Raw genomic sequence first — 56,811 nt, 5'->3', positions numbered from 1 at the left:
GAGATCACCCGGGAGTCCTAGCGGCCCGGTGCGCCGGGGCGCCCCGGCTGCGTACACTGGTAGTTGCAAGCGCGTTGTACTTGCGTCTTCTAGTCGGAGCAAGGTCGAGGGAGCAACACGGATGAGCATCGAAGACGACGCCGTCGAGGTTCGGGCCCAGGGCTGGCGCACCCTGGCCGCCCTGCACGGACGCATCGAGGCCGTTCTGGAGCGCACCCTGCAGTCCGGGTTTGACCTGTCGGTCGTGGAGTTCACCGTGCTCGACGCCCTCAGCCGCCAGCACGGCTGGCACATGCGGATGCAGCAACTCGCCCGCGCCGCAGCGCTCTCGAGCAGCGCGACGACCCGCCTGGTGAACCGGTTGGAAGACCGGGCGCTGCTCACCCGCATCCTCTGCGCCGACGACCGGCGCGGCATCTACACCGAGCTCACCGAGGCCGGCAAGGCCCTGCTCGCCCGCGCCCGCCCGGCCTACGACGAGGCCCTGGCCGGCGCCCTGGCCGCCGCCGAAGAGGAGCCAGAACTCGGCCCCCTCGTCGACGCCCTGCACCGCCTGCCCGACCTGGCCCGAGCCGCCGTCTAGACTCGCCCGTTTTCGCTAGTGCGGGAGGGGTCCGCACTAGCAAAACTGGGCCACCCATCCGAGCCCAGTTCTTGACTGGCCCGTTTTTGCTAGTGCGGGAGGGGTCCGCACTAGCAAAACTGGGCCACCCATCCGGGCCGACCCCCACCCATCTCACTCCGGTCATCCGCCCCCGCCATCCGCCCCCAGCGATGACTGGCCCGTTCTTGCTAGTGCGGGCGGGGTCCGCACTAGCGAAAGTGGGCCAGTCATGGGGGGCGGGGTCAGGCGGATGCGGGGGCGTGGGTTTCGAGGAACTCGTAGACCTCGGTGGGGTCGACGCCGGGGAAGGTGCCCGTGGGGAGCGCCGCGAGCAGGCTCGTGGGAGTGCGGGCGACGGGCCAGGACTGGCCTTCCCAGCGGCCGGACAGCTCGTCGGGTGCGCGCCGGCAGCAGGATTCGTCTGGGCAGCGCGACACCGCCCGGTTCGTGGTCTCGCGGCCGCGGAACCAGTTGACGTGCGTGAACGGCACGCCGACGCTCACCGAATAGTCGCCCTCCTTGGCCTTCTCGATGCGGGAGGTGCACCAGAAGGTACCGGCCGGGGTGTCGGTGTACTGGTACCAGGGGCTGAACCGGTCCGGCACGTCGAAAACCGTGCGGGCGGTCCAGCTGCGGCAGACCGTCGACCCCTCGACGGCGCCGAGCGCGTCGCTGGGGAACTGCACGTCGTCGTTCTCGTACGCCTTGATGATGGTGCCGGACTCGTGCACCTTCATGAAATGCACCGGGATGCCCAGGCGGGCGGTGGCGAGATTGGTGAACCGGTGCGCGGCGGTCTCGTAGGACACCGAGAAGGCGTCGCGCAGGTCTTCGAGCGAGATGCGGCGGGCGGCCTTGGCGTCGTTCAACAACCGCAGGGTGTCGGTCTCGGGCAGCAGGATGGCCGCGGTGAGGTAATTGGTCTCCACCCGCTGGCGCAGAAAATCAGCGTAACTTTCCGGCTCAGCGTGCCCGCAGAGGTGACTGGCGAAGGCCTGGAGGATCGGCGAGCGGCTGTCCCGCGACGCGGCCTGCTCGGTGGGTAAATAAATTCGGCCGTTCCGCTTGTCGGTGACCGAGCGGGTGGAGTGCGGCAGGTCGCCCACGTAGTGCAGGGTGAAGCCGAGGTGAGCGGCCATGTCGGCGACCACCTGGTGTGACACCGGGCCGCCGGAATGCCCGACCGCGGTGAGCAGCTCGAGGGCCTGCGCCTCGAGGTCGGGGAAGTAGTTGTCGCGCTCGCGCATCTCGGCGCGCAGCTGCGCGTTGGCCCGACGCGCCTCCTCCGGCGTGGCCGCCCGTTCCTTGTGCAGCCGCTCGATCTCGTTGTGCAGGGTGAGGATGGTCTGCAGGGTCTCGTCCGGCTGGCCGGGCCCGACCCTGAAGCGCGGCAGCCCCAGCGCCGTGAACACCGGCCCGCGCTGGGCCCGCTCGACGGCGATCTCCAGCGCCGCCCGCGGCGTGGGCGCGTCGGTGCGCAGCAACTCGTCGACGCTGGTGCCCAGTGCCGCGGCGATCAGCCGCAGCATCGACAGCCTTGGTTCGCGTTTGCCGTTCTCGATCATCGAGATCTGTGACGGCGCCCGGTCCACGGCCGCGGCGAGGGTGTCGAGGGTCAGGCCGAGCCGGCGCCGCCGGTCCCGGATGCGGCGGCCCAGGGTGAGCGCGTCAAGGCCGGTTTCGCCCGGCTCTGCGGTGCCGGGCGGGGACGGCGGGGACGCTGCCGGCCGGACCGGCGGGACGGCGGACGAGAAGGCGGGATCGACAGTGACCATGTGCCCATGCTCACATGTGGCGATTGTTCACACAACCGAAAGAAGTCGTTTTCTTCTTCGCCGCGGCCCCGGGGCGCGGCGGCCGCCCGGTCGCAGAGTGGGTGCAGGCACCGGGAGGACGACTCCCTCCAGCCCCAGTTCCGCCGCACCAGTTCGCAATGACGCTGACCCAAGGAGAACTCCATGACGAACCCCACCGCATCCGGCTCCACCGCATCCGGCCCCACCGGAGCCCGCCCCGGCGACCAGACCCAGACGGCCGCCGAGCTGGCCCTGGAATGGGCTGCCGACCCCCGCTGGGAGGGAGTGCGCCGCGATTACACCGCCGAAGACGTGATCGCCCTGCGCGGCGCGGTGCGGGAGGAACGCACTCTCGCCCGCCGCGGCGCTGAGAAGCTCTGGGAGCTCATCCACCAGAACGGCACCCCGGACAACCCCGAATGGGTCGCCGCGCTCGGCGCCCTCACCGGCAACCAGGCCGTGCAGCAGGTGCGCGCCGGTCTCAAGGCCATCTACCTCTCGGGCTGGCAGGTCGCCGCCGACGCGAACCTCTCCGGCCAGACCTACCCCGACCAGTCGCTCTACCCCGCCAACTCGGTGCCTGCCGTGGTCCGCCGCATCAACAACGCGCTGTTGCGGGCCGGCCAGATCGAGGGCGCCGAGGCCGTCGCATCCGGCGCGGACGCGACCAACAACGGCGCCGGCATCGACTGGATGGCGCCCATCGTCGCCGACGCCGAGGCCGGCTTCGGCGGACCGCTGAACGCCTACGAGCTGATGGCCTCCATGATCGAGGCCGGCGCGGCCGGCGTGCACTGGGAGGACCAGCTCGCCAGCGAGAAGAAGTGCGGCCACATGGGCGGCAAGGTGCTCGTGCCCACCGGCCAGCACATCCGCACCCTCAACGCGGCCCGGCTGGCGGCGGATGTCGCGGGCGTGCCGACGATCATCATCGCCCGCACCGACTCGCTCGCGGCGACCCTCATCACCAGCGACATCGACGAGCGTGACAGTGAGTTCCTCACCGGCGGCCGCACCGCCGAGGGATTCTACGACACCGCGAACGGACCCGACGTCGTGATCGCCCGGGGGTTGGCCTACGCGCCGTACGCCGACCTGCTCTGGGTGGAGAGCAGCGAGCCCGACCTCGAGCTCGCCCAGCGCTTCGCCACGGAGATCCATGCGAAGTTCCCCGGCAAGAAGCTCGCCTACAACTGCTCCCCGTCGTTCAACTGGAAATCGCACCTCAACGACGAGCAGATCGCAGCGTTCCAGCGCGAGCTCGCTGCCTGCGGCTACGCCTTCCAGTTCATCACGCTGGCCGGTTTCCACGCTCTCAACCACTCCATGTTCACCCTGGCCAAGGACTACTCCGAGCGTCAGATGAGCGCATACGTCGACCTGCAGGAGGCCGAATTCGCCTCGGAGGCCGACGGATACACCGCCACTCGCCACCAGCGGGAGGTGGGCACCGGCTACTTCGACCGGATCGCCACCGCGCTCAACCCGACCAGCGCCACCCTCGCCCTGGCCGGATCCACCGAGGCCGAGCAGTTCTAGCCGGCCGCCTCCAGACATCCGCATCGCTCAGAAGGAGAACAGGATCATGACCACACCACCGCTGTCCACGGCACCGAGCACGGCTCGCGGGGTCTCGACAAGCTCGACCAGCGTGCCGCGCCAAACCCGGGCGTTCGGCGAAACCAGCACGGGCAGCTTCGCCACCATCCGCCCGCACCTCGAGATCACCGGCGAACTCGGCGACCGCTACGACGAGATCCTCACCCCCGCCGCGCTCGACTACCTCGCCGAACTGCACGACCGCTTCGCCGGCACCCGGCACGACCTGCTGGCGGCCCGGCTGCAGACCCGGGTGGATGCCGCCAACGGGCGGGACCCGAGGTTCCTGCCGGAGACCGCGCACATCCGCGATGACTCCACCTGGCGGGTCGCCGGCCCCGGCCCCGGGCTCACCAATCGGCGGGTGGAGATCACCGGGCCCACCGACCGCAAGATGGCCATCAACGCGCTCAACTCCGGCGCGGCGGTGTGGCTGGCCGACCAGGAAGACGCGACCAGCCCCACCTGGGCCAATGTGATCGAGGGCCAGCTCACCCTGTTCGACGCCGTGCGCGGCACGTTGTCGTACGACGGTCCGGACGGCAAGGCATACCGGGTGACCGGAGCCCCCTCCAACCGGCAGGACGGCGCTACCCCCGGGTCCACCCCGACCATCGTCATGCGGCCGCGCGGCTGGCACCTGGTGGAGAAGAACCTCACCTTCGTCGACCGCGCCAACCGACGGATGCCGGCCTCCGGCAGTCTGGTGGACTTCGGGCTCTACGCCTTCCACAACGCGCACAGGCTGGTGGAGAACGGCTCCGGACCGTACTTCTACCTGCCCAAGCTCGAGAGCCACCTCGAGGCGCGGCTGTGGAACGACATCTTCAGCCACACCGAGGACCACTTGAACCTCGGCCACGGCACGATCCGTGCCACGGTGCTGATCGAGACCATCCAGGCCGCGTTCGAAATGGACGAGATCCTCTACGAACTGCGCGACCACTGCGCGGGCCTGAACGCCGGGCGGTGGGACTACATCTTCAGCATCATCAAGACCTTCCGCGCGAGGGGCCGCCGGTTCGTGCTGCCCGACCGCAAGGAGATCACCATGACGGTGCCGTTCATGCGCTCGTACACCGAACTGCTCGTGGCCACCTGCCACCGCCGCGGTGCCTATGCCATCGGCGGCATGAGCGCGTTCATCCCCAACCGGCGCGACCCCGCCGTCACCGAGCGGGCGCTGGAGCAGGTGGCCGCCGACAAGCGCCGCGAGGCCGGCGACGGCTTCGACGGCACCTGGGTGGCGCATCCCGACCTCATCCCCACGGCCAGGGCGGAGTTCGATGCCGTGCTCGGCGACCGGCCCAACCAGCTGCACCGCACCAGGGACGAGGTGCAGGTCACCGCGGCCGACCTGCTCGACGTCGCCTCCGCCGGTGGGCAGATCACCGAGGCCGGGGTGCGCGACAACGTGCGCATCGCGCTTCGCTACATCGAATCGTGGCTGCGCGGCGTGGGCGCCGCCGCCATCGACAACCTGATGGAGGACGCCGCCACCGCGGAGATCTCCCGGTCGCAGATCTGGCAGTGGATCCACGACAACTCGGCTCTGGACGACGGTCGCCGGATCGACGCGGACTGGGTGACCGGTCTGGTCGCCGAGGAGATGGCGGCCCTGCCCCGCACGAGTGGAGACCGGTTCGACGACGCCCTCGAGGTGTTCCGGGCGTCGGCACTCGAACCCGAGTTCCCGACCTTCCTCACCGTCGCCGCCTACGCCCGCTACCTGTAGGCGATTGGCGCCCGCACGCGGCCCCGTCGGCACACCGACGGGGCCGTTTGCGCGCCTGCTGCAAGGATGTGAGGCTGGTCGGGTGACCGAGACCACACCGACAGACCCCACGCCCACCCGGCCCGCTCCGGGGGTGCGCATTCGCACGGCCCGGCCAGACGAGGCCGCGGCGCTCGCCGAACTTGCCGCCGCCACCTTCGCGCTGGCCTGCCCGCCGCACACCAGTGCCGACGCGATCGCGGCCTTCGTGCGCGACGTGCTCGCGCCGGCGAACTTCGAGGCCTTCCTCGCCGATGCCGACCGGCTGCTGCTGGTGGCCGAGGACAACGCGGGCACCCTCACCGGATACACCATGCTCGTCTTCGGTGAGCCGCACGACGCGGATGCCGCCGGCGCGATCCGCATCCGCCCCACCGCCGAGCTGAGCAAGTGTTACCTGCGCGCCGAGGCCCACGGCTCCGGCACTGCCGCGCTGTTGATGGCCGCGACGCTCGACGCGGCGCGGGAGCGCGGCGCGGCCGGCTCGTGGCTCGGCGTGAACCAGGAGAATGTGCGCGCCCTGCGCTTCTACGGCAAGCACGGCTTCGAGCGCGTGGGCATCAAACGGTTTCTCGTCGGCGAGCGTTACGAAGACGACTACGTGCTCGAGCGCGCCCTCTAGCCCAGCGGGGACCCGGCAACTGTTACCACAGCGGACAATTGTGGCCGGCGCACCGGGTGCAATTGTCCGCAACGGTAACAGTTGCGGACCGGGCCGAGCGAGCGGGCGGGCGGGCGAGCTAGGCGGGCGGTGAGGCCGGGCGGGCGGCCTTGACCTGCTCGTAGGCGGCCAGGGCGGCCCGGCGGGTCTCGCCGAGGTCGACGATCGGCTCCGGGTAGGCGTCGGTGCCCCACTCGGGCACGTTCTGCCGCACGTACTCGTTGTGCGGGTCGAATTTGTTCGCCTGCAGCTCGGGGTTGAAGACCCGGAAGTAGGGCGCGGCATCCGCCCCCGAACCGGCCACCCACTGCCAGCCGAACGGGTTGCTGGCCGGGTCGGCGTCGACGAGGGTGTCCCAGAACCACTGCTCGCCCTGCCGCCAGTCGATGAGCAGGTTCTTGATCAGGAACGACGCCGTGACCATGCGCACCCGGTTGTGCATGCTGCCGGTGCGCCAGAGTTCCCGCATGCCGGCGTCCACCAGGCGGAAACCCGTGCGCCCTTGCTGCCACGCGGTCAGCGCGCGTTCGTCGAGCGGCGGCCAGGGGAAGGCGTCGAAGCCTGGGCGCAGGTTGGCGGTGGCCAGATCGGGGGCGTGGAAGAGCACGTGATAGGCGAACTCGCGCCAGCCCACCTCGGTGAGGAACCGGGTGGCGCTGGTGGCGGCCGCGCCGGTGAGGCCGCGGCGGGCCACGTCGGTGGCGTGCCAGATCTGGTGCGGGCTGATCTCGCCCCAGCGCAGGTGCGGTGACATCCGGGAGGTGACCTGCTGGGCGGGCAGGTCGCGTTCGGTGCCGTACAGCGGCAGCGATTCGTCGAGAAACGCCGCGAGGCTCTGCTGCGCGGCCGCTTCGCCCACGGTCCACGCCGCGCGCAGGCCGTCGGCCCAGTCCGGATGCCGCGGCTCCAGCGCCCAGGAGCCGAGGTCGTCGCTGGGCAGCCGGCCGCCCGCGTCGTCGATGGACTCCGGTGCTGCATAGGGCGCCCGCGGCGGCGGACCGCTGGTGCAGGCACGCCAGAACGGGGTGAACACCGTGTACGGGGTGCCGCCGCCGGTACGGATGGTCCACGGTTCGAACAGGAGCGAGCCCGAGAAGCTGTGCGCCACGATGCCGGCGTCGGTGAGCCTGGCCTTCACCATGGTGTCGATCTCGCGTTCCGCGGCACCATAACGCCGGTTCCAGAACACCGCGCCGGCGCCGAGCTCCTCGACCAACTCGCCGATCACGGTGTCGGCGGGGCCACGGCGCAAGAGCAGCCGGCCGCCGAGCGCCCCGGTGTCGGCCGCGAGCGAGGTCAGGCTCTGGTGCAGCCACCAGCGGGCGGCGCCACCGAGCGGGCGGATGCCGGGGGAGACCTCGTCGAGCACGTAGACGAGCACAACTGGGCGGCCGCGCTCGACCGCGGCGGTCAGCGCCGGGTTGTCACCCAGCCGCAGGTCGTCGCGCAGCCAGACCACCGATGGTCCGTCGGGGCGGGCCGCCGCGGCGGGCACCGGGGTGGGCGGCTCGGTGGCGGGGGCCCCACTCATGCGGCGCTCTCGGTCTGACCCGCGGCGGCGGCTTCGGCGTCGCTCGTGCCCGCGGCATCCTGTTCGGCGTCGGTGACCCGCAGCACGATCTTGCCCCTGGTGTGGCCGCCCTCGAGGGCGCGGTGCGCGGCGGCACCGTCGGCGAGGTCGAAGACCTGGTCGATGTTCACCCGCACGGAGCCGTTGTTGATCAGGGCGGCGATGGCGTCGAGCACCCGGGCGTCGGCGGGAACCTTGTAGCCGGTGGCGCGCACCCCGGCGGCCGCGGCCTCCTCCTGCATGGTGGGCCAGCTGCCGGTGGGCGCGTTCACGAGCAGGCCGTTCGGCCGCAGCACCGCCAGCGACCTGGTGCCGGTCTGATCGTGCACATTGCCGATCAGGTCGATGACGCTGTCGATGCCGGAGAGTTCATCCTCGAACCTGGTGGTGCTGTAGTCGATCACTGTGTGCGCTCCGAGGCGGTGCAGAAACTCGACCGACGCCGTGGAGCCCGTGGCGGTGACGTGGGCGCCCAGGTGCCGGGCGAACTGCACCGCGAAGTGACCGACGCCGCCGCTGCCGGCGTGCACGAGCATCCGCTGGCCCGGCGCCGCACCGGCGAGCGTGACCATGCCCCAGGCCGTCATGGCGGCCAGCGGGATGCCCGCGGCCTCGGTGTGGCTCACCGCGTGCGGCTTGTGGGCGACCGACATGCTCGACACCGCCACATACTCTGCGTAGCTGCCCGCGATGCGCGGCGGCCTGGCCATGCCGTAGACGGCGTCGCCGGGCTGCAGCGGGAAGGTGTCGTAGGGGGAGCGCACCACGATGCCGCTGAAGTCGTTGCCGAGCACGACGGGGTAGCCGCCGATCGCGGCGGCGGCACCAGAGCCGGCCCGGGTCTTGGCGTCGATCGGGTTGATGCCGGCGGCCACAACACGGATGAGCAACTCGTCGCCGACCGCGACGGGCAGCGGCAGCTCGGTGAGGTGCAGCTCCTCGGGGCCGCCGGTGCGGTCGATCACGAGTGCGCGCATGGACGTGGGCAGAACCGGGGAAAGAGGCATGTGCTTATTCTGCGCCACGATGCCGACGGCCACCTGAAGCGGCCGCGCCTGTCGACCCACCCGGAGGCCGATCGGTAACAGGGCCGGTCAGGTGCCGCTCGAGCCGCGGGTGGCGAAGCGCTGTTGCAACAGCACCGCGACCACGATGATCAGACCCTTGGTGATCGCCTGCACCGAGGTGTCCAGGTTGTTCTGGGTGAACACATTGGTGAGGGTGCTGAAGATCAACACCCCCAGCACCGTGCCCACGATGGTGCCGCGCCCGCCGATGAGCAGGGTGCCGCCGACCACGACAGCGGCGATGGCGTCGAGTTCGTAGAGGGTGCCGTGCGTGGAGGTGCCGGCGGTGGTGCGGCCCAGCATCATGATGCCCGCGATGCCGGCGGTCAGCCCGCTGAGCACGTAGACGTAGACCAGGTGTCGCTTCACCCGGATGCCGGCCAGCCTGGAGGCCTCCCGGTTGCCGCCGATCGCCACGGTGCGGCGGCCGAAGGTGGTGCGGTTCAGCAGGAACCAGGCCACGATCGCCACGACGAGGAAGATCCAGATCAGCAGGGGGACCCCGATGATGCTCGACCGGGTGAACTGCAGGAACCCGGTCTCGATCACGATCTGGGTGCGCCGGCCGGAGATGAGTTCGGCCAGCCCCCGGGCGGCCACGAGCATCGCCAACGTGGCCATGAACGCGACCACGTTGCCGTAGGCGATCACGACACCGTTGATCAACCCGGCCGCTATGCCGACGCCGAGCGGGATGAGCACCATCAGGATCCAGGAACTCTGGGTCGCTGCCGCCTGCACAGCGGTGAGGCTCGCGACCACGGTGGCCAGCCCCATCACCGACCCCACGGAGAGGTCGATGCCGCCGGCGGTGATCACGAAGGTCAGGCCGATGCTGATCACCCCGATGATCGAGGCGAGGCGGAGGATGGTGAGGAAGTTGTCGTAGCTGGCGAACCTGTCGCCGGCGGTGATGGTGCCCACGATCACCAGCAGCACGAGCGCGATCACCAGCCCGAGATTGCGGCCGACCGATCCGCTCATGATGCGCCGGAACATCCCGGGGCGGTTGTCGGGCGTGGCCGGGGGGTTGGCCTTTGTTGGGACGGCGCTGACGCCGTTCTGTTCGCTCACGCTGCGGCTCCTTTCATGACCAGATCGAGCACACCGTGCTCGTCGATGTTCTGTGCGTCGGTGGTGCTGAGCACCTCACCGTCGCCGATGACGAGCACCCGGTCGGCGAGGCCGAGGACTTCCTCGATTTCGCTGGAGACCAGGATGATGGCGGTGCCCGCGGCCGCCAGCCGGCGGATGAGCGTGTAGATCTCGGCGCGGGCGCCCACGTCGACGCCGCGGGTGGGTTCGTCCAACAGCAACACCTTGGTGCCGTGCACCAGCCAGCGGGCCAGGAGCACCTTCTGCTGGTTGCCGCCGGACAGGGTGCGGGTGGCCCGCTCCGGCTCGGCCGGCCGCAGTTCGAGGGCCTGCATCTGCTCCACTGAGACCTGCCGTTCCCGGCGCTCGTCGAGGAAACCGCCGCGGGCGAACCTGGCGAAAGTGGACAGGGTGACGTTGCGGTAGACGTGCTCGTCGAGAATGAGGCCCTGGCTCTTGCGTTCCTCCGGCGCCAACCCGATGCCGGCGTGCACCGCGGCCCGCACGGAGCCCGGCTTCAGCCGGGTACCGACAACGCTCACGAACCCGCCGGTGGGCTTGCGGGCGCCGTAGATGGTCTCCAGGATCTCCGAGCGACCGGACCCGACCAACCCGGCCAGGCCGACGATCTCACCCGCGCGCACGCTCAGGCTCACGTGGTCGAATTGCCCCCGCAGACTGAGGTCGTCGACCTCGATCAGCACCGGCGCATCCGCGGGCACGGGTGCTCTGTCGGGGAAGACGTTCGCGACGGCCCGGCCGGTCATCAGGGTGATCAGTTCCGGCGTCGGCGTGTCCTTGGCGCTGAGGCCGACGGCCATGCTGCTGCCGTCCTTGATCACGGTGATGCGGTCGCCGATCTGCCGGATCTCTTCGAGCCGGTGCGAGATGTAGACCACGGCGACGCCCTGCGAGGTGAGTTCGCGGATGACCCGGAACAGGTTGCGTACCTCCTCGGAGTCGAGCACCGCACTGGGCTCGTCCATGATGATCAGCTTGGTGTCGTGCGAGAGGGCCCGCGCCATGCTCACGATCTGCTTGTTGGCGGCCGAGAGGCGACCCACCTCGGTGCTGGGTGACAGGTTGCCGTGCCCGAGCCGCTGGAGCAGGTCTCGGGTGGCCCGGTTGGCCTCGTTCACCCTGAGCATGCCCCCTGACGCCATCTCGTGGCCGAGGAAGATGTTCTCGGCGATGGTGAGGCCGTCGACCACGTCGAGTTCCTGGTACATCGTGGCGATGCCGAGACCGAGCGCGGCGACCGGATGCGCGATGCTGATCTCGTTGCCCTGCCAGATGATCTGCCCGCCGTCGGGCTGGTGCACGCCGGAGAGCACCTTGATCAGGGTTGACTTGCCCGCGCCGTTCTGGCCGAGCACGCAGTGGACCTCGGCCGCGCGCACCTCCAGGTCGACTCCCTTGAGGGCCTGCACCCCGGCGAAACTCTTGGTGATTCCGTGCACCCTGAGCAGGGGAGCCGAATGGTCGTCATCGATCATGCAGGCAACATAACACATACATACGTCGAGACACGAGAATAAGTCGGCGATATTGATGATACTTCTGCTATGGTGTGTCGCGTCAGCGTTGACAGGCACTCGGGATGCACCCCCGCCCGATTGTGGGCACCTCTTCGTTGGCGAATACTGCGAATCACCAATTAGGAGGACCACATGCACGCATCACGCCCCCGGCGACACAGGATGCTCCTGGCCGCCGGCACCTCGCTCGCCGTGGTCGGTCTGCTGGCAGCCTGCACCCCCGGCAGCACGACCGACACCAGTGACGAGCCCAGCAACGCGTCGGTGGAAGGAAACGCCGAATCCGGCGACACCGTCGTGATCGGCTTCTCGGGCCCCGCCGCCGACCACGGCTGGCTCGGAGCGATCAACTCCGCGGCGCTCGCCGAAGCGGAGAAGTTCCCGGACATCGACCTGCGGGTGGCCGAAGGCACCAACGACGCCAACCTGCAGATCAGCCAGGTCGAAGGCTTCATCAACGACAAGGTGGACGCCATCGTGCTGCTGCCCACCGACGGCGCGGCCCTGACCGAGGTGGCCATCCAGGCCATGGAGGCGGGGATCCCGGTCATCAACGTCGACCGCGAATTCTCCAGCACCTTTGCCGCCCGCACCACGATCCTCGGCGACAACTACGGCATGGGGGTGAGCGCCGGCACCTACATCTGCGAGGAGGTGGGCGACAACCCGGATGCCGTGGTGGCGGAGATCGCCGGCATCGACTCGCTGCCGTTGACCCAGGACCGCAGCAAGGGTTTCGCTGACGCCCTGGACGACTGCGGCCTGTCGGTCTCGAACCGGGTGGCGGCCGACTTCACAGTGCAGGGCGGCGAGGCCGCGGCCTCCCAGCTGCTGGCTGCGGCTCCCCAGATCGACGCCCTGTGGAACCACGACGACGACCAGGGCATCGGAGTGCTCGCGGCTATCGACGCCGCCGGACGTGACGAGTTCATCATGGTCGGCGGCGCCGGCTCGGCGAACGCCATGCGGGAGATCGAGGCCGGCGACGGCGTGCTGCAGGCCACCGTCATCTACCCGTCCACCCAGGCCGCAGACGGCATCCGCCTCGCGCGGCTGCTGGTGCAGGAGAAGGCGATGAGCGACCTCGTGGAGGTGGAGGTGCCCGGCCGGATCGTGCTGGACGCCCCCGTGGTCACGAGCGAGAACGTCGACAAGTACCTGCCGAGCGCGTTCGAGTCCTAACGAGCGGATGCCCGCGGTTCCGGCCGCGGGCATCCGGCACCACCCAATTCGCACTACCCGTGTGCATTCTTGACCCGTCCGCCCCAAGAAAAGAGGACCCGTGGACACGCCCAGCCTTCGTATCGCCATGATCGGCCACGGTTTCATGGGAGCGGCCCACTCCCAGGGCTGGCGGGTCGCGCCGCGGTTCTTCGACCTGCCGGCCCGGCCGGAGATGGCCCTGCTGGTGGGCCGGAACGCGCAGACCACCAGCGCGGCCGCCGACAAGTGGGGCTGGACCGAGACGAGCACCGACTGGCGCGAAGCCGTGGCCAGGGACGACATCGACATCGTCGACATCGTCACCCCCGGCCACAGCCACGTGGAGATCGCCGTCGCCGCGCTCGCGGCCGGCAAGCACGTGCTCTGCGAGAAACCGTTGGCCAACACCGCCACCGAGGCCCAGGCCATGGCGGATGCCGCGGCGCGGGCCGCCGAGCACGGCGTGTTCGCCATGGTCGGCTTCACCTACCGCCGGGTCCCTGCCGCCACGTTGGCCCGCGACCTCGTGGCGTCCGGCGCGGTCGGCGAGATCCGCCAGGTGCGGGCCGCCTACCTGCAGGACTGGCTGGTCGACGCCGAGGTGCCGCTGGCCTGGCGCCTGCAGAAAGACCTGGCCGGCTCTGGCGCACTCGGCGACATCGGCGCCCACGCCATCGACCTGGCCCAGTTCATCACCGGGCAGCGGCTCACCAGCGTGAGCGGGGTGATGCAGACCTTCGTGGCCGAGCGTCCGCTGCTGGCGAGTTCCGCCGGGCTGGGCGGCACCGCCGCCGCCGAGCGCGGCGCGGTGACCGTGGATGACGTGGCCCTGTTCACCGGACGCTTCGACGGCGGGGCGCTCGGGTCGTTCGAGGCCACCCGCATGTCGACCGGGCGCAAGAACGCCCTGCGGATCGAGGTCGCCGGGTCTCGCGGGGCGGTGTCGTTCGACCTGGAAGACCTCAACGCCCTCGGCTTCTACGACGCCACCGCGCCGGAAGGAACGCGGGGCTTCACCCGCATCCTGGTGACCGAACCGCAGCATCCCTACCTCGCCGCGTGGTGGCCGGCCGGCCACATGCTCGGTTACGAGCACGGCTTCACCCACCAGGCGAAGGACTTCGTGGAGGCCATCGTGGCCGGCACCCAGCCGGAGCCGTCCTTCGCGGCCGGCCTGCAGGTGCAGAGGGTGCTCGCCGCCGTTGAGCAGAGCGCCGACGCCGGCAGCGCCTGGACCACGACCGGTGATGCCGAACCGGCCCTTGCCGGCCGGCCCTGACCCCAGCACACTGACCTCGACCAGACCAGTTCAGCTCCACCGAGCCCCAGGAGAACCCCGATGCCCCGTCCCGTCACCCTGTTCACCGGCCAGTGGGCCGACCTTCCGTTCGAAGAAGTCGCGAGGCTGGCCTCCGGCTGGGGCTACGACGGGCTGGAGATCGCCTGTTGGGGCGACCACCTGGATCCCTGGCGCTGGGACGACGAGGCGTACGTCGCCGATCGGCTGGCCATCCTGGCCAAGAACAACCTCAAGGTCTACGCCATCTCCAATCACCTCAAGGGTCAGGCGGTCTGCGACGACCCGATCGACCAGCGGCACCGGGATATCCTGCCCGACGTGGTCTGGGGAGACGGCGATCCTGAGGGGGTGCGGCAGCGGGCCGCCGAGGAGATGAAGCACACCGCCCGGCTGGCCGCGAAGCTCGGGGTGAAGACCGTGATCGGCTTCACAGGCTCGTCGATCTGGAAGTACGTGGCCATGTTCCCGCCGGTGTCGCAGGCCGCCATCGACGCCGGTTACCAGGACTTCGCCGACAGGTGGAACCCGATCCTGGACGTCTTCGACGAGGTGGGCGTGCGGTTCGCGCACGAAGTGCACCCCAGCGAGATCGCCTACGACTACTGGACCACCGTGCGCACCCTCGAGGCCATCGGCCAGCGGAAGGCGTTCGGGCTGAACTGGGACCCGAGTCACTTCGTCTGGCAAGACCTCGACCCGGTCGGCTTCCTTTGGGACTTCCAGGACCGGATCTACCACGTGGACTGCAAGGACACCAAGAAGCGCATGGTGAACGGACGCAACGGCCGGCTGGGCTCGCACCTGGCCTGGGCCGATCCGCGCCGCGGCTGGGACTTCATCTCCACCGGCCACGGCGACGTGCCCTGGGAAGACAGCTTCCGCATGCTCAACACCATCGGCTACGACGGGCCGATCTCGGTGGAGTGGGAGGACGCCGGCATGGATCGGCTGATCGGCGCCCCCGAGGCCCTCGCCTTCGTGCGGTCCCTCGCGTTCGACCCGCCCGCGGCGGCGTTCGACGCGGCGTTCAGCAGCCGCTGACGCGGGCCGCGGCCGGGCCCTATTTGGCCAGCGCGGCGGTCTCCATCAGGTCCAGCACCATCGCGTCCACCCGGGCAGGGGAGAGGGCGTGATGGATGGCCAGCATGCTGGCCCCGATCACGGCGGCATCCGGTCCCGCGCCGGACTGGGTGATCTGCAGGTGTTGGGTGGCCAGCGGCATCGACCGTGTGTAGACCACCTCGCGCACGCCGGCGATCAGGTGCTCGCCGGCCTGCGCCATCGAACCCCCGATCACGATGACCGACGGGTTGACCAGGCTCACGCAGGCGGTGAGGACCTCACCGAGGTCCCGGCCGGCCTGCCGCACGGCCTGGATGGCGATGAGGTTGCCGCGTTTGACCAGGTCGACCACGTCCTGGTTCGTGCTGATGTCCAGTCCCTTGTCGCGCAGCTGATGGGCCAGCGCAGGACCGGATGCCAGGGCCTCCAGGCAGCCGCGGTTGCCGCAGTGGCAGGGCACATCCGCCCCGCGCTGCACCCGCACGTGGCCGATGTCGCCGGCGATACCCTGAGCGCCGCGCTGCAGGATGCCGCCGGAGATCACGCCGGAGCCGATGCCGGTGGCCACCTTGACGAAGATGAGGTGGTCTACCTCCGGCCACGCGGTCTCGCGTTCGCCGAGCGCCATGATGTTCACGTCGTTGTCGACCAGCACCGGAACGTGGAAATGCGCCGCCAGGGTGCCGCGCACGTCGAACCTGTCCCAGCCGGGCATGATCGGCGGGTTGATCGGCCGGCCGCTGCTGTATTCGACCGGACCGGGCAGGCCCACCCCGATGGCGAGCAGGTCTGCCGCGGGGCGGCCGGAATCGCGCAGCAGTGCGTCGCCGGCCTCGATCACCCAGCCCAGAACCGCGTCGGGTCCGTCGGCCACGGCGATGTCGGTGCTCACCTCGTGCAGGGGGCGCCCGGTCAGATCGCTGACCGCGATACGAACGTGCGAGGCGCCGATGTCCACGCCGAGCACCATCTTCATGCCGGTGGCCAGCGCCACCTGGGAGGACGGCCGGCCACCGGTGGACGGCGCGTCGCCGGTGGGCCCGACGAGTCCGAGCTTGACCAGGGAGTCGATGCGCAGGGCGATGGTGGAACGGGCGAGCCCGGTGAGGGCGGCCAGTTCGGTGCGCGTGCGGGAGCGGCCGTCGCGCAGGATCTGGAAAAGATCACTCGTGCCGGTGGAGCCGAGCGCATCTCCGCGACTTATGTCGATCATTGGTCAATCTAATCACACCGGTCGACTTATTTCGGTCGAGAAGAATCAGATGATGACCGGCGGCTCACCGACCGTAGTCGTACGGCGGTGGCGCATCGGCGCGTTCGCGCTCCCGCTGGTGGTTGAGCAGGTCGATGAGCTGATCGGCGAAGCCCACCAGAATGCTGATCTGGTCGTCGTCCCGGTCGATCCAGCGGCATTCGGGCACCGCGCTCCTGGGCACGAAGTTGTCGTGCTCCTCCCAGACCAGCAGGGTGCGGTCGGCGCCGAGCACGTACTGCTGCCACCAGATCTGCCGCAGGTAGGAGCGGGGGATGCTGCGCCACGGTTTGCTGGTGGTCTTGATCTCAGCGAGTTCGAAGACACCGTTCGTCACCAGGCCCAGGCCGTCGGGGGTGGCCAGGTGACGGAGCTGACCGGCCGCGTGAAACAGGTTGGTGCTCGGCTCGATGCCATAGTTGGCCAGCACCCAGGCCGCGATCTCGGGCTCCCTGGCCCGGCCGTGGTCGGTATACGGGTTGCCGCCGAATCCGCTGCCGTTGATCTTCTCCCTGGCGGCTGTGTGCACCGACTTCTCCGTGGCGAGCTTGGCGACATCCGTGGCGGTGATGCCCTGGCTGCGGGCCCGCAGCCAGGCGACCCGGTCGGTGGAGTCGGCCACGATGCGGCCGAGGTGCGCGAGGGTCGGTGCGGCGGAGGCGACAGCCGAGACGGCGGCGCCGGCCGGGAAGGTCGGAGAGGCCGGGATCTGCTCGTCCAGCTCGAAGAGGGACAGCAGGGAATGGGACACGTCTTCCATTCTGCTCCGTGCGGGCGGCGCCGGCCGACACCTCGCCGTGCATCCACCGGCCCGCTGCGGGAAAGTCACCGAGAAGACCCGCCGGATCCTCGAGGGATCCGGCGGGCGGGCGCGTGCGCCCTCAGCCGACGTCGCTCAGCTGATCTCCTTCACCACGCCCTGCTTGATCAGCAGACGACGCTGTGCCCGCTTGGCCACGGCGGTGTCGTGGGTGACCACGATCAGCGTGAGCCCGCGGTCCCGCCACAGGCCCTCGAGCAGGTCCATGATCTCGTCCCTGGTCTGCTCGTCGAGGTTGCCGGTCGGTTCGTCGGCCAGCAGCACGGCCGGCTCCTTCACCAGGGCACGGGCGATGGCCACCCGCTGCTGCTGGCCGCCGGAGAGCTCGGCCGGCAGGTGGCTGCCGCGTTCGCCCAGGCCCACCGAGGCCAGCGCCGCAGTGGCGCGGGAGGTGCGTTCGGCCGAGCTGATGCCCAGCGGGGCGAGTGCGGTCTCCACGTTCTCCTGCGCCGTGAGGGTGGGAATCAGGTTGAAGCCCTGGAACACGAAACCGATCTCCCGCGCCCGGATCTTGCCGAGCGGCCCGTCGCCGAGCTTGGACAGATTCGACGTGCCGAGCTCCACGGTGCCCTCTGTGGGCCGGTCGAGGGCGCCCAGCATCTGCAGCAGCGTGGACTTGCCGCCGCCGGTGGGACCCTGGATCGCGACCATCTGGCCGTCGGGAATGGTGAGGCTGACCTTGTTGAGGGCGGTGACGGAGCGTTTGCCCTGATCGTATTTCTTGGTGACGTTCGTCAGTTCATACATGGGGGAGTCTGTTCTTTCTCGCGAAGTGAAATCGTCGGGGGCGCATCAGGCGATGCTGCGGAGCGCTTCGGCCGGGCGCAGGCGCGAGGCGCGCCAGCCGCCGACGGCCCCGGCGAGCAGGCCGCCGATCACGGCCAGGCCCACAGCGATGAGGATCACCGAGAGGGTCACCGGCACCTGGAGCACGATGTCGGAGGTGACGGCCTCCGTCGCCTGCTGGCCGAACCCGCCGCCGCCACCGCCGGGGCCGCCCATGGCGGTGGCTTCGGTGGCCGCCGCACCCGCGGTGAGCGTGGGCGCGACCAGGTTGATCACGAGGATTCCGATGAGGCCGACCGCGATGCCCACGACGCCGCCGATCAGGCCCTGCACGAGCGATTCGCCGGCGACCTGCCGCACGATGCGGCCGTTGGACCAGCCGATCGCCTTCAGGGTGCCGAATTCACGGGTGCGCCGGGTGACGCCCGAGATGGTGAACAGGATGGCGATCAGGAACGCGGCGGCCAGCACGATCAGCGACAGCCACAGGCCGAGGTTCTTGACCAGGTCGGAGGCGCTGGACAGCGACCCGGAGACGCTCGAGGCAAGGTCGGACTGGGTCTGCACGGTGGCGTCGGGCAGGGCGGTCTCGACGTCGGTCTGGATCTGGTCGATGTCGGTGGACGAGGCGGCCTGCACGTAGATGTCGGTCACCTGATCGGTCAGGCCGGAGAGGGTCTGGGCCACGTCGAGGGGGATGTAGACGTTGGAGGCGGTCGCCGCATCCGCGCTGGAGGCGCTGACCAGGCCGACGATGGCGAAATCGGTCCCCGCGATGGCGACGGTGTCGCCCACGACGAGTTCGGCTGTGGTGGCGTAACTCGCGTCGAGGACGGCGACGTTCGTGCCGGCGTCGCCGCTCTCCAGGCTGCGGCCGTCGGTGAGGCTCACGGCGGACAGCGGGCCGACGGCCTCATCGGCGGGGTCGAGGCCGAGCACCGTGAAGGAGTCGACGCTGAACGAGCTGCCGCCGGCGCCATCCGGACCGCCGCTGGGCGGGGTGCCGCCGGCGCCGGCATCGTCACCGGTCGGCGCCGTGCCGGTGCCGGTCTGGGAGCGCTCGGGCAGGGCGCCGTCGAAGGTGGTGTTGCTCAGCGAGAGGGTCGCGGCGGCGGCCGAGACGTTGTCGATGCCGCCGACGGTGTCCAGGGCCGCGGCGTCGAAGGATGTCGCGCCGCGGTCGACCGACAACCTGGCCTGGCTGACGGTGGTGGTGCCGTCGGTGGTGGCGCCGTCATCCGCGCCGAAATCGAAGTTCTGCGGGCCACCGGTGCCCGCTTCGCCCTCGGTGGGCGCTGCGGGGGTCTGGCTCACGGTGATGTCGGTGCCCACCCCGTACACGGAGGCGAGCACGGTGGACTGCGCCAGCTGCACTCCACTCGACACGGCGTTGACGATAATGACCAGGGCGATGGCGAGCGCCATGCCGATGGCGACGATGGCGGTCTGCTTGCGGCGACCTGCCAGTTCTCGTCGCAAATAGGTGACAAACATCGATTCTCCAGTCCGGGCAGGGAGGATCCCGCCTTCATGGGTTCGAAGTTAGGCAGCGCGGTTATGGCGGCACTATGGGCTGCCTATGAATCAGCCAAGGGTCCGGCGCGCGGCCCGCTCACAGAGTCACCGTGGGCAACGCATAGCCGGTTCATAGGAAAGGCACGGATACTTGCCTCATGAGCACACGAGCACACGAGCAGTCGGCCCACGGACCTCGCCTTCGCAAGGCCGACGGTTCCCCGATCCGGGTGCTGGTCGTCGACGATGAACCCACTCTCACCGACCTGCTCTCGATGGCGCTGCGCTATGAGGGCTGGGAGGTGCGCACGGCCGGCGAGGGCCGGGCGGCGATCACCCTGGCCCGCGAGTTCCGACCGGACGCCATCGTGTTGGACATCATGCTGCCCGACATCGACGGCCTGCAGGTGCTCCAGCGGGTGCGGGCGGATGGCTACGAAACGCCGGTGCTCTTCCTCACCGCCAAGGACTCCCTCGACGACCGCATCGCCGGCCTCACCGCCGGAGGCGACGACTACGTGACCAAGCCGTTCAGCCTGGAGGAGGTCGTCGCGAGGCTCCGCGGGCTCATCCGCCGCTCCACAATGGCCGTGTCCGACTCCACCGACCCCCGAATCACCGTGGGCGACCTCACCCTCGACGAGGACAGCTATGAGGTGTTCCGCGCGGGCGACCAGATCGAATTGACCGCCACCGAGTTCGAACTGCTGCGTTTCCTGATGCGCAACCCGCGCCGGGTGCTCAGCAAGGCGCAGATCCTCGACAGGGTCTGGAGCTACGACTTCGGCGGCAAGTCCTCGGTTGTGGAGATCTACATCTCTTATCTGCGCAAGAAGGTGGATGCCGGCCGCGAACCGATGATCCACACCGTGCGCGGTGCCGGTTACATGCTGAAGATCGCCTGATGGCACCGAGGTCGCCGGCCGTCGACGAGCGCATCATCCCCACCCGCAGCGGTCGCGCCCCCTGGACGCTGCGCCGCCGCCTGGTGGTGGCGATGGTCGCCATGCTCGCCCTGGTGAGCCTGGTGATCGGGGTGGTGAGCGTCGCCATCCTCAGCGCCAGCCTGATGGACGGCCTGGACCAGCAGGTCACCAGCGCCGCCGAACGTTCGAGCGTGGTCGTGAGCGGTGGGCGGCCCAACGGCACCGACTTCAGCCTCGGCACGCCAACGGCCAGCGACGTGCTCAACGGGCCGTCCCAGCCGCCCGGCACCCTGGCCCTGGTCTACGACGGCAGCACGGTCTCGGCCGGCTACACCGACGACACCGGTGCCGTCGTGGCGCTCAACAACGACCAGGTCAGCCAACTCGTCTCCGAACTCGACAGCGCGGTGCGCGAGGGCGGCACCTCGGTGCCGTTCAGCGTGGACCTCGGTGGCGACGTCGGCGAATACCGGGTCCTGGCCGAGACCGCCAGGTCCGGCGCGCTGTACCTGGTGGGCCTGCCGGTCGCCAGCGTCACCGGCACCGCCGCCCAGCTGGCGATCATCATCACCATCGTGTCGTTGATCGGGATCGTGCTCGTGGCGTTCCTGGCCACCGCGATCGTGCGCCTGGCCCTCCGCCCGCTGCAGCGGGTGACTGCCACCGCCACCCGGGTCTCCGAACTGCCCCTGGACCGGGGCGAGGTGGCGCTCGTCGACCGGGTTCCGGCCGCGGACACCGACCCCCGCACCGAGGTCGGCCGGGTGGGCTCCGCGCTGAACCGCATGCTCGACCACGTCGACATCGCCCTCGAGACCCGGCAGGCCAGCGAGCACAAGGTGCGCCAGTTCGTGGCGGATGCCAGCCACGAGCTGCGCACCCCGCTCGCCTCGATCCGCGGCTACTCAGAGCTCACCAGGCGCAGCGGCCAGCAGCTGCCGCCGGACGCCATCCACGCGCTCGGCCGGATCGAATCGGAATCGGTGCGGATGACCGGACTCGTCGAGGATCTGCTGCTGCTCGCCCGCCTGGACGAGGGCCGCGAACTCGAACAGGCGCCGGTGGATCTCACCAGCCTGCTCGTCGACGTGGTCAGCGACGCCCATGCGGCCGGCCCAGACCACACCTGGGACCTCGACCTGCCCGAGGAGCCGGTGCTGGCGGCGGGTGACGGTCCGCGCCTGCACCAGGTCTTCGCCAACCTGCTCGCCAACGCCCGCGTGCACACCGACGCAGGCACCCGAGTGGAGGTGGCGCTGGGCGTGGAGGGCGAGCGTGCGGTGGTGACGGTGACCGACGACGGCCCGGGCATTCCGGAGAACCTCCGGGCGACCCTGTTCGAGAGGTTCGCCCGCGGGGACAGCTCCAGGTTCCGCGGCACCGGCGGCAGCACCGGCCTCGGTCTGGCCATCGTGCAGGCCGTCGTTCTCGCCCACCGCGGCGAGGTCACCGTGGACAGCCGGCCGGGGCGCACCAGCTTCCGCGTGGTGTTGCCGCTGGCCTGAGCCGGCTCAGTCCGGCCGGCCGTGGCGGATGAGCGCCCGCAACCGATCGATCGGGGCCTTGGGCACGCGGTCCTCATCCAGCAATCCGTTGGTTTCCTGCCGGGTGTCGGTCAGCTGGGTGTAGCAGAACCCCGCCAGGGCGGTGCTCTCGTGCACTGCGGCCAGCACGGCGGTCAGGCGGGCCAGGAAGTCATCCGTGGAGCCGGCGCTGGAATACCCCCAGGCCGCACTCTCGGCGCCCTCCCGGGGAAAGGAGATGCCCCCGAACTCGGTGAGCAGCACCGGTCGTCCCGTCGAGTCCTGGCCGGGGAGCACCAGGCGCCGGCCGGCCGGGCCTGCCCCGGCGAGCAACCGGGTGAGCGCCGCATCGTCCCGATAGCGGGCGGCCAGCACCGGGCCATCCGCCTCATAGTCGTGCACCGTCAGGATGTCGGAGTCCACGTGCTCCCAGCCGTCGTTGGAGACGACCGGCCGGGTCGGATCGATCGCGCGGGTGAGCGCGGCCAGGGCCCGCACGAAGGCGGCCTGCGCCGGGTCGTGGGCGAGGTGCGGCACCCCCCAACTCTCGTTGATCGGCACCCAGGTGACGATCGACGGATGCGAGAGGTCGCGTTCGAGCACGGCCGTCCATTCCGGGGTGGTGCGCCGCATGGCGTCCGCGCTGAAACCGAAGGCGCCGGGTGCCTCGCCCCAGACCAGGAGGCCCAGCCGGTCGGCCCAGTAGAGAAAGCGCGGATCCTCGATCTTCTGGTGCACCCGGGTGGCGTTGAACCCGAGGTCCTTGATCAGTTCGACATCCCGGCGCAAGGACGCCGGGGACGGGCTGGCCAGGTGTGACTCCGGCCAGTAGCCCTGCTGCAGCACCGACCGCACGTAGTACGGCCTGTCGTTGAGGAGGAAGCGGCCCCCGGTCGCCGCGACGGACCGGAGCCCGAGGTAGGAATGCACCTCGTCCACGGCCGTTCCCGCCGTCGTCAGCCGCACGGTGGCATCGATCAGCCGCGGCGTCTCCGGGCTCCAGAGCAACTCCTCGTAGGCCTGCCCGTTCGCCCGCGCCGGAAGCACGATGGTCGCGCTGGAGACGGCCTCCGTCACGGGGTGGCTGAGCTCGGCCACCGGTGCACCCTCGAACGTGAGGGCATAGGAGAGGACGCTGCCGGCCGGCGGACGCCGGTTCAGGGTGACGCGCGCGGTGACGGTTCCAGCGGTGCGATCGGGCAGCCAGTGCAGCAGCGTCACGGCCGTCGGTGCCGTGGACTCCAGCCAGACCGGCTGCCAGATTCCGCTGGTGCGGTGGTACCAGATGGAATGCGGTTCGAGGCGCCAGTCCTGCTTGCCGCGGGGCTGGGCGGCGTCGAGGGGATCGTCAACCGCCCGCACCACCACGGTGTGGTCGGTCTTGGCCGGATCGAGCACATCGGTGATGTCGAACGAGAACGGCGTCTGCCCACCCTCGTGTTCACCGAGAAAGCTGGAATCGACCCAGACCCTGGCCCGGTAGTCGACGGCGCCGAAGTGCAGGTGCAGACGCTGCGGCCGGCTCGGGTCCTGCTCGAAACCCGCCGCGGCCAGGGCCTCGCCGCCGAATGAGCGTGCGTACCAGATCGTGCGGTGGAACCCGGTGTCCTGAATGCCGGAAGCGGCGGACTCAAACGGGAACGGCACCTGGATGCTGCGATCGAAGTGCGGCCGGCGGTACCAGTGTGCGCCCTCACCCTCGTCGGCGTCGTCGAAGGCGAACCCCCACGCGCCCGCCAGCTCGTGCCAGTGCCGGCGCACGAGCTGGGGGCGCGGATAGGTGCCGTCCTGCGTGCTGGCGCTGAATTCACCGGGAGGGGTCTGCGTGCTGATGGTCATGTGTTCCATGATGCCCGGGTACCCCCCGCTGGCGGGAGCCTCGGCGGCGGTCCCGAACCGGCTACTCGGCGGCGTCGGGGGAGTTCAGCCGTTCCAAGAACCGGGCGAACTCGTGCAGGTCGGCCTCGGGCCAGCCCGCCAGGCGGGCGTGGATGAAGCTCTTGTCGCCACCGGGCACCGCCGACATCTTCTCGATCGCCAGCGGGGTCGCCGCGAGAAACCTGGCCCGCCCGTCGGCAGGGTCAGCGGCGAGTTCCAGCAGGCCGAGCTCCTCGAGCAGGCGGGCCTGGCGGCTGATCACACTGCGATCCACCTCCATCGACTCCGCCAGGGCACTGGCGTGCGTCGGCCCGCAGCGCCGCAGCATCCGCAGGATCTTGAGCCCGAACGGCTGCAGGGCCGGGTCGATGTGGGTGGCGGCCTCGCGCACGGCGCCGCGCACGTAGGCCGCGAGCCTCATCATCTGTTCCTCGACCTCGGCCAGAGCCTCGGCGACGTCGGCCGACGGGGCCGTGTCGCCGGGCCCGGCGGCCGGGGGGAATGCGCCGTGCTCGGTCATGACCATCACACTAGCGACCCGTGCTCGGGTTTCCCGACGTGCCCTCGGCGCCCGGCTGCACCTGAATGGAGTTGGTCGGGTGGGCCAGGCCCACCGGTGCGAGCCCGGCGGATGCGGCTCCCACCTCGATCAGGATGTCCTCGGCGCCTTCGCGTTCGCGCTGGCCGTCGGACTCGACCTTCGCCGGTGACTTCTTCGCGGCCTCGGCCTTGGTCAGGGCGATGGCGGTCTGGGTGCCGAGCGACGCGTTCGGCATCAGCGAGACCATCACCAGGGTGATGATCGCCAGCGGCACGCCGAGCAGGAAGACCGTGCCGACGCCGGAGCCGTAGGCCGACTCGACGACCACGCGGATGGCGGCCGGCAGGTCGCTGACGTGGGGGATGACGCCGGAGCCGAGGGTCTGCGCGGCCACGGCCTGGTCGGCCGGAGCCAGCGTGGTGATGCCGTCCTTGATGTGCTGGGCGACGACGGTGCCGAGCACGGAGCCGAGCACCGAGACGCCGACGGTGCCGCCGAGGCTGCGGAAGAACGTGACGGCGCTGGTGGCCACGCCGAGGTTTTTCACCTCGATGGAGTTCTGCACCACCAGGACCAGGTTCTGCATGACCATGCCAAGGCCCGCGCCGAGCACGAACATGAAGATGCCGACCAGGACCAGGTTGGTGTCGTACTGCAGGGTGCCGAGCAGCAGGAGGCCGGCGACCACGAGGACCGAGCCGGAGACCATGATGGCCTTCCACTTGCCGGTGCGGCTGATCAGGGTGCCGAACAGGGTCGACGAGATGAGCAGGCCGCCCATCATCGGGATGGTCAGCAGGCCGGACTGGGTGGGCGTCGCGCCGCGGGCCAGCTGCATGTACTGGCTGAGGAAGACGGAGGTGCCGAACATCGACACACCCACCGAGATGCTGGCGACGGTGGCCAGGGTGAAGGTGCGGTTCTTGAACAGGGTGAGCGGGATGATCGGCTCTGGGACCTTGAATTCGACGATCACGGCAAGGACGAGCAGCAGCGCGGCGGCCGCGACCATGACGAACGAGGTGACGGATGCCCACTCGAAGTCGTTGCCGGCCAGGGTGACCCAGATCATCAGCAGCGAGACGCCGCCGGCGATGAGTGCGGCGCCGAGGTAGTCGATCTTCACCACGCGCTTCACCCGCGGCGGCAGGTGCAGGGTGCGCTGCAGCAGAACGATGGCGACGATGGCGATGGGCAGGGCGATGAAGAAGTTCCAGCGCCAGCCGAAGGCATCCGTCACCACGCCGCCGAGCAGCGGGCCGCCGACGGTGCCGACAGCCATGACGGCGCCGAACAGGCCGGCGTAGCGGCCGCGGTCACGCGGGCTGATGATGTCGGCCATGATGATCTGGCTGAGCGCGGCGAGGCCGCCGGCGCCGAGGCCCTGCAGCACGCGGAAGCCGATGAGGGTGCCGGTGTCCTGCGAGAAGCCGGCCAGGGCCGAACCGATCACGAAGGTGGCCAGGGCGAGCTGGATGAGCAGCTTGCGGTTGAAGAGGTCGGCGAACTTGCCCCAGATGGGAGTGGACACCGTGGTGGCGAGCAGGGTCGCGGTGATGACCCAGGTGTAGGCGGACTGGTCACCCTTGAGGTCGGAGATGATGATCGGCAGCGATGTGCTGACCACGGTTCCGGCGAGGATCGAGACGAACATGCCCAGCAGCAGGCCGGACAGGGCCTCGAGGACCTGACGTTTGGACATTGAACCGTCGGCCGAAATGGTCCGGCTCGGGGCGGTGGTGGTGCGGGAACGGCGTGACATGAATCTCCAGCTAAATAATTGACAGAGGTCAACTATAAATACATAGTGGACTTATGTCAACTAGTTTTGGGGGATTGGCCCCCGGACGGCCGATTTGCGCCGAGGGACGCGCATCCCGTAGGGTGGGGAACAGCCAAAGACCGCCGGTTGTCGCTGCCCAGAAATGGAAAAGCGATCGAAGGTTCATTCACGTGAACGGCCCGCGCAGGTGTTCGAAGTTATCCAGTCATCGACTGGCCTCAGCTCCGGCGCTTGCGCTGGGGCTTTTTTCATGTCTGCGCCCCGGGCTACCGGCACATGAATATCTAGAGGAGCGCCATGGCGAACAAGGAAGCAACGGTCGCCGAGCTGCAGGAGAAATTCCAGAGCTCGACCGCCGTTCTGCTCACCGAGTACCGCGGACTCACTGTTGCGAAGCTCAAGGAGCTGCGCACGTCCATCAGTGAGGACGCCACGTACGCCGTGGTAAAGAACACGCTCACCAAGATCGCGGCCAACAACGCCGGCATCACGTCTTTCGACGAGGAGCTCGTTGGTCCGTCCGCTATCGCTTTCGTACACGGTGACCCTGTCGCCGTCGCGAAGACCCTGCGTGCCTTTACCAAGGCAAACCCTCTCCTGGTTGTCAAGGGTGGTTACTTCGACGGTAACCCCCTGACCGCCGCAGAGGTAGGCAAGCTCGCCGACCTCGAGTCCCGTGAAGTTCTGCTCGGCAAGCTTGCCGGCGCCTTCAAGGCCTCGCTGTTCGGAGCCGCATATCTGTTCAACGCACCGCTGTCGAAGGCTGTTCGCACCATCGACGCGCTGCGTGAAAAGCAGGAGTCCGCGAACTAGGCATCTGCCTGTACCGCGGTGAGTAACTAAGAAACTAATAGGAGAAAAATCATGGCAAAGCTTTCCACTGAAGAGCTGCTCGAGCAGTTCAAGGGCCTCACCCTCATCGAGCTCTCCGAGTTCGTCAAGGCATTCGAGGAGACCTTCGAGGTCACCGCGGCTGCACCCGTCGCCGTCGCCGGAGCCGCTGGCCCCGCCGCCGCTGCCGAAGAGGTCGAAGAGCAGAGCGCGTTCGACGTCATCCTCGACGCCGTTGGCGACAAGAAGATCCAGGTCATCAAGGTTGTGCGCGAGCTCACCAGCCTGGGCCTCGGCGAGGCCAAGGCCGTTGTCGATGGCGCGCCGAAGGCCGTCCTCGAGGGCGTTGCGAAGGAAGCTGCCGAGAAGGCAAAGGCTTCCCTCGAGGCCGCTGGCGCCACCGTCACCCTCAAGTAATCACTCCCCGCAAGGGGTTGGTTCTTCAGGTGTAACGGCATAGCCGACTCACTAGCGACGGGCGTCGCATCCCCCCGGGGATGCGGCGCCCGTCGCAGTTAACCTCGGCCCCACCCGCCCTGCGCCCCGCGCCCCGCCCGGCGCCCCCGCCCCGCCCCGCCCGGCGCCCCCGCCATGACTGGCCCATTTTTGCTAGTCAATACCCCTCCCGCACTAGCCATTCCGGGCCACCCATAGTCGCCTCCGCCGTGACTGGCCCATTTTTGCTAGTCGACGGGGCTGTCGCACTAGCCGATTCGGGCGAGTCAAGTCTCGGAGGGCAGGCCCACCAGCGGGGTGGCCAAGCGCGGCAACTGAGCGAGAGCGCGGATGCGCCGCACGAGCTCGGCCGGATTCCTCAGGTCGTCTGCGTTGAGCTCCATCAATCGCCAGCCCTGAGCCTCGAGCTTGGCTCGCCGGGTCATGTCGGCCCGCCACTGGCCCTTTGTCGTTCGGTGGTAATCGCCCTGGTATTCCAGAATGATCCGGTAGCGATCGATGACCAGGTCGGTTCGGGCCACGAATTCACCGAATTCGTCGGTCACGACGTGATTCACCCCGGACACCGGCAGTCCGGCCAGTTCCAGGATCGCCCGGAGGATGGACTCCGGAGCGGACTCCGACCGGTCGTTCAGAAGCTCACCGGCGTGGCGGAGCTTGCGCCGCACGCGTCGATTGAGCGGCCGGCCGAGGGCATCCGCCAGATCGAGCGCATCCACCAGCGGACGCCGCCAGTGGATGAGCGCGTCGCCGGCGGCGACCAGATCCAGCAGGGCGAGACTGTGCGCCAGGTCGAACCAGGTGCGCAGAGGCGTGGTCACTCGAAGCCCGGTCGAGAGCGTCATGAGGTCATGCGCTTCGACCTGCAGCGAGTGGCCGGCGATGCCGCGTGCGTGCGGGGCGCGGTGCGGGGCCGGAAACGCGATGTGCACCCGCCCGTCGGTGGCCATCTCGTAGGGCACCGGCATGTTGTGGAGCACTGCGGCGGTGCTGTGGCTGAAAAAGCTCTCCGGAGCGAGGCGCAGCTGGAAGAGCGCGCAACGTTCAGGCAGCGACAGGTCGTGACGGAAGGACCGGATGCCGGCTACCTCTGCGTTCAGGTCCGCCGCACGGAGCCTGTGTGCGGGCACCCCGGCGCGCTCGGCATGGCCGACGCTGAAGGCCGGTGTCGGCAGGTCTGGGGGGAGGGGGTGGCGTGCGCTCATGCGGAGACTGTTCCGTATTCGTGCGTTCGGTGCTCGAGTTGTCCACAGCCCCGCGTGCTGGCGGTCCCAGCCGGCCCGGCCCGAACCGGCCGCGCCCCTCATGACCGGCCCATTTTCGCTAGTGCGGGAGGGGTGGGCACTAGCGAAAACGGGCCACTCCTGGCGGGCGCCCGAGCCTCAGGTCATGGGTGGCCCACTTTTGCTAGTGTGCGTACCGTCGCAACTAGCAAATATGGGCCAGTCACGGGGGAGACCGGCGCCGGGGTGATGGGTGGCCCGGTTTTGCTAGTTCTGGAGGGTGTCGCACTAGCAAGAGTGGGCCAGTCATGGGGTGGGGTGGATATATAGCTCGGCTATGTATATAGTCGGGGGATGCCCGCAGAACTCACCGACATTCTTGGGGACCTGGTCTCCGTCAACCACCGCCTCACCCGCGTGGCCGCCCGCGCCGCCCGCGGCACCGAGTCGCCGGCCGTCTGGCGCACCCTCAGCGTGCTGCTCTCGTCCGGCGCGATCCGCCTGGGCGAGCTCGCCGACCTCAGCCGCGTCTCCCAGCCCACCATGACCAAGCTGGTGGGCAACCTCGTCGACCGCGGTTGGATCGAGCGCCAGAGCGATCCGGCCGACGCCCGCGTGAGCCGCACCGTCATCACTCCCGCCGGTGAGAAAGCGCTGATCAAGTGGCGCACCGAGCTGGCCGCCGCGCTGCTGCCCTACTTCGCCGACCTGCCCGCCGACGACGTCGAGACGCTCGAGCGGGCCGTCGCGATTCTGCGCGACAGGGTGGCGCTCACCGAACAACTGGATGCGCCCCAGCACCTCGGTGCCCTGCCTCGCGGGGCCATCTCGACCGGGGAGGCGGCCCGATGAGCGGCCAGAGCGCACCCGCCGCCGCCACCCAGGTCGCACCGACCACGGCCGCAGCCACCCGGGCCGAACCGACCATCCGGGCCACCACCACCCCCGGCCACAGCGCACCCGCCGGCACCAGCATCCTGCACCAGCCCACCGCCGTGTGGGCGGTGGCGTTCGCCTGCGTGATCGCGTTCATGGGCATCGGCCTCGTCGACCCGATCCTGCCGGCCATCGCAGCCGACCTCGCCGCGACACCCACCGAGACCGAGATGCTCTTCACGAGCTACCTGCTCATCACCGGGATCGCCATGTTCTTCACCAGCTGGCTGTCCAGCCGCATCGGCGCCAAGCGCACCCTGCTGATCGGGCTGGCCCTGATCGTGGTCTTCGCCCTCGCCGCCGGCCTGTCGCAGGACGTCGAGTCGATCATCGGCTTCCGCGCCGGCTGGGGACTGGGCAACGCCCTCTTCATCTCCACGGCGCTGGCCACGATCGTGGGCGCCGCCGCCGGCGGGACCTCCTCGGCGATCATCCTCTACGAGGCCGCCCTCGGCCTGGGCATCGCCATCGGGCCGCTGCTCGGCGGGCTGCTCGGCAGCATCAGCTGGCGCGGGCCGTTCTTCGGCAGCGCCACCCTCATGGCGGTGGGCTTCATCGCCATCGTCGTGCTGCTCAAGACCGAGGGGCCCAAGCCCGTGCCCACCCGGGTGTCCGCGCCCTTCCGGGCCCTCGCCCGGCCGGGCCTCGGCATCCTCGCGGCGGCCGCCCTGTTCTACAACATCGGTTTCTTCGTGCTGCTGGCCTACACGCCGTTCGCGCTCGTGCCGCTGGGCCTGGGCAGCGCGGTGAGCCTCGGCCTGGTCTTCTTCGGCTGGGGCCTCTCGCTCGCCGTCACCTCCGTCTGGGTGGCGCCCCTGCTCACCAAGCGGATGCGCCGCAGCCGGGTGCTCTGGCTCGTGCTGCCCCTGCTCGCCCTCGACCTGGCCGCCGCCGGGCTGTTCGTCGGCTCCGCCGCCGGACTGGTGCTCTGCGTGATCGTGGGCGGGCTGTTGCTCGGCGTGCTGAACACGGTGCTCACCGAGAGCGTGATGGAGGCCACCGACCTGCCGCGCAGTGTCGCGTCCTCGTCGTACTCCGGCGTGCGGTTCCTCGGCGGCGCGATCGCCCCGCCCGCGGCCACCCTGCTCGCCGACCACGTCAGCTCGGCGACGCCGTTCTACGCCGCCGGCGCATCCGTTCTGGTGGCGTTGCTGGTGATCGTGCTGGGCCGGCGCCACCTGGTTCGAGCCGATGGAGCCGTCGAGGACTCCCTCGAAGAGGCCGAGGCGATCGGCGCCGGCGACAGCTGACCGAGAGGCCCCTTGATCGCACGCTGCGCAGGTTCGCGGTTTCGCGGAGGCACCGCCCCGACCGGCTAGTGCGCGCGATGGTCCTGGATGGTCATCCGTGGGCCGTGCCGCGGGGCGCGGTACCCGCTGCCCAGGATGAGCCGCACCACGCGCTGGCGGTGGCCCGCGAAGGGTTCGAGCAGCTCGAGCATGCCGTCGTCGTCGACGGGCGACCCGGTCAGAGCCCAGCCCACCTTGGCGGCGAGGTGATAGTCGCCCACGCTCACCGAATCGGGATCGCCGTGCGAGCGCTGGGTCACCTCGGCGGCCGTCCAGCGGCCGACGCCGGGCAGGGACTGCAGCCGGCGCGCGGCGGTGACGGCGTCGACGGGGCGATCGAGCGATGCCGCCACGGCCGCGACGGTGACGGCCGTGCGCGAGCGGCGCGGATCGACGCCGGCCCGGTGCCAGTCCCAGGACGGCACCAACCGCCAGCGCTCCGGGCCGGGGGAGACCAGCATGCCCTCCGGCGCGGGCCCTGGCGCGACCTCGCCGTGTTGCCGGATCAGCCGGTACCAGGCCCGGTGGGCCTCGAGGATGGTGACCTTCTGTTCGATGATCGCGGGGATCAGGGCCTCGAAGACGAGCCCGGAGCGGCCCAGCCAGACGCCGGGGTTGCGCCGACGGACCTCGGCCAGGCCGGCGTGCGCACCGAGGTCGAGACCGGTCCAGTCGTCGCCGTCGCCGAGCAGGGCGGGCACCGCGGCGATGCACCACTCGGCGCCTGGCCCCCAGGCGCTGGCGTCGATCACGCCGTCGATCCCCTGCCGCAGCAGCAGGGTCACGGGACCCAGCGGCGTGCGCTGGGTGCGCCACAGGCCGGCGGCATCGGCGCGCGCGGTGGGGTCGCCCCGGCCACGGCGGTGCGGGGCCATGGTGGCCACCAGGTCCACCGTGCGCCGGGGCGCGTACCGCGTGGTGACCGCCGGCGCCGCGGCTGGATCGAAGTTCATCCCCTCGAGGTTAGTCCGCGCCGCTGACGGTCTGGGGCGACCACCCCAACTGTTGCCGCTGCGGACAAATGCATCCGGTGCGCCGGGACCACTTGTCCGCACGGGCAACAGTTGTGCTCGGTGGCCGGTGCTCAGCGCGGCGCGCTGGTGCTCGAGCGCATCACCAGGTTGGTCGGCGCGCGCGTGAGCCCGGGGGAGACCGGCACCGACGGTTGCTCGAGCGCCACCAGCAGGGACTGCACGGCCATCCTGGCCTGGTTGCGCGGGTGTTGTTCGATGGTGGTGAGCCTGAACATCTCGGCATACGGATGCCCGTCGATGCCGATCACCGACAGCTCGGACGGAACCTGGATGCCCAACTCCCTGGCCGCGACGATGAGGCCGATGGCGATCTCGTCGCTCGCCGCGAACACCGCCGTCGGCCGCCGGTGCGGGTCGCCGAACAGGGCCAGGCCGGCGCCGTATCCGCCGGGAACCGTGAAGGCACACGGCGCGAAACAGCCCTCGGTGGGCAGCCCGGCGGCCCGCATGGCCTCGTTGAAACCGCTCAGCCGCTTCGTGTGCACGGCGAAGTCCATCTGGTCCACCTGGTCACCGCCGATGTGACGGATGTCGGTGTGGCCGAGACTGAGCAGGTGTTCGGTGGCCAGCCGGGCGGCCGCGATGTCGTCGATCGCGATGGTGTGCACCCCGGGGATCTCGCCGCCGATGCCCACCAGGGGTCGGCCCAGCCGGTGCAGGAGCTGGACCTCGGCGTCGCTGAGCTCGACGCCGACGGAGATCACCCCGTCGAACCGCTTGCGGGCGAGGAAGAAATCGAAGACCCGCTCGCGCTCCACCGAGGGTTCGGGCAGGTTGTACAGCGTCATGTCATAGCCCTCGGCGAGGAGGGACTGCTCCAGGCTCTCGAGGATCTCGGAGAAGAACCACCGGCTGATGAACGGAATGATCACGCCGACGCTCTGGGTGCGTCCGGTCACCAGGCTGGCCGCATTGGGCGAGGCGACGTAGCCGATTTGGGCGGCGGCGGCGACGACCCTGCTGCGCGTCTCGTCCGACACGTAGCCGCGCCCGCTGAGGGCCCGGGAAGCCGTGGCCTTGGCGACACCGGCGAGGCGTGCGACATCCGCGATGGCGCTCATGCCAGCCTCCCCGTCGTTGGAACCGCTGTGCACACCATAGCCGCTCGGCGGCCGGGGTGGAATCGGTTCCAGAAAGTCGCAACCGAAGTGTGACCACCGCGCGCGGCACCACTCGTGAGAGCGCGACCTTTGCCAATTCGTAACCTATTCGGGCTTGTGGCGAGCGGATCTGTGCCGTACTTTATGGTGTGGAACCGGTTCCTTATGCAACCGTTTCCAGATTCGTGACCAGAGCACCCGCAACACACATTCGGCCCGACCGCACACCCCGGAACGGCCACAAGCAACACTCAACGAGGAGGATTTGCATGAGCGTGAAACAGCATCGCCGGCTCTTCGTCCCGATCGCTGCCGCGGCAGTGATGGGACTGGCTTTGACCGGCTGTACGGGCGACATCGCCGCCCAGACCGCAGAAGACACCGACTGCGCCGACTACGAGGCCTACGGCGAGTTCGAGGGCAACCCCGAAGTGACCATCGGCGGCACCATCCAGGATGACGAAGCCGACCGGCTCGTCCAGTCCTGGGCCGACTTCCAGGCGTGCACCGGCATCGCCGTGAACTACACGGGCACCAAGGAGTTCGAGGCTCAGATCGCCGTTCTCGCCGAGGGTGGCAGCGCCCCGGACATCGGAATCATTCCGCAGCCCGGCCTGTTCAACAAGCTCGCGGATGCGGGATTCCTGGAGCCTGCCCCCGAGGCAGTCGAAGCCAACGTGGACGAATGGTGGTCCGAGGCCTGGAAGGGCTACGGCACCGGCTCCGACGGCACCTTCTACTCCGCGCCGCTGATGGCGAGCATCAAGGGCTACGTCTGGTACTCCCCGACGGAGTTCGAGGAAAAGGGCTACGAGATTCCCAAGTCCCTCGATGAACTGAACGAGCTGACCGCCACCATCGCGGCCGACTCCGCTGAAGGCGCCAAGCCCTGGTGTGTGGGACTCGGCTCCGGCGACGCCACCGGCTGGCCGGGCACCGACTGGATCGAGGACTACGTCCTCCGTCAGGCCGGCGCGGAGACCTACGACAAGTGGGTCACCCACGAGATCCCGTTCAACGACCCGGCAATCGTCGAGGCGTTCAACTCGGTCGGCGAGACCATCCTCAACCCGGACTACGTCAACGGCGGACTGGGTGACGTGACGTCGCTCATCTCCACCGAGTTCGGCGATGCCGGCCTTCCGATCCTCGACGGCACCTGCTCGCTCCACCACCAGGCCTCGTTCTACGAGGGCTTCTGGAAGAACGCTGATGGCTCCGAGGTCACCGTCGCACCCGACGGCGATGTCTACGCCTTCCTGCTGCCGCCCGCAAAGGCCGGCGACCAGCAGGCCGTCACCGGTGGTGGCGAGTTCGTCGGAGCGTTCAAGTCGAGCGACGAGATCACCGCTGTGCTGACCTACCTCTCCAGCGACACCTGGGCGAACAACCGGGTCGAGCTGGGCGGCGTGATCAGCGCCAACACAGGTCTGGATGCCTCCCTGGCCTCCAGCGACATCCTGAAGCAGAGCGTGGAGATCCTGCAGGATCCCGACTCCGTGTTCCGCTTCGACGGCTCCGACCTCATGCCCGGCGCCGTTGGCACCGATTCCTTCTGGAAGGGCATCGTGGGCTGGGTTAGCGGCGACGACACCCAGAAGGTCGTCGACACCATCGAGTCGAGCTGGCCGAAGAGCTAGTTCCACTTATCGGGGTGGGTCCGCCGCGAGGCGGGCCCACCCCCGCATGACCCCCCACACTTCACACCACCCCCTCTCGACACCATTAGAAGGGTCCGGCCAATGACGACCGCAGATCTGCTCGGCAAGATAATTCAGGTGGTAGCGGCGCTTGCCGCCTTCTCGCTCGTTATCGGGCTTGTGCTGTTCCTTATCGACAAGGCGCCCAAACGCGGGCGCGACTACTGGCAACTCGCCTTCTTCCTGCTTCCCGCCCTGATCCTGCTGGCGGTCGGACTCATCTACCCCGCCTTCCGCACCTCGCTGCTGGCCTTCAGCAACAGCTCCGGCGACTGGGTGGGCGGCGAGAACTTCGTCTGGATGTTCACTCAGCCGGCAGCATTGATCACCCTCGGCAACACCGTGATCTGGGTCGTCGTGGTCCCGATCCTCTCCACCGCCATCGGCCTGGCCTACGCGATGTTCATCGACAAGTCCCGTGGCGAGAAATACTTCAAGGCTCTGGTCTTCATGCCCATGGCGATCTCGTTCGTCGGCGCCGGCATCATCTGGCGCTTCGTCTACGACTACAAGTCCGGCGGCAACGAACAGATCGGCCTGCTCAACCAGATCATGGTCTGGTTCGGCGCCGAACCCGTGCAGTGGCTGCAGACCTCGCCGATCAACACGTTCCTCCTGATCGTGGTGATGATCTGGATCCAGACCGGTTTCGCGATGGTCATCTGTTCCGCTGCCATCAAGGGCGTGCCGACCGAGCAGATCGAGGCCGCGCAGCTGGACGGCACCAACCCGTGGCAGCGGTTCACCAACGTGACCCTGCCGGGCATCCGCGGGTCGCTGGTCGTGGTGATCACCACCATCTCGATCGCCACCCTCAAGGTGTTCGACATCGTGCGCACCATGACCGCCGGTAACTTCAACACCAGCGTCATCGCCAACGAGATGTACACCCAGGCCTTCCGCGCCGGCGAGCAGGGCCGAGGCGCCGCGCTCGCGATCGTGCTGTTCCTGCTGGTGCTGCCGATCGTCATCTACAACGTACGAGTCCTGCGTCAGCAGAGGGAGATCCGATGAGCGACAACGTAGTCGACCTGCCCATCCCGGGCGCGACCAAGGCCAAGGCCGACACCACCGCCGAAGTGGTGGGCAAGTCCGCGCGGGTGAAGCGGCGGCTCACGTCGCGCACGGCTACGGTCGTGGCCCTCGTCATCGCGGTTCTGTGGACCCTGCCCACCTTCGGGCTGTTCATCTCGTCCTTCCGGCCGGCGGGCCTGATCAGCACCACCGGGTGGTGGACGATCTTCCAGAACCCCGGCTTCACCCTGGACAACTACCAGGAGGTGCTGTTCAGCACCTCGCAGTCGTCGCCGCAGCTGGGCGCCTACTTCGTGAACTCGCTGGCCATCGCCATCCCGGCCACGCTGTTCCCGCTGGTTCTCGCCGCGATGGCCGCGTACGCCTTCGCCTGGATCAAGTTCAAGTGGAGCGGCACCCTCTTCGTGCTGATCTTCGCCCTGCAGATCGTGCCGCTGCAGCTCGCGTTGATCCCGCTGCTGCAGATGTTCACCCAGTTCCTGCGACCCGGTCAAGCCTGGGTGCACGACCTGATCCCGATGATCCCCGAGCAGGGTTACCTGCCGGTGTGGATCGCGCACACGATCTTCGCGCTCCCGCTGGCGATCTTCCTGCTGCACAACTTCATCTCCGAGATCCCCGGCGAGGTCATCGAGGCGGCCCGGGTGGATGGCGCCAGCCACGGTCAGGTCTTCTTCCGCATCGTGCTGCCGCTGGCCGTTCCGGCGCTGGCATCGTTCGCGATCTTCCAGTTCCTCTGGGTCTGGAACGACCTGTTGGTGGCGTTGATCTTCTCGGGCGGTACCCAGGATGTGGCGCCGCTCACGCAGAGGTTGGCGGAACTCACCGGCACCAGAGGCCAGGACTGGCAACGTCTGACGGCGGCCGCGTTCGTGTCACTGATCGTGCCGCTGATCGTGTTCTTCAGCCTGCAGCGCTACTTCGTGCGCGGCCTGCTGGCCGGCTCGACCAAGGGATAACTCTCCAGCGTGACCGGCGCCGGCACTGGCACCGGCTGCGACGGACCGGCCCCGGGATTCCGGGGTCGGTCCGCTGTCTTAGAGTGAAACCATGAGCGGAACGCACGGTGGCGGGGGACGTCCCCCGGAAGAGTTCCGAGGGCGCCGCAACCGGGTCAGCGGTGATGACTCGGCCGCCCAGAAGGCGCAGAACGCCGAGGCGCCCGAGATCCCCAACCTGCTCGGACGCATCCGGGCCCTGTTCGCCCCGCACACGCGGAAGCTCATCGTCACCGTCATCCTGGTGCTGATCTCCGCGGGACTGTCGGTGCTGCCGCCGTTGCTCATCCAGCGGGCCTTCGACGACGGCCTGTTCCCACCATCCGGCGGCCCCAACCTGCCCACGCTGACCGTGCTGGTGGCCCTGATGATCGCGGCCTACCTCACCACGGCGCTGCTGGGCGTCTGGCAGACCTGGCTCACCGCCACCGTGGGCAACTCGGTGATGGGCGAACTGCGGGTGCGGCTGTTCACCCACCTGCAGGCGATGGAGCTGAGCTTCTTCACCCGCACCAAGACCGGCGTGATCCAGTCCCGGCTGCAGAACGACGTCGGCGGGGTGGCCAGCGTGCTCACCAACACGGTCTCCAGCGTGCTCGGCAACGCCGTCACCGTGATCGCCGCGTTCGTGGCGATGCTGCTGCTCAACTGGCAGCTGGCGATCGTTGCCGTGATCCTGATGCCGATCCTCGTGTTCGCGCAACGCCGGGTGGGCCAGGTGCGCGCGCGCATCGCCGGCAAGACCCAGGAGTCGCTCTCCGACATGACCGCCATCACCCAGGAGACCCTGAGCGTGTCCGGCATCCTGCTCTCCAAGAGTTTCACCCGGCAGAAGGCCGAGATCGCCCGGTACTCCGACGAGAACGACAACCAGGTGCACCTGCAGGTCAGCCAGCAGATGAGCGGCCAGTGGTTCTTCGCGATGGTCAGCATCTTCCTCTCCAGCATCCCGGCCATCGTCTACCTGGTCGCGGGCCTGCTACTCAGCAACGGCGCCACCGACATCACCGCGGGCACCGTCGTGGCGTTCACCACGGTGCAGGCCCGGCTGCTGTTCCCGCTGCTCGGCCTGATGCGGGTGGCCCTGGACCTGCAGACCTCCAGCGCCCTCTTCGCACGCATCTTCCAGTACCTCGACCTCACCCCGGCCATCACCGACGCACCCGACGCCCGCCCCGTGCCCGCTGTCACGGGCGGGGTGCGGTTCGACGCCGTCACCTTCGCCTACCCGGATGCCCCGGCCGACGCCCGGCCCACCCTCGACGCGGTCTCGTTCACGATCGAACCCGGCGCGTTCGCCGCCTTCGTCGGGCCCAGCGGCGCGGGCAAAACCACGGTGTCGTACCTGATCCCACGGTTCTACGAGGCCACCGGTGGCCGGGTGCTCTTCTCCGGGGTCGACGTGCGCGACCTCGAGCAGGAATCCCTGGTCTCGCACATCGGCATCGTCAGCCAGGAGACCTACCTCTTTCACGCGACCATCGCCGAGAACCTCCGGTACGCCAAGCCAGAGGCCACGGATGCCGAGCTCGAGATCGCCGCGCGGGCGGCGAACATCCACAACACCATCGCCTCGTTCCCGGATGGCTACGACACGCTGGTCGGCGAGCGGGGCTACCGGCTCTCCGGCGGGGAGAAGCAGCGGGTGGCGATAGCCCGGGTGCTGCTCAAGGACCCCGAGGTGCTGATCCTCGACGAGGCCACCAGCGCGCTCGACGCCATCTCGGAACGGGTGGTGCAGGCCGCGCTGGACACCGCCTCCCGCGGTCGCACGACCATCGCCATCGCCCACCGCCTCTCGACCGTCGTCACCGCGGACGTGATCTTCGTGGTCGACGGCGGCCGGGTGGTCGAGAGCGGCACCCACCGGGAGTTGCTCGCCGCCGGCGGCACCTATGCGTCCCTCTACGCCGAGCAGGCCCCCGAGCGGCTGCCCGAAGCCTGACCCGTTTCGCGAGCGCCCTCGCGAGAGCGGCCATGTGGCTGCGTCACGCCGCTGAGGCAACCACAACACCGCTTTCGCGACCAGGGGGGTTCGCGTGAGCGGGCCGGTCAGCGGGCGGCGAGCATCGATTCCATCAGGGCGATCTCGGCCTCTTGGGAGATGATCACCGAGTTGGCGAAGCCCAGGACCGAGGTGTTGTTGGCGCGGTCCTGCACGGCCTCGGCCATCTCCACGGCGCCGAGGTGGTGGGCGATCATCAGGGTGAGGAACTGGCGTTCGGCGTCGACACCGGTCGCCGCCGTGAGGGCGGCGATCTGCTCGCCGGTGGCGAGCCCCGGCATCGGTTCGCCCGGCGTGTGGGCGCCGTCGGTGTGGGCGTGCCCCGCATCGGAGCGGCCGGGCCGGGTCATCCAGGTCATCGACGGTTCGGGGCCGGCCTGGGACAGGTCCCACTCGGTGAGCCAGCCGTAGAGCTGGCCCGCCTGCTGCTGCTGGGTCAGGGCGATGTCGTAGCCGAGCCGGCGCACGGCCTCGTCGGTCGTGCGATCACGGATGATCATGGCCAGCTCCGCACCCTGCAGGTGGTGCACCTGCATGTCCCGCGCGAAGCCCGCTTCGGCGCTCGTTGCGGTGGGGGTGGGGTTGTCGATCGTGCTCAGCCGGCCGACCGAGAAGCCGATCAGCCCGACCAGGGCAACCGCGACCGCCGCCGCAACGATGAGGGTGATGCGGCGGGCGCCCGGACTACGCCTTGCCGGGGGCATCGACACCGCCGGTGCACGGGGCGCCGGGCTCCGGCACCGAGTTGCTCTGCCAGTACTCCTCGATGAACTCCGCGATCCGCTCGTCATCCGCGGAGTCGACCGCCAGCTGGGTGTTCCAGCCGCTCAGGACGATGGGGGAGGGCAGGTCGTCGAACGGGGACAGCACGACGTAGGTGGACGGCAGGAGGTCACGCAGCGTGGTCAGGTCGGCGTCACTGATGGCGGCGTCGTAGGTGATCCACAGCGCACCGTGTTCCAGGGCGTGCACGGCATACTCGTTGGGCACGGGTTCGGTGTAGACGCCGCAGTTCAGCCAGGTGGGGTTGTGCTCACCGCCGGCCGGAGGGGTCTGCGGGTAGGTGACCGCGGTCTGAACGTGGGCGGAGCTGTTCTCGAAGGTCTCCACTCCCTCGATCGCGGTGCCGTCGCCGCCGGCGGAGTAGCTCGGCGCCTGCGGGGTGAGCACAATCGAGGTGATCAGCAGGCCGATGACGGCGACGGCCACCGTGATCCCGCTGATCAGGCCGATGCGCCGGTTGCGGGCGCTGCGCTTCTGCTCCCGGTGGTACTGCTCGAGCTTCTGGGCGCGCTGCGCGGCCCGTTGCTGCTTGACGCCGGGCTTGGGCGACGACGTTCCGGATGAGCCGGCGGGCGGGGCAGGGGTCACGAGGGGCCTCTTTCATTTGCTGTGCTCTCATTCGAACGCATAGACCAGCGCTCACCCTTCCCTGGAACGCGATCTCACAGACGGTTCTCAGGCTGGTCGGGGTCGGCGCAGCCGGACTAGAGTGAGGGGGTGATCATCCTGACGTCGTGTCCCTGTCGCTGCTGTCTCTAGCCGACTCGCGCACCTCACCTTCGGTTCCAGGACCACTCTCCCGGCCGGCGGATACGCCTGCATCGTTCCGCGCCACGTCACTCGACGTAAGGACCATCAATGAAAATCGCTGACACCATCCTCGACCTCATCGGCAACACGCCGCTGGTCAAGCTGCACAAGGTCACGGAAGGCGTTTCCGCCACCGTGCTCGTCAAGCTCGAATACCTCAACCCCGGCGGGTCCGCCAAAGACCGCATCGCCACCCGCATCATCGACGCCGCCGAACGCGACGGAAGCCTGTTGCCCGGCGGCACGATCGTCGAGCCCACCTCGGGCAACACCGGCGTCGGCCTGGCCCTGGTGGCCCAGCAGCGCGGCTACAAGTGCATCTTTGTGCTGCCGGACAAGGTCGGCGAAGACAAGCGCAACGTGCTCACCGCGTACGGCGCCGAGATCGTCGTGACGCCGACATCCGTGGCGCCCGACGACCCGGAGTCGTACTACAGCGTCTCGGACCGCCTCACCAAGGAGATCCCCGGCGCCTTCAAGCCCAACCAGTACGCCAACCCGAACGGGCCGCTCAGCCACTACGAGTCGACCGGGCCGGAGATCTGGCGCGACACCGACGGCACCGTCACCCACTTCGTAGCCGGCGTGGGCACCGGCGGCACCATCACCGGAACCGGCCGCTACCTGCGCGAGGTGTCGAACGATGCCGTGCGCATCATCGGCGCCGACCCCGAGGGATCGGTGTACTCCGGCGGCACCGGCCGGCCCTACCTCGTCGAGGGTGTCGGCGAGGACTTCTGGCCCGGAGCGTACGACCCGGCCGTGCCGCACGAGATCATCGCTGTCTCCGACGCGGATTCCTTCGCCATGACCCGCCGTCTCGCCCTCGAGGAGGGCATCCTGGTGGGCGGATCGAGCGGAATGGCTGTCGTCGCCGCGTTGCGCGCCGCGAAGGACCTGCCCGCCGACGCCGTGGTCGTGGTGCTGCTGCCGGACGGCGGTCGCGGCTACCTGGGCAAGATCTTCAACGACGGCTGGATGCGCAGCTACGGTTTCTCCAACGCGCCCGCCGGCCACACCGTCGCCGACCTGCTGCACTCCAAAACCGGCACCCTGCCGGCGTTCGTCTACGTGCACCCGAACGACACCGTGCGCGACGCCATCGAGACGATGACCTCGGCGAGCGTGTCGCAATTGCTCGTGCTCGCCGCCAAGCCGCCCGTGGTGATGGGCGAGGTGGTGGGGTCGCTCGACGAGCGCAGCCTGATGGGCCGGGTGTTCTCCGGCGAGGCCAAGCTCACCGACAAGGTGGGTTCGATCGTGGGCGACGCGTTGCCGTTGATCGGCGTGAACGAGCCCGTCGGTTCCGCTCGCGCCGCCTTCGCCGAGCACGACGCCCTGCTCGTCACCGACGGTGGCAAGCCGCTCGGCGTGATCACCCGGCACGACCTGCTCACCTACCTCAGCGTTTAGCTCCCGCCCGCGCCGACCAGCGCCAGGCCGGACACGTCCCGAATTGTGAAAGAGACCACACCATGAGCACGACCGAGAACAAGAAGTTCAACACCATCGCAATCCACGCCGGCCAGGAGTTCGACCCGAGCACCGGTGCCGTCATCCCGCCGATCTACCAGACCTCCACCTACGTGCAGGAGAGCATCGGCGTGCTCCGCGGCGGCTACGAGTACAGCCGCGGCGGCAACCCCACCCGCACGTCGCTGGAGACCATGCTCGCCGCGCTCGAGGGCGGCAAGCACGGGCTCTCCTTCGCCAGCGGCCTTGCCGCCGAGGACAGCCTGCTGCGCGCCGTGCTCGTTCCCGGCGACCACGTGGTGCTCGGCAACGACGTCTACGGCGGAACGCACCGGCTGATCAATCGGGTGCACGGCGCCTGGGGCGTGCGCAACACCACCGTGGAGATGAGCGACCTGGCCGCCGTCGAGGCCGCGATCATCCCCGGCGAGACCAAGATCCTCTGGGTGGAGACGCCGAGCAACCCGCTCATGAAGATCAGCGACGTCGCGGGTCTCGTGGAGGTCGGCCACCGGCACGGCGTGCTCGTGGTGGTCGACAACACCTTCGCGTCCCCGGCCCTGCAACAGCCGCTGGCCCTCGGCGCCGACGTGGTCGTGCACTCCACCACCAAGTACCTCGGCGGGCACTCCGACGTCATCGGCGGCGGCCTGGTGATGAACGACGACGACCTCGCCGAGAAGACCGCGTTCATCCAGTTCGCGGCCGGCCCGGTATCGGCGCCGCTGGACGCCTGGCTCACCGTGCGCGGCATCAAGACCCTCGCGGTGCGGATGGAACGGCACAGCAGCAACGCCCTCACCATCGCCCGGTACCTGCAGACGCACCCGGCGATCGAGAAGGTCTACTACCCGGGTCTGGAGAGCCACCCCGGCCACGAACTCGCCAAGCGCCAGATGAGCGCGTTCGGCGGCATGCTGTCCCTCGCGTTCAAGGGCGGCGAGAGCGCGGCCCGCCTCTTCGCCGAATCGATGGAGCTGTTCCAGCTCGCCGAATCGCTCGGCGGTGTCGAGTCCCTGGTGAACTACCCGTCCGAGATGACCCACGCCTCCGTGCGGGGCACCGAGCTCGAAGTGGCCACCAACATCGTGCGCCTGTCGGTGGGCATCGAAGACATTGACGACCTGCTCGCCGACCTCGCTCAGGCGCTGCCCGCCGAGTGACGTTCGGGGCGCCCGCCCTCGATGGATGCGGCGGGCGCCTACCCGATGCGGGTCAGGACCGTGAACGACATCGCTGAATCCGACCCGTTGATGCAGGTCTGGTACAGCAGGTCGTAGCCGCGGGGCACGTCGCTGGTGCCGTCGGTGTGCGCGTCGAGAACCGCGACGACGTCGCCCACCAGATAGGAGCCCGAGCGCACTCCGGTGAGCGTGATGACGGTGCCGCTGCCCGGGAATGCCGAGCCGCCGCAGGACCAGTGCTCCGCGATGACCGCCACGCCGTAGCGCGCGGCGACGTCGACGGCCCCGTTGCAGGCGTCGATCTCGGTTTGGAATCCGCTGGTCCAGACGTGTTTGGCGAGCGTCGCTGCGCCCGACGTCGCGGTGCCGCCGGTGCCCGGTCCACCGGATGCACCGGCGCCCTCGACCGTGGCGATGGCGGGTTCGGCCGCGACGCGAGCGGCTTGGGCCTGCGCCGCTTGTGCCGCCTCCTCGACCGCCAGGCGCTCCTGCTCGGCCTGCCAGTCGGCCACGGCGGCCGCGACGGCCTCGGTCGCCCGAGCGAGTTCGTCGGTGAGCGCGGCCAGTGAGTCGTCGATCCCGCTCTGCAGCCGGCCGGCGGCCGCGCTGAAGTCGGCCCAGGCCGAGAAATAGCTTCCGGTGCTCCGGTGCGAGTCCACCAGGCGGCCGGCCTGGTCGAGTACGCCATCGGCCCGCGCGGCCTCGATCGTGGTGGAGCGGATGACGGCGGCCAACTCCGCCCGCGTGCCTTCGGTGAGTACCCGGCCGGCGCTGTCGGCCAGCGCGACGCGGGCCGGCGCCAGCACCGCGACTGCGTCGCCGATCATCGAGGCGGCGGAATCCCGTTGCGCCGTGAAGGCACCGACGGCGCTGAGATACGGCTCTGACGTCGCCATCGGCGCGCCGGCTTCCGATGGGAATGCCGCGGAAGCGGCGGGGGAGGCGGGGGCAGCGAGGGCGAGCCCGCCGGCCAGCAGCAGAAGTGGGGCGCCCAGAGCTGCGAGCCAGGCGCGCGCCCGGCGGCGCACGGTGGGACGCCGGGCGGCTGGTGTGCCCGTGGGAGTTCTCAACGACCTCATGGCGCTCGCCCCTAGGCCGCCCACCTTCGGGAGTGGGCGGCCCAGACAGTAAACGCCCAAACGGTGAAACTGAATAGTCCTCAGGTGAGACTAGAGACGCGCGCCGGCCGTGGCGCCGCCCGGAAGCCCGCCCGGTCAGCGCCGGGGAATGCGTGCTGCTGCGCCCTGGTGGCGCGACCGGCGCGCCCAGATCAGGGCCAGGAGCCCGGCGAACAATGCGCCCGCCGCCACCGATCCGATCACGGCAGCGTTGGTGCCGGTGCTGGCCAGTGCTCGCGGGGTTCCGGAGCTCACGGTGACACTATCGACGGCGTCGCCGGTCACGGCCGGCGCGGCCGGTGCGGTGGGGTCGGCTTCGGTTGTCGGGTCTGGCAGGATGACCGGGTCGATCGCCGGGTCGGGGTTCGGCACGACCGGCGGCACCGGCACCATCACGGCGGGTGTCGTGGGATCGGCCGCGAACTCGAGGAGCGCCGGCAGCGCCAGTCCGTCGTAGTCGAAGACGGCCTGGTTCTCCCAGGCGTTGCCGGAGGCGGGGTCGGCCGGGTCCCAGCCCGCGCCGGGAACGGCGGTCCATGCCGGCTCCCAGTAGACGACGCCCAGGCCGCGTCCGCCCGGAGCCGCGGCGACGACATCCTGAACGGCCCGGAAGTTGGCCGCCTGCCCAGCCGGAGTCGCCGGGTACCCGGTCACCAGCATGGCCGGGTCGGTGACGACGTTCTCCCAGGCCGGATTGGCGTCGTCGGCCAGGGTGAACGGGTACGAGGTCTCCACGACCAGGACGTCGCGGTCGTACCGGTCGGAGAGCACGGTGACGGCGTTCTGCAGGTCGGCGAGAGTGCCGTGCCAGTAGCCGTAGTACGACAACCCGACCAGATCGAAGGGCACGGACCTGGCGGTGACCTCGTCGAACCACCAGGTGAGGCCGCCGATGCCGTTGTTGATGTTGGTGAGGTGCAGGAGCACCTTCGTCGTCGGGCTGACCGCCGTGACGGCGGTGGACCCGGCGGTGAGGAAGCCCGCCAGGGTGTCCCACTGCGCGCCGGTGACGGTGTCGGTGCTGTCGACGTCCCAGGTCTGGCCCAGCGGCCAGAGCATGCCGGGGTTGATTTCGTTGCCGACCTGGGCGGCGTACGGCGTGACGCCGGCATCCACCAGGGCGGTCATCACCGCTGTGGTGTAGTCGGTGAGGGCCACTGTCATCTGCGCGGCGGTCATACCCACCCAGGCCGCGGGCACGCCCTGCGCGCCCGGGTCGGTCCACCGGTCTGAGTAGTGGAAGTCGACGAGCACCTGCATGCCGGCGGCCTCGGCGCGGAGCGCCATCGCCACGACATCGGCGGTGTCGTTGTAGCCGTCGGCCGGGTCGACCCAGACCTTGAGGCGCACGAGGTTGGCGCCGGCGTCGGCGAAGGCCTCCACCGGATCGACCGCGGAACCGTCGGCGCCGAAATAGCCGGCCCCGTGGTCTTCGTTGCGGGGCACACCCGACAGGTCGGCGCCGCGGATGTCCCTGGTCACTTGGCCGGCGGCCAGCGTCACGGAGTCCAGACTGGCCCAGGCGCCGGCGCCGTCAGTGCTGAGGGCGACCGTGCACGAGTCCCCGGCGACGTACGCGCTCACCGAGAGCTGCAGCCACCTGTCGTCGGTTTCGGTGGACGGCACGGTGGTGCTGCCGTCCAGCGTGCATCCGGTGGTCACCAGGTGGGAGGAGCCGACCGGTCCGCCGGATTTCACCGCCGCGCTGAAGGTCCACCAGCCCGGGGTGAGGCCGGTGACCGTGTGCGCCGTCGTGACATTGCCGGCCGCGGCCAACCACTGGTTGAGCCGGTGGTCCGAGGCCTGCCCGCCCGGCTCGACCGTGGCGGCCCCCAGGGTGCCCGTGCTGGTCCAGCCGTCCAGGCCGGACTCGAATCCCGCGTTGCCGACCTCGGGTGCCGGCGCGGCCGCGGCCGGAGCGACGGCGAGGGGGGCCAGGCCCACACCGGACCCGATCAGAACGGCCGCCGCACCTCCCACGATCGTGACGAGTCTGGAACGTCGCCGGGCGGCGTGGGACCAGGGTGCTTTCATGTGTCCTCCTTGACAGATACAGCGGATGCAGCGTGGGCGGTGCGGTGGTGAGTCTGGGGGCCGGGGCGCGGACCAGTCACGCGCCCCGGCGGGGTGCTACCTGGCGCGGTGAACCACCCGGGTCGAGCCGGCCGGCACGAGCACGGTGCCGGCGGCCGCGGCCCCGGTGAGCAGCTCGGTGCCGGTGGCCGGGCAGGACTGGTCGGCATCCGTGTGGTTGATCAGGAACAGGAACTCGTCGGTGTCGGTGGACCTGGTGATGGTCTCGACGCCGTCGATGCCCAGGGCCGCGTCGATGCCGGCGGTGTTGAGCGCGTCCAGCAGCAGCGAGTCCAGGTCGGCACCGGTGAGCTTGGTCGAGATGTACCAGGCCGACCCCGCACCGAAGGCGTTGCGGGTGAGGGCCGGGCCGCCGGCCGCGGGGCCGTCCAGGTAGCGGGCCAGGACCTCGGCGGTGGAGACCTCGATGTCGTCGGTCCAGGCGGTTCCGGTGCGGGAGTCGCTGAGGGTGACGGTCTCATTCTCGTGCAGCGGCAGGAATTCGGGGATGGCGAGGCCGAGCACCTCGCGCAGCGCACCGGGCGCTGCGCCGGGGTAGACGGTGTCGTTGGTGTCGACGATGCCCGAGAAGTAGGAGACGACCAGGTGACCGCCGTCCCGCACGTAGCCGGTGAGATTGGCCGCTGCCTCGGTGCCCACCAGGTAGAGGCTGGGCGCGATGACGAGGTCGTAACCGCTCAGGTCGTTGGTCGGATGCGCGAAGTCCACCGACACGTTGCGGTTCCAGAGCGCCGTGTAGAAGGCCTCCAGGCGTTCCCGGTGGCCGAGCTCGGCACTCGGGCGCCACTCGAAGTCCTGGGCCCAGAACGACTCGGTGTCCCAGAGCAACGCGACACGGGCGTGCACGCGGGAGCCGCGCACGGCTTCGAGCGAGCCGAGGGTTTCGCCGAGGGCGACGACCTCGCGCCAGACCCGGGTCTCGGCTCCGGCGTGCGGCAGCATGGCGGAGTGGAACTTCTCGACCCCGAACCTGGAGGCCCGGAACTGGAAGAACAGGATGCCGTCGGCGCCTCGGGCCAGGTGGGACAGTGAATTGCGGGCCATCTCGCCGGCGCGCTTGGCGATGTTGCGGGGCTGCCAGTTCACCGCTCCGGTGGAGTGCTCCATCAGGATCCAGGGTGCCCCGCCGGCCAGCGACCTGGTGAGGTCGGCATCCATCGCCAACAGCACGTGGTTGTCGGCGCGTTCGGCCACCAGGTAGTGGTCGTTGGCGACGATGTCCACCTCACGGGCCCACTTCCAGTAGTCGGCCGAGAGGCAGTTCGTGGCCATGAAGTTGGTGGTCACCGGGATGTCCGGGGTGAACCGGCGGATGACGTCGCGCTCGTTGATGTAGCACTCGAGCAGCGCATCGGAGGTGAACCGGTGGAAGTCCAGGCGCTGGGCCTGGTTGCTGACCGAGGCGGACTGGCGCGGCGCGTCGATTTCGTCCCACTCGCCGTAGACCTGGCCCCAGAAGGTGGTGCCCCACTTCTGATTGAGGGTGTCGAGGGTGCCGTAGCGCTTCTGCAGCCACACCCTGAAGGCGGCGACCGAGTGGTCGTCGTAGGAATCACTGATCGGGGCGCCGTATTCGTTGTGCACGTGCCAGAGCACCAGCGCCGGGTGCTTGCCGTACCGGCGGGCGAGCTGCTCGGTGATGGCGGCTGCGGCACGACGGTAGTCGGGGCTGGACGGGCTGACCATGCCGCGGGAGCCGTTGCCCAGCGTAGAGCCGCCCCGGGTGACCGGCCGCGAGTCAGGGTACTTCTTCCAGAACCAGGCCGGCGGTGCGGCGGTCGGGGTGGCCAGGTCGATGTCGATGCCGGCCTCGTGCAGCAGAGTGAAGATGTCGTCGAGCTGGCTGAAGTTGTACTCACCCTCACGCGGTTCCAGGATGCCCCAGGCGAAGATCGCGATGCTGACCAGGTTGATGCCGGCCTGCTTCATCAGCTTGATGTCTTCCAGCCAGGTCTCCCGCGGCCATTGTTCCGGGTTGTAATCGCCGCCGTAGCGGAGGCCGGTCGTGCCCGTCAACCACCGGTCCGTCGTGGGAGGGCTGGCTGGGGATGGGGTGTGGATCGACATTGGTCTGAGACTCCTTCTACTGTGTGCGCTCCCAGTTCTAGCACAGGCAATCGGCATAATCTAGGCGAATGCCGCATGTTGACAACGAAAGATTTGTGTGAATTACTAGTACCGCTCCCAGTTGGCCCCGAGAATCCTCGAGACGGCAGCAGGGCGCCAACACACAGCACCCAGCTTTCATCAAGGAGGACGAATGCGTACGTCAATTCGGGTAGGAGCAGTGGCCATGGCCACCGCCGCAGCGCTGCTCATGTCAGGTTGTTCGGCAAACACGGGCGGAGGTGACGACGGCCCCGTCGAATTGAACTACTGGGCGTGGGCCCCGAACCTCGAAAAGGTCGTGGACATCTGGAACGCGGAGAACCCCGACATCCAGGTCACCGTTCAGAAGCAGGACGGCGGCGACCCGGCGATCACCAAGCTGCTCACGGCCATCAAGGCCGGCAGCGGTGCCCCCGACCTGATTCAGGCCGAGTACCAGAAGATCCCCACCCTGGTCTCGTCGGATGCCCTGGCTGACCTGTCCGAGTACGGCGCCGGCGACATCGAGGATTCCTTCGCCGCCGGCGTCTGGGACTCCGTCACCCTGGGGTCCGACGCGATCTACGCCATCCCGCAGGACAGCGGACCCATGATGTTCTTCTACCGGGCCGACATCCTCGAGCAGCTCGGCCTGGCCGTGCCCACAACGTGGGACGAATACGCCGAGGTCGCTCGCGCCGTGCACGCTGCGGACCCGTCCAAGTACCTGGGCACGTTCTCGTCGAACGACGCGGGCTGGTTCACCGGCATGGCGCAGCAGGCCGGCGCCTCCTGGTGGGGCATCGACGGCGACGCCTGGAGCGTCGACATCGCCGAGACCCCCACCGAGACCGTCGCCGGTTACTGGGGCGGCCTCGTTGAAGAGGGCGTCATCGACAACAAGCCGATGTACACCCCCGAGTGGAACGCCGGACTCAACAACGGCGAACAGGTGGGCTGGCTCAGCGCCGTCTGGGCGCCGGGCGTACTCGGCGGCAACGCCGCAGACACCGCCGGCCTCTGGCAGGCCGCTCCCATGCCGCAGTGGGATGTCGACGCACCCGCAACGGGCAACTGGGGCGGATCGTCTACGGCCGTGACCACGCAGTCCGATCACCAGGAGGAAGCCACCAAGTTCGCCACCTGGCTGAACACCGACGCTGACGCCGTGCAGGCCCTGGTCAAGACGTCGGGCATCTATCCCGCCGACGCCGAGCAGGCCAAGGCCGCGCTCACCGCGCCGCCGGAGTTCTTCAGCAACCAGCCGGACTTCTACGATGTGGCCGCACAGGTGGCGGACACCGTGAGCCCGTTCACCTATGGCCCCAATGTGAACGTGGCGTACAGCGCCTACAACGACGAGTTCGCCAAGGCCGCCGACGCCAAGACGAAGAGCGCCTTCCTCGATGCCGTCGCCGCGATGCAGAAGATCACCACCGCCGACATGAAGAAGAGCGGCTTCACGGTCAAGTAGACGGTCGAATCGACGGTCGAATAGTCGGCCGAACAGGCCCTCGAGTAGACAGTCGAATAACCCAGCGCGGCTCACGCCTCGCTGGTGGGGAGTCCGCCGGCCACCGGGTCGGCGGACTCCCCGCACCATCCATCACCACCACCTAAGATCGCGCCGATTGAGGACAACTCGTGACAGTGACAGAGGCCCCCGCGGCCACCAGGAGCAGCAGCCCGCCGGTACGCCGGGGGCGCGGCACCTTTCGTTCGAGGGTGCTGGTGCCCTACGCGATGCTGGCGCCCGGCATCATCCTCTTCGTGGCGTTCATGGCCGCGCCCATCGTCTACACGCTGTTCCTGAGCTTTCAGAAGACCAAGGTGTCCGGCCTCGGACTCGGCTCCGGTGCCCGCAGCACGGTGTTCGCCGGGATCGACAACTACGTCACGACCCTCACGAACACCGAGTTCGGCGCCAGCGTCGGACGGGTGCTGATCTACGGCTTCATCCTGATTCCGCTGATGCTCGGCCTCGCGCTGCTCTTCGCGTTGCTGCTTGATTCCCGGCGCACCCGCGCCGCCGGCTTCTCCCGCACCGCCATCTTCCTGCCCTACGCCGTGCCCGCTGTCATCAGCTCGCTGCTCTGGGGCTTCCTCTACCTTCCGGCCGTGAGCCCGTTCTACTTCGTCTTCGAGAAGCTGGGCTGGGATGTGCCGTCGCTCCTCTCCTCGGGAGGCGTGACCTTCGCCATCGCCAACATCGCCCTCTGGGGCGGCGTGGGCTTCAACATGATCGTGATGTACACCTCGCTCAAATCGGTGCCGTCCGACATCTACGAGGCCGCCAAACTCGACGGCGCCAGCGAGGTGCAGATCGCGCTCCGCATCAAAATCCCCATCATCGCCCCGGCGATCGTGATGACAGCGCTGTTCTCCATGGTCGCCACCCTGCAGGTGTTCGCCGAGCCCACCACGCTCCGCCCGCTCACCAACTCGCTGTCCACCAGCTGGTCGCCGCTGATGCTGGTCTACCGGGATGCCTTCACCCGCGACGACATCTACTCGGCCGCCGCCACCTCGATCGTCATCGCCCTGGTGACCTTCGCCTTCTCATTCCTGTTCCTGCGCGTCGTGCAGAAACGTGCCTTCGGCCAGGAGGACTGACCCATGACAACCACTCTCACCCCGGCCCGGCCCGACCGCGCCCAGCGCAAGGCGGAGCGCGCCTCGGCCCGCGTCTTCCGGCAGAAGGCCAGCCCGGTCTCCACCGGCATCCTCATCATCGGCGCGATCTACTGCCTGTTCCCCGTGTTCTGGGTGCTGATGGCCGCGAGCAAAGACAGCTCCGAACTCTTCTCCACCTTCACGCTGATGCCCAGCACCCACCTGTGGGACAACATCGTGGAACTCAGCCAGTACCGGGGCGGCCTGTTCTGGCGCTGGGTGCTCAACACCGCGATCTACGCGGGCGTCGGCGCCCTGGCCTCCACCTGGATCTCGGCGATCTCCGGCTACGTGTTGGCCAAGTTCGAGTTTCCCGGCAAGAAGGTCGTCTTCTCCATCCTGCTGATGGGCGTGCTGGTGCCCGGCGTCATCCTCGCCATCCCGCAGTACTTCCTGCTGGCCGAGGTGGGCCTCACCAACACCATGTGGTCGGTGCTGCTGCCGCAGATCATCAGCCCGTACGGCATCTACCTGGCCCGCATCTACGCGGCCGCCTCGGTTCCCACCGAGGTCATCGAGGCCTCCCGCACCGAGGGTGCCGGTGAGCTGTACATCTTCAACCGCATCGCCCTGCCGATGATGGGCCCCGGCCTGGTCACGATCTTCCTGTTCCAGTTCGTGGCCGTCTGGAACAACTTCATGCTGCCCTACATCATGCTCGGCGACGACAAGCTCTTCCCGGTCACCGTGGGCCTGAGCGGCCTGCTCAACCAGGGCGCATCCGCACCGTCGATGTACACGCTCGTGATCACCGGTGCGCTGCTGTCGATCATTCCGCTGATCATCCTGTTCCTGGTTCTGCAGCGCTACTGGAAGGTTGACCTCGCCGCCGGTGCGGTCAAGGCCTGACGGTCGCTAGGCTTCACACGTGACCCCGCCCCCAGCGAAGCGCCGGCCGACCATCGATGACGTGGCCGCGACCGCCGGCGTGTCCAGGGGCACGGTGTCCAGGGTGCTCAACGGCGGTCACTGGGTGAGCCCGGACTCCCTGGCCTCGGTGAACGCGGCCATCAAGAAGACCGGCTACAGGGTCAACCCGCACGCCCGCAGCCTCGCGACCAGCCGGGCGAATTCAGTGGCATTCCTGCTCACCGAATCACACGACCGCCTCTTCGAAGACCCCAACTTCGCGGTGCTGATGCGTGGGGCGTCGAAGGCGTTGTCCGAGCACGACATCTCGCTGGTGCTGATCATGGCCGGCAACGAAGACGAACAACGCCGGGCGACCGAATTCATCACCGCCGGCCACGTCGACGGGGTGCTGCTCGTCTCCTCGCACAGCGGTCGCCGTGGCCTGATTTCGGAGATCATCGCGGCCAACGTGCCGGCGATCGCCTGTGGGGTGCCGCTCGGGTTCGAGAAGAAGATGGGCTACGTGGCCGCGGACGACTACGACGGGGCCCGCGAGATGGTGCGCTACCTGCAGGGCCTCGGCCGCACGCGGGTCGCGACGATCGCCGGGCCGGAAGACACCTCTGGCGGCATGCGCAGGTTCGAGGCGTATGCCGACGAGCTCGGCGCCGCCTTCGACCCGAGCTATGTGGCGCGCGGCGACTACAGCCGGGCCAGCGGTGCCCAGGCCATGACCGAACTGCTGCAGCGCCATCCCGACCTCGACGCCGTCTTCGCCGCGAACGACGTGATGGCCGCCGGCGCCATCGACGTTCTGCTGGCCTCGGGCCGCCGGGTGCCCGAGGATGTGGCCGTGGGCGGCTTCGACGACGCCCCGGTGGCCACCCAGACCACACCGGCGCTGACCACGATGCACCAGCCGTTCGAGCGCATCAGCGAGGAAATGGTGCGGCTGCTGCTGCGCGTCATCGACGGTGAACGTCCTGCGGCGATCGTGCTGCCCACCGACCTGGTGGTGCGCGACAGCGCCTGATCCCAGCAGGGTGCGGGCGCGGCGCGGCTCATGTGACTGTCACATGGGGCCCGTGTTGGGGTATGTGACGGTCACATTCTGCATTCCACCAGCACCTCTGCCGTGCATAATTGGGATGCGTCCACATTTGTGACCGTGCACATTCGAACGAGGCCTCCTCCCGTGCCAGCTGATCTGCCCAAGAGTCGCGCACCCAGCATCCGGGATGTCGCGCGCCTTGCCGGTGTTTCGCACCAGACGGTCTCCCGGGTGCTGAACAACCATCCGAGCATCCGCGATTCGACCAAAGCGCGCGTGCAGCAGGTGATGGATGACCTGCAGTACCGGCCGAACCGGGCGGCCAGGGCGCTGTCCCGCGGCACCTCCCGCACCATCGGCGTGCTGTCGGCGTCGAGCTCGCAGTATGGCCCCGCCAGCAGCATCGCAGCCATCCAGGACGCGGCCCGCGAGGCCGGCTACTACGTCAACACGGCCAACCTGACGTCGGCTGATCCCGAGACCATCGAGGCCGCGGTGGATCACCTCATGCTGCAGTCGGTGGAGGGCATCGTGGTGATCGCCCCGCAGATGCGCGTCTTCGACGTTCTCGAGCAGCTCTCCATGGCCGTGCCCTATGTGACCCTCCAGTCCACCGGGCACCTCAATGAACACGGCCTGTCCTTCGACCAGATCGCCGGCGCCCGCGCCGCGACCCGGCACCTCATCGATCTCGGTCACCGCAACATCTACCACCTCGCCGGTCCGCAGGACTGGATCGAGGCCGAGGCGCGCATGCGCGGCTTCCTCGACGAGATGGGCGCGATGGATGTACCGACGACAGCCCCGATCCTCGGCGACTGGACCGCCGACTTCGGCTACTACGCCGGTCGTGAGTTGCTGCGCGTGCGAGATTTCACCGCGATCTTCTCCTCGAACGACCAGATGGCCCTGGGGCTGATGCATGCCATCCGCGACGCGGGACTCGACATCCCCGGAGACGTCAGCGTGGTTGGATTCGATGATATTCCCGAAGCGGCACACTTCTGGCCACCGCTGACCACGGTGCGACAGGACTTCGCCGAACTCGGCCGACGCTGCATCGCCCTGCTCCTGGACGGCATCACCGACGGCCCGGACCAACAGCGCAGCGCCATCATTCCCGAGCTCATCGTGCGCGGGTCAACGGGCCCACCGGCGTTCTGAGCGTCGCACGCAGAGAGCCTCATTCCGGTGCTCATTCCGGTGCCCATTCCGGTGCCAATTCCGGTGCCAATCTCGGGCGTTACCCAAAAGTGACAAACCTGACTTGACAGATCTTTCCCCGATGTGGCTAACATGAGGTCAGCAATGTGACCGTTCACATTCACCGCAACATCCGCACCACCCGCACCATCTCAGACAAGGGAGTCGATTCTGTGAGCACGTCCACCGCTCAGCCTGCCGCACCGGCCGCCGCTGCAGACGAGTCACACGTCACCGGAATCGACCATGGAACCCTCGCCGACGTCGCCTCCAGCGCGGTGTTCGCGTGAGCACGTTCGGGCCGCAGATCGAAGTGGCGATCGCGCGAGTGCGCGCGGACATCGCCCGGTTGCACGGTGAGCTGACCGCCAACGGCCTGGTCGTCTGGACCGGCGGGAACGTCTCCGGCCGGGTGCCCGGCGCGGACCTGTTCGTGATCAAGCCCTCCGGCGTTGACTACGCCGACCTGGCGCCGGAGAACATGATCCTCTGCGACCTGGACGGCAACGTCATCCCGGAGACCCCCGGCGCCGACCGGTCGCCGTCTTCGGACACGGCCGCGCACGCCTACGTCTACCGGCACATGAGCGAGGTCGGCGGGGTCGTGCACACGCACTCCACCTACGCCACCGCCTGGGCCGCCCGCGGCGAAGAGATCCCCTGCGTGATCACCGCGATGGCCGATGAATTCGGCGGACCGGTCCCAGTGGGCCGGTTCGCGATCATCGGCGACGACACCATCGGCCAGGGCATCGTCGAGGCCCTGACCGGGCACCGCTCCCGCGCCGTGCTGATGCAGAACCACGGCCCGTTCACCATCGGCAAAGACGCCCGCGACGCGGTCAAGGCCGCCGTCATGGTCGAAGACGTCGCCCGCACCGTGCACCTCGCCCGACAGGGCGGCGAGCTCATCCCGATCCCGCAGGCCGCGATCGACTCCCTCTTCAACCGCTACCAGAACGTCTACGGACAAGCACCGCAAGGAGCACTGAAGTGATATCAGCTGCCTCTGCCGCCGGCGCCGCCCACCCCACCGTCATGTCGACAGCCGTCGGCACCGAGGTTTTCCACTATTTCGCCGAGACCGCTCGCACCGAGCTTCTCGTGATCGAGAAAGACCACCATCCCGCGGGATTTCTCCGGCGAGGTGCGTTGGAACCAGACGAATATCGTCTGGCGCAAGGCCTGTAAATCACACCGCACCACCCACGACCCATTTGACATCAATGTCGATTGAAAATACGAAAGGAACCACAGTGAAGAAGAAAGCATTCCTCGCAACCCTGGCTGCCGGAGCCATGGTTATCTCGCTGGCAGCTTGCTCCAGCGGCGGCGGCGACGAGGGAGCCGGCGACGGCGGACTTGTCGGCGTTGCAATGCCCACGAAGTCCTCCGAGCGCTGGATCAACGACGGCAACGCCGTCAAGGAACAGCTCGAAGCCGAGGGTTTCACCGTCGACCTGCAGTACGCAGAGGACGACATCCCCATGCAGGTATCGCAGATCGAGAACATGATCACCAAGGGTGCCAAGGCCCTGATCGTCGCGTCGATCGACGGCACCACCCTCACCAGTGTGCTCCAGGACGCCGCAGACGCCGACATCCCCGTCATCGCCTACGACCGCCTGATCCGCGACACCGAGAACGTCAGCTACTACGCCTCGTTCGACAACTTCAAGGTCGGCCAGCAGCAGGCTTGGTCGCTCCTGAACGGCCTCGGCCTGACCGAGCTGGACGGAACGCCCATCGAGGGTGCCCCGGCCGGTCCGTTCAATGTTGAGCTGTTCGCCGGTTCGCTGGACGACAACAACGCGTTCTTCTTCTACGACGGCGCGATGGATGTCCTCCAGCCGCTGATCGACAGCAAGACGATCGTTGTCAAGAGCGGCCAGACCGACATCGAGCAGGTTGCAACCCTGCGTTGGGATGGTGAAGAGGCACAGAGCCGCATGGAGAACATCCTGACGTCGACGTACTCTGACGGCAGCGTTGTCAACGGCGTGCTCTCCCCGTACGACGGCATCTCACGAGGCATCATTTCTGCCCTCGAGGGTTCCGGCTACTCGCTGGGTGACACCTGGCCCGCGATCTCCGGCCAGGACGCCGAGCTCGACTCGGTCAAGGCCATCGTCGCCGGCGAGCAGTACGCCACGATCTTCAAGGACACCCGCAAGCTCGCTGAGGTCGCCGTTTCGATGACCCTCGCGCTGCTGAACGGTGACGAGCCGGAGATCAACAACACCACCGACTACGACAACGGTGTGAAGGTTGTGGACTCCTACCTCCTCGACTCCACGATCGTGGTCAAGGACAACATCACGCAGGAGCTGGTTGACAGCGGCTACTGGACCCAGGCCGAGATCGACGGCTAAGAGTCACGTGATCGTAACCGGTCGGCGGGGCCACACGCCCCGCCGGCCGGTCACAACTTGAGATTCGACCCAGAAAGGAACGCACGTGACCACCAACATCCTCGAGATGCGCGGTATTACCAAGACCTTCCCCGGCGTCAAGGCGCTGCAGGACGTGACGCTCAACGTCGCCCGTGGCGAAGTTCACGCCATCTGCGGTGAGAACGGCGC

At 68.8% G+C, this 56,811-nt stretch carries 49 protein-coding genes and 1 pseudogene (2 of these 50 cut by a window edge); 30 read left to right on the top strand and 20 right to left on the bottom strand.

The window, feature by feature from the left end; genetic code table 11:
• On the top strand, positions 1 to 21 hold the 3' portion of the coding sequence (locus tag ACEN2M_RS05655; protein ID WP_441647157.1) for a transglutaminase family protein. The gene continues 822 nt to the left of window position 1, outside the view; 21 of the gene's 843 nt are visible here — the last part of the coding sequence; the start codon falls outside the window, past its left edge; the stop codon is at positions 19 to 21.
• A gap of 100 nt (positions 22 to 121) precedes the next feature.
• Positions 122 to 583 carry a MarR family winged helix-turn-helix transcriptional regulator gene (locus ACEN2M_RS05650; RefSeq protein WP_441647156.1) on the top strand — a complete coding sequence of 154 codons (462 nt, stop codon included), beginning with the start codon at positions 122 to 124 and terminating at the stop codon, positions 581 to 583.
• A 263-nt stretch (positions 584 to 846) separates the two neighbouring features.
• On the opposite strand, the gene ACEN2M_RS05645 is transcribed toward ACEN2M_RS05650, so the two are convergent.
• Positions 847 to 2,379, bottom strand: a complete 1,533-nt coding sequence (locus tag ACEN2M_RS05645) for a helix-turn-helix domain-containing protein (protein ID WP_441647155.1) — start codon at positions 2,377 to 2,379, stop codon at positions 847 to 849.
• Positions 2,380 to 2,562: 183 nt separating this feature from the next.
• On the opposite strand from ACEN2M_RS05645, the gene aceA reads away from it, so the two are divergent.
• The 3 genes from aceA to ACEN2M_RS05630 all read left to right on the top strand — a co-directional run bounded on the left by aceA (position 2,563) and on the right by ACEN2M_RS05630 (position 6,395).
• Positions 2,563 to 3,939, top strand: a complete 1,377-nt coding sequence (gene aceA / locus ACEN2M_RS05640) for an isocitrate lyase (protein ID WP_441647154.1) — start codon at positions 2,563 to 2,565, stop codon at positions 3,937 to 3,939.
• Between the two features lie 46 nt (positions 3,940 to 3,985).
• Positions 3,986 to 5,734 (top strand): malate synthase A, encoded by a 1,749-nt coding sequence (gene aceB / locus ACEN2M_RS05635; RefSeq protein WP_441647153.1) that lies wholly within the window; start codon positions 3,986 to 3,988, stop codon positions 5,732 to 5,734.
• An 82-nt stretch (positions 5,735 to 5,816) separates the two neighbouring features.
• Entirely contained in the window at positions 5,817 to 6,395 is a 579-nt protein-coding gene (locus tag ACEN2M_RS05630; RefSeq protein ID WP_441647152.1) for a GNAT family N-acetyltransferase, read from the top strand.
• A 118-nt stretch (positions 6,396 to 6,513) separates the two neighbouring features.
• On the opposite strand, the gene ACEN2M_RS05625 is transcribed toward ACEN2M_RS05630, so the two are convergent.
• The 4 genes from ACEN2M_RS05625 to ACEN2M_RS05610 all read right to left on the bottom strand — a co-directional run bounded on the left by ACEN2M_RS05625 (position 6,514) and on the right by ACEN2M_RS05610 (position 11,662).
• Complete coding sequence (locus ACEN2M_RS05625; protein ID WP_441647151.1) at positions 6,514 to 7,965, bottom strand: cryptochrome/photolyase family protein; 1,452 nt, start codon at positions 7,963 to 7,965, stop codon at positions 6,514 to 6,516.
• Positions 7,962 to 9,011 carry an NADP-dependent oxidoreductase gene (locus ACEN2M_RS05620; protein ID WP_441647150.1) on the bottom strand — a complete coding sequence of 350 codons (1,050 nt, stop codon included), beginning with the start codon at positions 9,009 to 9,011 and terminating at the stop codon, positions 7,962 to 7,964. Before ACEN2M_RS05620 ends, ACEN2M_RS05625 begins: the two co-directional genes overlap by 4 nt.
• A gap of 87 nt (positions 9,012 to 9,098) precedes the next feature.
• Entirely contained in the window at positions 9,099 to 10,145 is a 1,047-nt protein-coding gene (locus ACEN2M_RS05615; protein WP_441647149.1) for an ABC transporter permease, read from the bottom strand.
• Positions 10,142 to 11,662: a sugar ABC transporter ATP-binding protein gene (locus ACEN2M_RS05610; RefSeq protein WP_441647148.1), complete on the bottom strand. Its 1,521-nt coding sequence runs from the start codon at positions 11,660 to 11,662 to the stop codon at positions 10,142 to 10,144. The genes ACEN2M_RS05615 and ACEN2M_RS05610 overlap by 4 nt, the downstream gene beginning before the upstream one ends.
• A 174-nt stretch (positions 11,663 to 11,836) precedes the next feature.
• Between ACEN2M_RS05610 and ACEN2M_RS05605 the strand changes: the two genes are divergently transcribed.
• From ACEN2M_RS05605 to ACEN2M_RS05595, 3 genes are all read left to right on the top strand, one after another.
• The gene (locus ACEN2M_RS05605; RefSeq protein ID WP_441647147.1) at positions 11,837 to 12,886 is read left to right on the top strand and encodes a substrate-binding domain-containing protein; all 1,050 of its coding nucleotides are present in this window, start codon (positions 11,837 to 11,839) and stop codon (positions 12,884 to 12,886) included.
• Between the two features lie 127 nt (positions 12,887 to 13,013).
• Positions 13,014 to 14,186 (top strand): Gfo/Idh/MocA family protein, encoded by a 1,173-nt coding sequence (locus tag ACEN2M_RS05600; protein WP_441647199.1) that lies wholly within the window; start codon positions 13,014 to 13,016, stop codon positions 14,184 to 14,186.
• Between the two features lie 60 nt (positions 14,187 to 14,246).
• The gene (locus tag ACEN2M_RS05595) at positions 14,247 to 15,248 is read left to right on the top strand and encodes a sugar phosphate isomerase/epimerase family protein (protein ID WP_441647146.1); all 1,002 of its coding nucleotides are present in this window, start codon (positions 14,247 to 14,249) and stop codon (positions 15,246 to 15,248) included.
• A 19-nt stretch (positions 15,249 to 15,267) separates the two neighbouring features.
• Here ACEN2M_RS05595 and ACEN2M_RS05590 read toward each other — a convergent pair whose 3' ends face one another.
• From ACEN2M_RS05590 to ACEN2M_RS05575, 4 genes are all read right to left on the bottom strand, one after another.
• Entirely contained in the window at positions 15,268 to 16,482 is a 1,215-nt protein-coding gene (locus ACEN2M_RS05590) for an ROK family protein (RefSeq protein WP_441647145.1), read from the bottom strand.
• A 64-nt stretch (positions 16,483 to 16,546) separates the two neighbouring features.
• Positions 16,547 to 17,272 (bottom strand): YqaJ viral recombinase family protein, encoded by a 726-nt coding sequence (locus ACEN2M_RS05585; RefSeq protein ID WP_441647144.1) that lies wholly within the window; start codon positions 17,270 to 17,272, stop codon positions 16,547 to 16,549.
• 144 nt (positions 17,273 to 17,416) lie between these two features.
• On the bottom strand, positions 17,417 to 18,088 hold the full coding sequence (locus ACEN2M_RS05580; protein WP_441647143.1) for an ABC transporter ATP-binding protein: 672 nt from the start codon (positions 18,086 to 18,088) through the stop codon (positions 17,417 to 17,419).
• A 45-nt stretch (positions 18,089 to 18,133) separates the two neighbouring features.
• Positions 18,134 to 19,621 carry an ABC transporter permease gene (locus ACEN2M_RS05575; RefSeq protein WP_441647142.1) on the bottom strand — a complete coding sequence of 496 codons (1,488 nt, stop codon included), beginning with the start codon at positions 19,619 to 19,621 and terminating at the stop codon, positions 18,134 to 18,136.
• Positions 19,622 to 19,800: 179 nt separating this feature from the next.
• On the opposite strand from ACEN2M_RS05575, the gene ACEN2M_RS05570 reads away from it, so the two are divergent.
• Positions 19,801 to 20,547, top strand: a complete 747-nt coding sequence (locus tag ACEN2M_RS05570) for a response regulator transcription factor (RefSeq protein WP_441647141.1) — start codon at positions 19,801 to 19,803, stop codon at positions 20,545 to 20,547.
• Positions 20,547 to 22,073: an ATP-binding protein gene (locus tag ACEN2M_RS05565; protein WP_441647140.1), complete on the top strand. Its 1,527-nt coding sequence runs from the start codon at positions 20,547 to 20,549 to the stop codon at positions 22,071 to 22,073. Before ACEN2M_RS05570 ends, ACEN2M_RS05565 begins: the two co-directional genes overlap by 1 nt.
• Before the next feature lie 6 nt (positions 22,074 to 22,079).
• Here the strand turns inward: ACEN2M_RS05565 and ACEN2M_RS05560 are convergent, their stop codons facing one another.
• The 3 genes from ACEN2M_RS05560 to ACEN2M_RS05550 form a co-directional block, all read right to left on the bottom strand.
• Complete coding sequence (locus ACEN2M_RS05560; RefSeq protein ID WP_441647139.1) at positions 22,080 to 23,930, bottom strand: glycoside hydrolase family 2 TIM barrel-domain containing protein; 1,851 nt, start codon at positions 23,928 to 23,930, stop codon at positions 22,080 to 22,082.
• Between the two features lie 61 nt (positions 23,931 to 23,991).
• Positions 23,992 to 24,489, bottom strand: a complete 498-nt coding sequence (locus ACEN2M_RS05555) for a MarR family winged helix-turn-helix transcriptional regulator (protein WP_441647138.1) — start codon at positions 24,487 to 24,489, stop codon at positions 23,992 to 23,994.
• Positions 24,490 to 24,499: 10 nt separating this feature from the next.
• Positions 24,500 to 26,212, bottom strand: a complete 1,713-nt coding sequence (locus ACEN2M_RS05550; protein ID WP_441647198.1) for an MDR family MFS transporter — start codon at positions 26,210 to 26,212, stop codon at positions 24,500 to 24,502.
• A 378-nt stretch (positions 26,213 to 26,590) separates the two neighbouring features.
• Here ACEN2M_RS05550 and rplJ point away from each other — a divergent pair, with 378 nt between their 5' ends.
• Positions 26,591 to 27,106: a 50S ribosomal protein L10 gene (rplJ, locus tag ACEN2M_RS05545; protein WP_130177228.1), complete on the top strand. Its 516-nt coding sequence runs from the start codon at positions 26,591 to 26,593 to the stop codon at positions 27,104 to 27,106.
• Between the two features lie 51 nt (positions 27,107 to 27,157).
• Complete coding sequence (rplL, locus tag ACEN2M_RS05540) at positions 27,158 to 27,541, top strand: 50S ribosomal protein L7/L12 (protein WP_066592329.1); 384 nt, start codon at positions 27,158 to 27,160, stop codon at positions 27,539 to 27,541.
• Between the two features lie 305 nt (positions 27,542 to 27,846).
• Here rplL and ACEN2M_RS05535 read toward each other — a convergent pair whose 3' ends face one another.
• Positions 27,847 to 28,785, bottom strand: coding sequence for a hypothetical protein (locus ACEN2M_RS05535; protein ID WP_441647137.1), 939 nt, complete (start codon positions 28,783 to 28,785; stop codon positions 27,847 to 27,849).
• Between the two features lie 372 nt (positions 28,786 to 29,157).
• Here ACEN2M_RS05535 and ACEN2M_RS05530 point away from each other — a divergent pair, with 372 nt between their 5' ends.
• Complete coding sequence (locus ACEN2M_RS05530) at positions 29,158 to 29,655, top strand: MarR family winged helix-turn-helix transcriptional regulator (RefSeq protein WP_441647136.1); 498 nt, start codon at positions 29,158 to 29,160, stop codon at positions 29,653 to 29,655.
• On the top strand, positions 29,652 to 30,989 hold the full coding sequence (locus ACEN2M_RS05525) for an MFS transporter (RefSeq protein WP_441647135.1): 1,338 nt from the start codon (positions 29,652 to 29,654) through the stop codon (positions 30,987 to 30,989). Before ACEN2M_RS05530 ends, ACEN2M_RS05525 begins: the two co-directional genes overlap by 4 nt.
• Positions 30,990 to 31,054: 65 nt before the next feature.
• Here ACEN2M_RS05525 and ACEN2M_RS05520 read toward each other — a convergent pair whose 3' ends face one another.
• Together ACEN2M_RS05520 and ACEN2M_RS05515 are read right to left on the bottom strand one after the other, a co-directional pair.
• Positions 31,055 to 31,981 carry a DNA-3-methyladenine glycosylase family protein gene (locus ACEN2M_RS05520; protein WP_441647134.1) on the bottom strand — a complete coding sequence of 309 codons (927 nt, stop codon included), beginning with the start codon at positions 31,979 to 31,981 and terminating at the stop codon, positions 31,055 to 31,057.
• A 131-nt stretch (positions 31,982 to 32,112) separates the two neighbouring features.
• Positions 32,113 to 33,123, bottom strand: a complete 1,011-nt coding sequence (locus ACEN2M_RS05515) for a LacI family DNA-binding transcriptional regulator (RefSeq protein WP_441647133.1) — start codon at positions 33,121 to 33,123, stop codon at positions 32,113 to 32,115.
• A gap of 308 nt (positions 33,124 to 33,431) precedes the next feature.
• On the opposite strand from ACEN2M_RS05515, the gene ACEN2M_RS05510 reads away from it, so the two are divergent.
• The 4 genes from ACEN2M_RS05510 (at position 33,432) to ACEN2M_RS05495 (ending at position 38,840) form a co-directional block, all read left to right on the top strand.
• Entirely contained in the window at positions 33,432 to 34,802 is a 1,371-nt protein-coding gene (locus ACEN2M_RS05510; RefSeq protein ID WP_441647132.1) for an ABC transporter substrate-binding protein, read from the top strand.
• 102 nt (positions 34,803 to 34,904) lie between these two features.
• A complete protein-coding gene (locus tag ACEN2M_RS05505) occupies positions 34,905 to 35,876 on the top strand; it encodes a carbohydrate ABC transporter permease (RefSeq protein ID WP_441647131.1) in 972 nt (323 codons plus the stop codon).
• Positions 35,873 to 36,856: a carbohydrate ABC transporter permease gene (locus ACEN2M_RS05500; RefSeq protein ID WP_441647130.1), complete on the top strand. Its 984-nt coding sequence runs from the start codon at positions 35,873 to 35,875 to the stop codon at positions 36,854 to 36,856. Before ACEN2M_RS05505 ends, ACEN2M_RS05500 begins: the two co-directional genes overlap by 4 nt.
• Positions 36,857 to 36,947: 91 nt before the next feature.
• Positions 36,948 to 38,840, top strand: a complete 1,893-nt coding sequence (locus tag ACEN2M_RS05495; RefSeq protein WP_441647129.1) for an ABC transporter ATP-binding protein — start codon at positions 36,948 to 36,950, stop codon at positions 38,838 to 38,840.
• A 107-nt stretch (positions 38,841 to 38,947) separates the two neighbouring features.
• Here ACEN2M_RS05495 and ACEN2M_RS05490 read toward each other — a convergent pair whose 3' ends face one another.
• On the bottom strand, positions 38,948 to 39,604 hold the full coding sequence (locus ACEN2M_RS05490) for a DUF305 domain-containing protein (protein WP_441647128.1): 657 nt from the start codon (positions 39,602 to 39,604) through the stop codon (positions 38,948 to 38,950).
• A complete protein-coding gene (locus ACEN2M_RS05485) occupies positions 39,585 to 40,271 on the bottom strand; it encodes a DUF3105 domain-containing protein (protein WP_441647127.1) in 687 nt (228 codons plus the stop codon). The genes ACEN2M_RS05490 and ACEN2M_RS05485 overlap by 20 nt, the downstream gene beginning before the upstream one ends.
• Positions 40,272 to 40,541: 270 nt before the next feature.
• On the opposite strand from ACEN2M_RS05485, the gene ACEN2M_RS05480 reads away from it, so the two are divergent.
• Both ACEN2M_RS05480 and ACEN2M_RS05475 read left to right on the top strand, forming a co-directional pair.
• Complete coding sequence (locus ACEN2M_RS05480) at positions 40,542 to 41,906, top strand: cystathionine beta-synthase (protein WP_441647126.1); 1,365 nt, start codon at positions 40,542 to 40,544, stop codon at positions 41,904 to 41,906.
• A 62-nt stretch (positions 41,907 to 41,968) separates the two neighbouring features.
• Positions 41,969 to 43,129, top strand: coding sequence for a cystathionine gamma-synthase (locus ACEN2M_RS05475; RefSeq protein ID WP_441647125.1), 1,161 nt, complete (start codon positions 41,969 to 41,971; stop codon positions 43,127 to 43,129).
• Between the two features lie 38 nt (positions 43,130 to 43,167).
• Here the strand turns inward: ACEN2M_RS05475 and ACEN2M_RS05470 are convergent, their stop codons facing one another.
• From ACEN2M_RS05470 to ACEN2M_RS05460, 3 genes are all read right to left on the bottom strand, one after another.
• Positions 43,168 to 44,229, bottom strand: coding sequence for a hypothetical protein (locus ACEN2M_RS05470; RefSeq protein WP_441647124.1), 1,062 nt, complete (start codon positions 44,227 to 44,229; stop codon positions 43,168 to 43,170).
• A gap of 135 nt (positions 44,230 to 44,364) precedes the next feature.
• Positions 44,365 to 46,302 (bottom strand): glycoside hydrolase family 53 protein, encoded by a 1,938-nt coding sequence (locus ACEN2M_RS05465; protein ID WP_441647123.1) that lies wholly within the window; start codon positions 46,300 to 46,302, stop codon positions 44,365 to 44,367.
• A 96-nt stretch (positions 46,303 to 46,398) separates the two neighbouring features.
• A complete protein-coding gene (locus ACEN2M_RS05460; RefSeq protein ID WP_441647122.1) occupies positions 46,399 to 48,429 on the bottom strand; it encodes a beta-galactosidase in 2,031 nt (676 codons plus the stop codon).
• A gap of 193 nt (positions 48,430 to 48,622) precedes the next feature.
• Here ACEN2M_RS05460 and ACEN2M_RS05455 point away from each other — a divergent pair, with 193 nt between their 5' ends.
• From ACEN2M_RS05455 to mmsA, 10 genes and pseudogenes are all read left to right on the top strand, one after another.
• Complete coding sequence (locus tag ACEN2M_RS05455) at positions 48,623 to 49,924, top strand: ABC transporter substrate-binding protein (RefSeq protein WP_441647121.1); 1,302 nt, start codon at positions 48,623 to 48,625, stop codon at positions 49,922 to 49,924.
• A 170-nt stretch (positions 49,925 to 50,094) separates the two neighbouring features.
• Positions 50,095 to 51,063 (top strand): carbohydrate ABC transporter permease, encoded by a 969-nt coding sequence (locus ACEN2M_RS05450; RefSeq protein WP_441647120.1) that lies wholly within the window; start codon positions 50,095 to 50,097, stop codon positions 51,061 to 51,063.
• Between the two features lie 3 nt (positions 51,064 to 51,066).
• Complete coding sequence (locus ACEN2M_RS05445; RefSeq protein ID WP_441647119.1) at positions 51,067 to 51,972, top strand: carbohydrate ABC transporter permease; 906 nt, start codon at positions 51,067 to 51,069, stop codon at positions 51,970 to 51,972.
• A gap of 19 nt (positions 51,973 to 51,991) precedes the next feature.
• Entirely contained in the window at positions 51,992 to 53,008 is a 1,017-nt protein-coding gene (locus ACEN2M_RS05440; RefSeq protein ID WP_441647118.1) for a LacI family DNA-binding transcriptional regulator, read from the top strand.
• Positions 53,009 to 53,170: 162 nt separating this feature from the next.
• A complete protein-coding gene (locus ACEN2M_RS05435) occupies positions 53,171 to 54,190 on the top strand; it encodes a LacI family DNA-binding transcriptional regulator (RefSeq protein WP_441647117.1) in 1,020 nt (339 codons plus the stop codon).
• Positions 54,191 to 54,336: 146 nt separating this feature from the next.
• A complete protein-coding gene (locus tag ACEN2M_RS05430) occupies positions 54,337 to 54,519 on the top strand; it encodes a hypothetical protein (RefSeq protein ID WP_441647116.1) in 183 nt (60 codons plus the stop codon).
• A complete protein-coding gene (locus ACEN2M_RS05425) occupies positions 54,516 to 55,226 on the top strand; it encodes an L-ribulose-5-phosphate 4-epimerase (protein ID WP_441647115.1) in 711 nt (236 codons plus the stop codon). The genes ACEN2M_RS05430 and ACEN2M_RS05425 overlap by 4 nt, the downstream gene beginning before the upstream one ends.
• Positions 55,175 to 55,420 (top strand): annotated as a pseudogene (locus tag ACEN2M_RS05420) (L-arabinose isomerase); the annotation flags it as partial. The gene ACEN2M_RS05425 and the pseudogene ACEN2M_RS05420, both read left to right, overlap by 52 nt.
• 65 nt (positions 55,421 to 55,485) lie before the next feature.
• Positions 55,486 to 56,601, top strand: a complete 1,116-nt coding sequence (chvE, locus tag ACEN2M_RS05415; protein ID WP_441647114.1) for a multiple monosaccharide ABC transporter substrate-binding protein — start codon at positions 55,486 to 55,488, stop codon at positions 56,599 to 56,601.
• 85 nt (positions 56,602 to 56,686) lie between these two features.
• A protein-coding gene (gene mmsA / locus ACEN2M_RS05410) for a multiple monosaccharide ABC transporter ATP-binding protein (RefSeq protein WP_441647113.1) crosses the window boundary here: on the top strand, positions 56,687 to 56,811 show its 5' portion. 1,405 nt of this gene lie beyond the right edge of the window; 125 of the gene's 1,530 nt are visible here — the first part of the coding sequence; it begins with the start codon at positions 56,687 to 56,689; the stop codon falls past the right edge of the window.

Source organism: Cryobacterium sp. W22_MBD10_FK3 (assembly GCF_052113745.1).
In the GTDB taxonomy this organism is placed as follows: Bacteria; Actinomycetota; Actinomycetes; order Actinomycetales; family Microbacteriaceae; genus Cryobacterium.
Note: the sequence above shows the minus strand (reverse complement) of the source record. Positions and strands in the feature narration are given on the sequence as shown.

What these genes read in the sequence shown, in the direction of transcription:
- ACEN2M_RS05575 (WP_441647142.1), bottom strand. Translation starts at nt 19,621, where the DNA reads ATGTTTGTCACCTATTTGCGACGAGAACTGGCAGGTCGCCGCAAGCAG.
- ACEN2M_RS05525 (WP_441647135.1), top strand. Translation starts at nt 29,652, where the DNA reads ATGAGCGGCCAGAGCGCACCCGCCGCCGCCACCCAGGTCGCACCGACC.
- ACEN2M_RS05490 (WP_441647128.1), bottom strand. Translation starts at nt 39,604, where the DNA reads ATGCCCCCGGCAAGGCGTAGTCCGGGCGCCCGCCGCATCACCCTCATC.
- ACEN2M_RS05475 (WP_441647125.1), top strand. Translation starts at nt 41,969, where the DNA reads ATGAGCACGACCGAGAACAAGAAGTTCAACACCATCGCAATCCACGCC.
- ACEN2M_RS05570 (WP_441647141.1), top strand. Translation starts at nt 19,801, where the DNA reads ATGAGCACACGAGCACACGAGCAGTCGGCCCACGGACCTCGCCTTCGC.
- ACEN2M_RS05510 (WP_441647132.1), top strand. Translation starts at nt 33,432, where the DNA reads ATGAGCGTGAAACAGCATCGCCGGCTCTTCGTCCCGATCGCTGCCGCG.
- ACEN2M_RS05465 (WP_441647123.1), bottom strand. Translation starts at nt 46,302, where the DNA reads ATGAAAGCACCCTGGTCCCACGCCGCCCGGCGACGTTCCAGACTCGTC.
- ACEN2M_RS05605 (WP_441647147.1), top strand. Translation starts at nt 11,837, where the DNA reads ATGCACGCATCACGCCCCCGGCGACACAGGATGCTCCTGGCCGCCGGC.
- ACEN2M_RS05610 (WP_441647148.1), bottom strand. Translation starts at nt 11,662, where the DNA reads ATGATCGATGACGACCATTCGGCTCCCCTGCTCAGGGTGCACGGAATC.
- aceA (WP_441647154.1), top strand. Translation starts at nt 2,563, where the DNA reads ATGACGAACCCCACCGCATCCGGCTCCACCGCATCCGGCCCCACCGGA.
- ACEN2M_RS05470 (WP_441647124.1), bottom strand. Translation starts at nt 44,229, where the DNA reads ATGAGGTCGTTGAGAACTCCCACGGGCACACCAGCCGCCCGGCGTCCC.
- ACEN2M_RS05480 (WP_441647126.1), top strand. Translation starts at nt 40,542, where the DNA reads ATGAAAATCGCTGACACCATCCTCGACCTCATCGGCAACACGCCGCTG.
- ACEN2M_RS05645 (WP_441647155.1), bottom strand. Translation starts at nt 2,379, where the DNA reads ATGGTCACTGTCGATCCCGCCTTCTCGTCCGCCGTCCCGCCGGTCCGG.
- ACEN2M_RS05530 (WP_441647136.1), top strand. Translation starts at nt 29,158, where the DNA reads ATGCCCGCAGAACTCACCGACATTCTTGGGGACCTGGTCTCCGTCAAC.
- rplL (WP_066592329.1), top strand. Translation starts at nt 27,158, where the DNA reads ATGGCAAAGCTTTCCACTGAAGAGCTGCTCGAGCAGTTCAAGGGCCTC.
- rplJ (WP_130177228.1), top strand. Translation starts at nt 26,591, where the DNA reads ATGGCGAACAAGGAAGCAACGGTCGCCGAGCTGCAGGAGAAATTCCAG.
- ACEN2M_RS05505 (WP_441647131.1), top strand. Translation starts at nt 34,905, where the DNA reads ATGACGACCGCAGATCTGCTCGGCAAGATAATTCAGGTGGTAGCGGCG.
- ACEN2M_RS05535 (WP_441647137.1), bottom strand. Translation starts at nt 28,785, where the DNA reads ATGAGCGCACGCCACCCCCTCCCCCCAGACCTGCCGACACCGGCCTTC.
- ACEN2M_RS05565 (WP_441647140.1), top strand. Translation starts at nt 20,547, where the DNA reads ATGGCACCGAGGTCGCCGGCCGTCGACGAGCGCATCATCCCCACCCGC.
- ACEN2M_RS05650 (WP_441647156.1), top strand. Translation starts at nt 122, where the DNA reads ATGAGCATCGAAGACGACGCCGTCGAGGTTCGGGCCCAGGGCTGGCGC.
- ACEN2M_RS05455 (WP_441647121.1), top strand. Translation starts at nt 48,623, where the DNA reads ATGCGTACGTCAATTCGGGTAGGAGCAGTGGCCATGGCCACCGCCGCA.
- ACEN2M_RS05460 (WP_441647122.1), bottom strand. Translation starts at nt 48,429, where the DNA reads ATGTCGATCCACACCCCATCCCCAGCCAGCCCTCCCACGACGGACCGG.
- ACEN2M_RS05495 (WP_441647129.1), top strand. Translation starts at nt 36,948, where the DNA reads ATGAGCGGAACGCACGGTGGCGGGGGACGTCCCCCGGAAGAGTTCCGA.
- aceB (WP_441647153.1), top strand. Translation starts at nt 3,986, where the DNA reads ATGACCACACCACCGCTGTCCACGGCACCGAGCACGGCTCGCGGGGTC.
- ACEN2M_RS05560 (WP_441647139.1), bottom strand. Translation starts at nt 23,930, where the DNA reads ATGACCATCAGCACGCAGACCCCTCCCGGTGAATTCAGCGCCAGCACG.
- ACEN2M_RS05595 (WP_441647146.1), top strand. Translation starts at nt 14,247, where the DNA reads ATGCCCCGTCCCGTCACCCTGTTCACCGGCCAGTGGGCCGACCTTCCG.
- ACEN2M_RS05600 (WP_441647199.1), top strand. Translation starts at nt 13,014, where the DNA reads ATGATCGGCCACGGTTTCATGGGAGCGGCCCACTCCCAGGGCTGGCGG.
- ACEN2M_RS05500 (WP_441647130.1), top strand. Translation starts at nt 35,873, where the DNA reads ATGAGCGACAACGTAGTCGACCTGCCCATCCCGGGCGCGACCAAGGCC.
- ACEN2M_RS05445 (WP_441647119.1), top strand. Translation starts at nt 51,067, where the DNA reads ATGACAACCACTCTCACCCCGGCCCGGCCCGACCGCGCCCAGCGCAAG.
- ACEN2M_RS05550 (WP_441647198.1), bottom strand. Translation starts at nt 26,212, where the DNA reads ATGTCCAAACGTCAGGTCCTCGAGGCCCTGTCCGGCCTGCTGCTGGGC.
- ACEN2M_RS05515 (WP_441647133.1), bottom strand. Translation starts at nt 33,123, where the DNA reads ATGAGCGCCATCGCGGATGTCGCACGCCTCGCCGGTGTCGCCAAGGCC.
- ACEN2M_RS05620 (WP_441647150.1), bottom strand. Translation starts at nt 9,011, where the DNA reads ATGCCTCTTTCCCCGGTTCTGCCCACGTCCATGCGCGCACTCGTGATC.
- ACEN2M_RS05625 (WP_441647151.1), bottom strand. Translation starts at nt 7,965, where the DNA reads ATGAGTGGGGCCCCCGCCACCGAGCCGCCCACCCCGGTGCCCGCCGCG.
- ACEN2M_RS05520 (WP_441647134.1), bottom strand. Translation starts at nt 31,981, where the DNA reads ATGAACTTCGATCCAGCCGCGGCGCCGGCGGTCACCACGCGGTACGCG.
- ACEN2M_RS05580 (WP_441647143.1), bottom strand. Translation starts at nt 18,088, where the DNA reads ATGTATGAACTGACGAACGTCACCAAGAAATACGATCAGGGCAAACGC.
- ACEN2M_RS05555 (WP_441647138.1), bottom strand. Translation starts at nt 24,489, where the DNA reads ATGACCGAGCACGGCGCATTCCCCCCGGCCGCCGGGCCCGGCGACACG.
- ACEN2M_RS05590 (WP_441647145.1), bottom strand. Translation starts at nt 16,482, where the DNA reads ATGATCGACATAAGTCGCGGAGATGCGCTCGGCTCCACCGGCACGAGT.